The organism is Stenotrophomonas sp. PS02300, assembly GCF_029959395.1.
GTDB classification, from domain to species: Bacteria; Pseudomonadota; Gammaproteobacteria; order Xanthomonadales; family Xanthomonadaceae; genus Stenotrophomonas; species Stenotrophomonas maltophilia_AD.
Genome location: NZ_JASCOP010000020.1, coordinates 1 through 46,521 on the forward strand (window position 1 = coordinate 1; position 46,521 = coordinate 46,521).

The 46,521-nt window shown below is 66.0% G+C and carries 38 protein-coding genes and 3 pseudogenes; 19 read left to right on the forward strand and 22 right to left on the reverse strand.

Going from position 1 to position 46,521, the window contains the following annotated elements:
* From QMX79_RS06160 to rfbB, 5 genes and pseudogenes are all read right to left on the reverse strand, one after another.
* Nucleotides 1–188, reverse strand: a pseudogene (locus QMX79_RS06160) (glutamine--fructose-6-phosphate aminotransferase); the annotation flags it as partial.
* Nucleotides 189–282: 94 nt separating this feature from the next.
* On the reverse strand, nucleotides 283–1,188 hold the full coding sequence (rfbD, locus tag QMX79_RS06165) for a dTDP-4-dehydrorhamnose reductase (RefSeq protein ID WP_282245393.1): 906 nt from the start codon (nucleotides 1,186–1,188) through the stop codon (nucleotides 283–285).
* Nucleotides 1,185–1,742: a dTDP-4-dehydrorhamnose 3,5-epimerase gene (gene rfbC, locus QMX79_RS06170; protein ID WP_282245395.1), complete on the reverse strand. Its 558-nt coding sequence runs from the start codon at nucleotides 1,740–1,742 to the stop codon at nucleotides 1,185–1,187. The genes rfbD and rfbC overlap by 4 nt, the downstream gene beginning before the upstream one ends.
* Nucleotides 1,739–2,626, reverse strand: a complete 888-nt coding sequence (gene rfbA, locus QMX79_RS06175; RefSeq protein WP_282245397.1) for a glucose-1-phosphate thymidylyltransferase RfbA — start codon at nucleotides 2,624–2,626, stop codon at nucleotides 1,739–1,741. Before rfbA ends, rfbC begins: the two co-directional genes overlap by 4 nt.
* Nucleotides 2,627–2,640: 14 nt before the next feature.
* On the reverse strand, nucleotides 2,641–3,696 hold the full coding sequence (gene rfbB, locus QMX79_RS06180) for a dTDP-glucose 4,6-dehydratase (RefSeq protein ID WP_282245399.1): 1,056 nt from the start codon (nucleotides 3,694–3,696) through the stop codon (nucleotides 2,641–2,643).
* A gap of 264 nt (nucleotides 3,697–3,960) precedes the next feature.
* Between rfbB and QMX79_RS06185 the strand changes: the two genes are divergently transcribed.
* From QMX79_RS06185 to QMX79_RS06230, 10 genes and pseudogenes are all read left to right on the forward strand, one after another.
* Nucleotides 3,961–4,707 carry an electron transfer flavoprotein subunit beta/FixA family protein gene (locus QMX79_RS06185; protein WP_282245401.1) on the forward strand — a complete coding sequence of 249 codons (747 nt, stop codon included), beginning with the start codon at nucleotides 3,961–3,963 and terminating at the stop codon, nucleotides 4,705–4,707.
* Nucleotides 4,707–5,648, forward strand: a complete 942-nt coding sequence (locus QMX79_RS06190; RefSeq protein ID WP_282245403.1) for an electron transfer flavoprotein subunit alpha/FixB family protein — start codon at nucleotides 4,707–4,709, stop codon at nucleotides 5,646–5,648. The genes QMX79_RS06185 and QMX79_RS06190 overlap by 1 nt, the downstream gene beginning before the upstream one ends.
* Nucleotides 5,649–5,827: 179 nt before the next feature.
* The gene (locus QMX79_RS06195) at nucleotides 5,828–7,393 is read left to right on the forward strand and encodes an LTA synthase family protein (RefSeq protein WP_282245404.1); all 1,566 of its coding nucleotides are present in this window, start codon (nucleotides 5,828–5,830) and stop codon (nucleotides 7,391–7,393) included.
* Nucleotides 7,359–8,033, forward strand: a complete 675-nt coding sequence (locus tag QMX79_RS06200; RefSeq protein ID WP_282245406.1) for a hypothetical protein — start codon at nucleotides 7,359–7,361, stop codon at nucleotides 8,031–8,033. Before QMX79_RS06195 ends, QMX79_RS06200 begins: the two co-directional genes overlap by 35 nt.
* A 159-nt stretch (nucleotides 8,034–8,192) precedes the next feature.
* On the forward strand, nucleotides 8,193–9,176 hold the full coding sequence (locus QMX79_RS06205) for a glycosyltransferase family 2 protein (protein WP_282245407.1): 984 nt from the start codon (nucleotides 8,193–8,195) through the stop codon (nucleotides 9,174–9,176).
* Nucleotides 9,173–9,928 carry a GNAT family N-acetyltransferase gene (locus QMX79_RS06210; RefSeq protein ID WP_282245409.1) on the forward strand — a complete coding sequence of 252 codons (756 nt, stop codon included), beginning with the start codon at nucleotides 9,173–9,175 and terminating at the stop codon, nucleotides 9,926–9,928. Before QMX79_RS06205 ends, QMX79_RS06210 begins: the two co-directional genes overlap by 4 nt.
* Entirely contained in the window at nucleotides 9,925–10,299 is a 375-nt protein-coding gene (locus QMX79_RS06215) for a hypothetical protein (RefSeq protein ID WP_282245411.1), read from the forward strand. Before QMX79_RS06210 ends, QMX79_RS06215 begins: the two co-directional genes overlap by 4 nt.
* A 59-nt stretch (nucleotides 10,300–10,358) precedes the next feature.
* Nucleotides 10,359–11,165, forward strand: a pseudogene (gene rffA, locus QMX79_RS06220) (dTDP-4-amino-4,6-dideoxygalactose transaminase); the annotation flags it as partial.
* Nucleotides 11,143–11,463: a DegT/DnrJ/EryC1/StrS family aminotransferase gene (locus QMX79_RS06225; RefSeq protein WP_282245413.1), complete on the forward strand. Its 321-nt coding sequence runs from the start codon at nucleotides 11,143–11,145 to the stop codon at nucleotides 11,461–11,463. The pseudogene rffA and the gene QMX79_RS06225, both read left to right, overlap by 23 nt.
* A 3-nt stretch (nucleotides 11,464–11,466) precedes the next feature.
* On the forward strand, nucleotides 11,467–12,975 hold the full coding sequence (locus tag QMX79_RS06230) for a hypothetical protein (protein ID WP_282245415.1): 1,509 nt from the start codon (nucleotides 11,467–11,469) through the stop codon (nucleotides 12,973–12,975).
* Here QMX79_RS06230 and QMX79_RS06235 read toward each other — a convergent pair.
* The gene (locus QMX79_RS06235) at nucleotides 12,932–13,351 is read right to left on the reverse strand and encodes a hypothetical protein (RefSeq protein ID WP_282245416.1); all 420 of its coding nucleotides are present in this window, start codon (nucleotides 13,349–13,351) and stop codon (nucleotides 12,932–12,934) included. The two genes, QMX79_RS06230 and QMX79_RS06235, sit on opposite strands and share 44 nt — an antisense overlap.
* A gap of 285 nt (nucleotides 13,352–13,636) precedes the next feature.
* Here QMX79_RS06235 and QMX79_RS06240 point away from each other — a divergent pair, with 285 nt between their 5' ends.
* Together QMX79_RS06240 and wecB are read left to right on the forward strand one after the other, a co-directional pair.
* The gene (locus QMX79_RS06240) at nucleotides 13,637–14,107 is read left to right on the forward strand and encodes a hypothetical protein (protein ID WP_282245417.1); all 471 of its coding nucleotides are present in this window, start codon (nucleotides 13,637–13,639) and stop codon (nucleotides 14,105–14,107) included.
* Between the two features lie 118 nt (nucleotides 14,108–14,225).
* Nucleotides 14,226–15,356: a UDP-N-acetylglucosamine 2-epimerase (non-hydrolyzing) gene (gene wecB, locus QMX79_RS06245; RefSeq protein ID WP_282245418.1), complete on the forward strand. Its 1,131-nt coding sequence runs from the start codon at nucleotides 14,226–14,228 to the stop codon at nucleotides 15,354–15,356.
* Between the two features lie 72 nt (nucleotides 15,357–15,428).
* Here the strand turns inward: wecB and QMX79_RS06250 are convergent, their stop codons facing one another.
* The 8 genes from QMX79_RS06250 to QMX79_RS06285 form a co-directional block, all read right to left on the reverse strand.
* Nucleotides 15,429–19,643 (reverse strand): glycosyltransferase, encoded by a 4,215-nt coding sequence (locus QMX79_RS06250; RefSeq protein ID WP_282245420.1) that lies wholly within the window; start codon nucleotides 19,641–19,643, stop codon nucleotides 15,429–15,431.
* Between the two features lie 29 nt (nucleotides 19,644–19,672).
* Nucleotides 19,673–20,995, reverse strand: a complete 1,323-nt coding sequence (locus tag QMX79_RS06255) for an ABC transporter ATP-binding protein (RefSeq protein ID WP_282245422.1) — start codon at nucleotides 20,993–20,995, stop codon at nucleotides 19,673–19,675.
* Between the two features lie 40 nt (nucleotides 20,996–21,035).
* Nucleotides 21,036–21,782 (reverse strand): ABC transporter permease, encoded by a 747-nt coding sequence (locus tag QMX79_RS06260; RefSeq protein ID WP_282245453.1) that lies wholly within the window; start codon nucleotides 21,780–21,782, stop codon nucleotides 21,036–21,038.
* A gap of 102 nt (nucleotides 21,783–21,884) precedes the next feature.
* A complete protein-coding gene (locus QMX79_RS06265; RefSeq protein ID WP_282245424.1) occupies nucleotides 21,885–23,102 on the reverse strand; it encodes a cystathionine gamma-synthase in 1,218 nt (405 codons plus the stop codon).
* Nucleotides 23,103–23,232: 130 nt separating this feature from the next.
* On the reverse strand, nucleotides 23,233–24,603 hold the full coding sequence (locus QMX79_RS06270) for a pyridoxal-phosphate dependent enzyme (protein WP_282245426.1): 1,371 nt from the start codon (nucleotides 24,601–24,603) through the stop codon (nucleotides 23,233–23,235).
* A 214-nt stretch (nucleotides 24,604–24,817) separates the two neighbouring features.
* The gene (locus QMX79_RS06275) at nucleotides 24,818–25,036 is read right to left on the reverse strand and encodes a YdcH family protein (protein ID WP_282245428.1); all 219 of its coding nucleotides are present in this window, start codon (nucleotides 25,034–25,036) and stop codon (nucleotides 24,818–24,820) included.
* Between the two features lie 342 nt (nucleotides 25,037–25,378).
* Nucleotides 25,379–26,275, reverse strand: a complete 897-nt coding sequence (locus QMX79_RS06280; protein WP_282245429.1) for a hypothetical protein — start codon at nucleotides 26,273–26,275, stop codon at nucleotides 25,379–25,381.
* On the reverse strand, nucleotides 26,272–26,676 hold the full coding sequence (locus QMX79_RS06285; protein WP_282245431.1) for a DUF4398 domain-containing protein: 405 nt from the start codon (nucleotides 26,674–26,676) through the stop codon (nucleotides 26,272–26,274). Before QMX79_RS06285 ends, QMX79_RS06280 begins: the two co-directional genes overlap by 4 nt.
* Before the next feature lie 98 nt (nucleotides 26,677–26,774).
* Here QMX79_RS06285 and QMX79_RS06290 point away from each other — a divergent pair, with 98 nt between their 5' ends.
* Nucleotides 26,775–27,905 (forward strand): PilT/PilU family type 4a pilus ATPase, encoded by a 1,131-nt coding sequence (locus QMX79_RS06290; RefSeq protein ID WP_282245433.1) that lies wholly within the window; start codon nucleotides 26,775–26,777, stop codon nucleotides 27,903–27,905.
* A gap of 34 nt (nucleotides 27,906–27,939) precedes the next feature.
* On the opposite strand, the gene maiA is transcribed toward QMX79_RS06290, so the two are convergent.
* Both maiA and QMX79_RS06300 read right to left on the reverse strand, forming a co-directional pair.
* Complete coding sequence (gene maiA, locus QMX79_RS06295; protein WP_282245457.1) at nucleotides 27,940–28,587, reverse strand: maleylacetoacetate isomerase; 648 nt, start codon at nucleotides 28,585–28,587, stop codon at nucleotides 27,940–27,942.
* A 17-nt stretch (nucleotides 28,588–28,604) separates the two neighbouring features.
* Nucleotides 28,605–29,594, reverse strand: coding sequence for a fumarylacetoacetate hydrolase family protein (locus tag QMX79_RS06300; RefSeq protein ID WP_282245434.1), 990 nt, complete (start codon nucleotides 29,592–29,594; stop codon nucleotides 28,605–28,607).
* A gap of 478 nt (nucleotides 29,595–30,072) precedes the next feature.
* Between QMX79_RS06300 and QMX79_RS06305 the strand changes: the two genes are divergently transcribed.
* Nucleotides 30,073–31,488 (forward strand): DEAD/DEAH box helicase, encoded by a 1,416-nt coding sequence (locus QMX79_RS06305; protein ID WP_282245435.1) that lies wholly within the window; start codon nucleotides 30,073–30,075, stop codon nucleotides 31,486–31,488.
* A 54-nt stretch (nucleotides 31,489–31,542) separates the two neighbouring features.
* Here the strand turns inward: QMX79_RS06305 and QMX79_RS06310 are convergent.
* Nucleotides 31,543–34,106, reverse strand: a pseudogene (locus QMX79_RS06310) (M14 family zinc carboxypeptidase).
* Between the two features lie 30 nt (nucleotides 34,107–34,136).
* Nucleotides 34,137–36,803 (reverse strand): TonB-dependent receptor, encoded by a 2,667-nt coding sequence (locus QMX79_RS06315; RefSeq protein ID WP_282245436.1) that lies wholly within the window; start codon nucleotides 36,801–36,803, stop codon nucleotides 34,137–34,139.
* 152 nt (nucleotides 36,804–36,955) lie between these two features.
* Here QMX79_RS06315 and queD point away from each other — a divergent pair, with 152 nt between their 5' ends.
* Nucleotides 36,956–37,309 carry a 6-carboxytetrahydropterin synthase QueD gene (gene queD / locus QMX79_RS06320; protein WP_068849013.1) on the forward strand — a complete coding sequence of 118 codons (354 nt, stop codon included), beginning with the start codon at nucleotides 36,956–36,958 and terminating at the stop codon, nucleotides 37,307–37,309.
* A gap of 565 nt (nucleotides 37,310–37,874) precedes the next feature.
* Here queD and QMX79_RS06325 read toward each other — a convergent pair.
* From QMX79_RS06325 to QMX79_RS06335, 3 genes are all read right to left on the reverse strand, one after another.
* Nucleotides 37,875–38,993 carry an alpha/beta hydrolase gene (locus QMX79_RS06325; RefSeq protein WP_282245439.1) on the reverse strand — a complete coding sequence of 373 codons (1,119 nt, stop codon included), beginning with the start codon at nucleotides 38,991–38,993 and terminating at the stop codon, nucleotides 37,875–37,877.
* 93 nt (nucleotides 38,994–39,086) lie between these two features.
* Complete coding sequence (locus QMX79_RS06330) at nucleotides 39,087–40,559, reverse strand: HAMP domain-containing sensor histidine kinase (protein ID WP_282245441.1); 1,473 nt, start codon at nucleotides 40,557–40,559, stop codon at nucleotides 39,087–39,089.
* Complete coding sequence (locus QMX79_RS06335; protein WP_184124568.1) at nucleotides 40,556–41,278, reverse strand: response regulator transcription factor; 723 nt, start codon at nucleotides 41,276–41,278, stop codon at nucleotides 40,556–40,558. Before QMX79_RS06335 ends, QMX79_RS06330 begins: the two co-directional genes overlap by 4 nt.
* Nucleotides 41,279–41,424: 146 nt before the next feature.
* Here QMX79_RS06335 and msrB point away from each other — a divergent pair, with 146 nt between their 5' ends.
* The 4 genes from msrB to QMX79_RS06355 all read left to right on the forward strand — a co-directional run bounded on the left by msrB (nucleotide 41,425) and on the right by QMX79_RS06355 (nucleotide 46,096).
* The gene (gene msrB, locus QMX79_RS06340; RefSeq protein ID WP_282245447.1) at nucleotides 41,425–41,964 is read left to right on the forward strand and encodes a peptide-methionine (R)-S-oxide reductase MsrB; all 540 of its coding nucleotides are present in this window, start codon (nucleotides 41,425–41,427) and stop codon (nucleotides 41,962–41,964) included.
* Nucleotides 41,965–42,018: 54 nt separating this feature from the next.
* Nucleotides 42,019–43,797 (forward strand): cytochrome c biogenesis protein DipZ, encoded by a 1,779-nt coding sequence (locus tag QMX79_RS06345; RefSeq protein ID WP_282245448.1) that lies wholly within the window; start codon nucleotides 42,019–42,021, stop codon nucleotides 43,795–43,797.
* Nucleotides 43,798–43,811: 14 nt separating this feature from the next.
* The gene (gene msrA, locus QMX79_RS06350) at nucleotides 43,812–44,549 is read left to right on the forward strand and encodes a peptide-methionine (S)-S-oxide reductase MsrA (RefSeq protein WP_282245449.1); all 738 of its coding nucleotides are present in this window, start codon (nucleotides 43,812–43,814) and stop codon (nucleotides 44,547–44,549) included.
* A 101-nt stretch (nucleotides 44,550–44,650) separates the two neighbouring features.
* On the forward strand, nucleotides 44,651–46,096 hold the full coding sequence (locus tag QMX79_RS06355) for a PLP-dependent aminotransferase family protein (RefSeq protein ID WP_282245450.1): 1,446 nt from the start codon (nucleotides 44,651–44,653) through the stop codon (nucleotides 46,094–46,096).
* 3 nt (nucleotides 46,097–46,099) lie between these two features.
* On the opposite strand, the gene bioD is transcribed toward QMX79_RS06355, so the two are convergent.
* Nucleotides 46,100–46,521: ATP-dependent dethiobiotin synthetase BioD (bioD, locus tag QMX79_RS06360; RefSeq protein WP_282245451.1), on the reverse strand; the 422-nt coding region annotated here is incomplete at its 5' end.

Below are 46,521 nucleotides of genomic sequence, written 5' to 3' on the forward strand. Positions count from 1 at the left end.
GCCGCGGCCTTCTCCATTTCCGCCACGCGGCCGGTGCGGCGCACGCGGCGTACGTCGGGCTGGGACTGGGTCTGGTCCAGCACCGCGATGCCGGATGAATCGTAGCCGCGGTATTCCAGGCGCTTCAATCCTTCGATCAGTACCGGCACCACATCGCGATCTGCGATCGCTCCAACAATTCCACACATTGCAGAATATCCACTCAATCTGAAGCAAAAGGGGAAAGCGCCGCACAGGTCATGCCGGGCGCGCAAGAACTATCCATGTTCCAAGGCAACGAGCTCAGTCCTGGTCGGGCGCATGCTCATTCAGGACGCTACGTAGACCCTCCTGCCAACTCGGCAGCACAATTCCGAAATCGGATTGGAGCTTGGTGACATCCAAGTGCGAGTAGGCAGGGCGCTTTGCCGGGGTCGGGTACTCGGCAGTGGTGATCGCCTCGACCTTGGGTGCGCGTGCCAACCTGCCTGCCGCCACCGCCTCAGCAAAAATTGCTTCCGCAAAGCCATGCCAACTCGTCTCTCCGTTGGCGGTAAGGTGCCAGGTACCCGACAGGGCATCAGGATGCTGCAACACCTGCGCGGTTACATCGGCAATCAGTGACGCCGGTGTCGGCGTGCCCACTTGATCGGCGACCACGCGCAGCACATCGCGCTCGGCACCGACACGCAGCATGGTGCGCAGGAAGTTGGCGCTGTGCGAGGCGTACACCCACGCGGTGCGGAAGATCATGTGGCGGCCACCGGCCGCCCGCACGGCATCCTCACCGGCCAGCTTGCTTTCACCGTACACGCCCAGCGGTGCGGTGGCATCGTCCTCGCGATACGGACGGCTGCCCTGCCCATCGAACACGTAGTCGGTGGAGTAATGCACCAGCGGCACGCCTGCCGCGGCACACCAGCGCGCGATCACGCCCGGCGCCTCGGCATTGGCGCGCCACGCCGCATCACGCTCGCCTTCGGCACGGTCCACGGCGGTATAGGCCGCGGCATTGACCACCAGCGTCGGCTGGACCCGGTCGAGCACCGCCGCCAACGCGTCGGGCGCGTTGAAATCGGCGACCTCGCACGGGCTGCCATCGGCCAGCTGGCCGCTGCGGGTGGTTGCCACCACCTCGCCCAGCGGTGCCAGCGCGCGCAGCAGCTCCTGGCCCAGCTGGCCATTGCCACCGAACACCAGCACCGTCATGCGGTGAAGACCGGCAGGCGATCTTCGGCGATGTCCTTCAGGAACGGTGCCGCTTCGTCCTTGGCCGACAGGGTCGGGCCGCTGATCGGCCAATCCACGCCGATGTCCGCATCGTTCCAGCGCACGCCAGCGTCGAAGTCCTTGAGATAGACCTCGGTGCACAGGTAGCTGAACACCGCACGCTCGGAGAGCACGGCGAAACCGTGCGCGAAGCCTTCGGGAATCCAGAACTGCTTCTTGTTCTCGGCGCTCAGCACCACCGCTTCCCACTGGCCGAAGGTCGGCGAGCCGCGGCGGATATCCACGGCCACGTCGTACACCTCGCCTTCCAGCACGCTGACCAGCTTGCCCTGCGGGCGCGGCCACTGGTAATGCAGGCCACGCAGCACGCCCTTGGCGGAAGTGGAGACGTTGCTCTGCACGAACTTCGTCGGCAGGCCGTGCTGGCCGAAGCGCTCGGCATTCCAGGTTTCAAAGAAGAAGCCGCGTTCGTCGCCGAACACCGCCGGCTCGATCACCACGCAGCCGGGCAACCTGGTTTCAATGACCTTCACGGCACTGCCCCGCGCATGGCCAGCTTGTGCAGGTACTGGCCGTATCCATTCTTGATCAACGGCGCGGCCAGTGCCTCCAGCTGTTCGGCCGTGATCCATCCCTGGCCGAATGCGATTTCTTCAGGACAACACACCTGCAGGCCCTGGCGGGTCTGGATGGTCTCGATGAAGTTGGAGGCGTCCAGCAATGACTGGTGCGTGCCGGTATCCAACCACGCATAGCCACGGCCCAGCGGCTCCAGGTTCAATGCGCCTTCGTCGAGGTAGCGCTGGTTAAGGTCGGTGATTTCCAGTTCGCCGCGTGGCGAAGGCTTCAATTCGGCCGCGTAGTCGCTGGCCTTGCCGTCATAGAAGTACAACCCCGTCACCGCATAGTTGGAACGGGGCTGAGCCGGCTTTTCCACCAGCCCGATGACCTTTCCGTCCTTGTCGAACTCCGCCACGCCGTAGCGCTCCGGATCGTTGACCCAGTAGCCGAACACCGTGGCACCGGTTTCGCGCGCGTCCGCGCGCTTGAGAACATCGGTCAGGCCATGGCCATGGAAGACGTTGTCGCCCAGGACGAGGCAACTGGGTTTGCCGGCCAGGAAATCACGACCGATCAGATACGCCTGCGCCAGCCCATCCGGACTCGGCTGAGCGGCGTACTCGATGCTCATTCCCCACTGGGAGCCATCGCCCAGCAGCGCGCGGAACAAAGCCTGCTCGTGCGGCGTATTGATGATCAGCACTTCGCGGATGCCGGCCAGCATCAGCACGCTGAGCGGGTAATAGATCATCGGCTTGTCGTAGACCGGAAGCAGCTGCTTGCTGACTCCCTTGGTGATCGGGTACAGACGCGTCCCCGAACCGCCGGCGAGGATGATGCCTTTACGCTGGGTCATGTTTACTCCCTGTTTCACGCCGCAGTGCCAATGCGCTGCAGGCGGTAGCTTCCGTCCAGAACACCGTTGACCCATTCCTGGTTGGCCAGATACCAGTCAACGGTGAAGGCAATGCCCTGCTCGAAGGTGTACTTCGGCTCCCACCCCAACTGGTCCTTCAACTTGCTTGCATCAATCGCGTAGCGGCGATCATGCCCGGGCCGGTCGGCTACATAGGTGATCTGGCTGCTGCGCGGCTGGCCGTCGGCACGCGGCCGGCGGGCATCGAGCAGGGCACAGATTGCGTGCACCACTTCGATGTTTTCCTTTTCGGAGTTGCCACCCACATTGTAGGTCTCACCGACCTGGCCTTTTGCCAGCACGGTCCGGATAGCTTCGCAGTGGTCGGAAACGAACAGCCAGTCGCGCACCTGCCTGCCATCGCCGTATACCGGCAGCGGCTCGCCGGCCAGCGCCCTGGCAATCACCAGTGGAATGAGCTTTTCCGGGAAATGGTAAGGGCCGTAATTATTGGAACAATTGGTGGTCAACACCGGCAGGCCGTAGGTGTGGTGGAAGGCACGCACCAGATGGTCGGACGCAGCCTTGGACGCCGAGTACGGCGAATTGGGCGCGTACGGCGTGGTTTCACTGAACTTGCCGGTCTCCCCCAGAGTGCCGTAAACCTCATCGGTGGATACATGCAGGAAGCGGAACGCGTCGCCCTTCCCGGCCGGCAGCGCTTTCCAGTAGTCGCGCACAGCTTCGAGCAGGCCAAGCGTGCCTACCACGTTGGTCTGGATGAAGGCACCGGGACCGTCGATGGAGCGATCCACGTGGCTTTCCGCCGCGAAGTTCAGCACGGCATCGGGTTGATGCTCCGCCAGCAGCCGGGCAACCAGGTCCCGGTCCCCAATGTCTCCTTCAACGAAGACGTGGTTGGGGTCGCCCTCGATGGACGACAGGGTTTTCAGATTCCCTGCATAGGTGAGCGCGTCCAGATTGATGACGCGCACGCCTTTGGCGACGGCCTCAAGTACAAAGTTCCCGCCGATGAATCCAGCTCCGCCGGTGACAAGCCATGTTGGCACTACCCGTTCTCCTGTTCGGTATTCATGCTGGGAGGCAGTGGTTCCAGACCTCCGGTTAGCGGGAGAGGATACAACGGCCGGCTCCGAGAGGCGCCGAAATTGGTGAACCCAAGGCAAGAAAAATGGCGCGGCGCAGCATATGACCACAGCCACCATACGCATTCGCATGGTACGGCGTAGCCGGGTAGAATCGCAGTCCCACCCCCGAACCGGCTGCTGCCCCAGGAGCCGGACGTTCCCCGTTATTGAAGGATTCCGCACCAGATGAAAATCCTCGTCGCGTACAAGCGCGTGGTGGACTACAACGTCCGCATTCAGGTCAAGCCGGACGGTTCCGGCGTGGTCACCGACGGCGTCAAGCTGTCCCCCAATCCGTTCGATGAAATCGCGCTGGAAGAAGCCCTGCGCCTGCGCGACAAGGGCATCGCCACCGAAGTGATCGTGGCCACCATCGCCCCGGCCGATGCCCAGGCGCACCTGCGCAACGGCCTGGCCATGGGCGCCAACCGCGCCATCCACGTGGTCACCGACCAGGCCATCCAGCCGCTGACCGCCGCGCGCACCCTGCTCAAGCTGGTCGAGAAGGAACAGCCGGACCTGGTGATCCTGGGCAAGCAGGCCATCGATGACGATGCCAACCAGACCGGCCAGATGCTGGCCACGCTGTGGGGCCGCCCGCAGGCGACCTTCGCCAGCAAGCTGGACATCGCCGACGGCAAGGCCACCGTGACCCGCGAGGTCGACGCCGGCCTGGAAACGCTGGAAGTGGACCTGCCGGCCGTGGTCACCACCGACCTGCGCCTGAACGAACCGCGCTTCATCAAGCTGCCCGACATCATGAAGGCCAAGGCCAAGCCGCTGGAAACGCTGCAGCTGGCCGACCTGGGTGTTGAAGCCGCCGATACCTTCAAGACCACCCAGTACGCCGCGCCGTCCAAGCGCAGCAAGGGCGTGATGGTCAAGGACGCGGCCGAACTGGTTGCCGCACTCAAGCAGAAGGGGTTGCTGTAATGACCAAGATCCTCGTTGTTGCCGAACACCATGACGGCAAGCTCAACGCCGCCACCGCCAAGACCGTGAGCGCGGCCGCCGCCATCAGCGGCGCCAGCATCGACGTGCTGGTGCTGGCCGCCGACCCTTCGGCTGTGGCAGCCCAGGCCGCCGGCCTGGCCGGCGTGGCCAAGGTGCTGACCGTGGCCAATGCCGCCAACGCGCAGGCGCTGGCGCAGGTGCTGGCCCCGCAGATCGCGCAGCTGGCCAAGGGCTACACCCATGTGTTCGGCCCCTCCACCACCTTCGGCAAGGACCTGATGCCGTGCGTGGCGGCCCTGCTGGGCGTGAACCAGGTGTCGGACCTGATGACCGTGGAAGGCAGCCACAGCTTCAAGCGCCCGATCTACGCGGGCAACGCGATCATCACCGTGGACGTGCCGGCCGACCAGATCGTGGTCGCCACCGTGCGTGCCGCCTCGTGGCCGGAAGCCGCCAGCGGCGGCAGCGCCCCTGTGGAAGCGGCGAACGTGGATGCGGCCCTCCCGGGCCACACCCGCTTCATCGGCCTGGCCGCCGGCGCCACCGACCGCCCGGACCTGCAGAGCGCCAAGCGCGTGGTCTCCGGCGGCCGTGGTGTGGGTTCGGAAGAGAACTTCAAGGTGATCTTCCAGCTGGCCGACAAGCTGGGTGCCGCCGTGGGTGCTTCGCGCGCCGCGGTGGACGCCGGCTACGTGCCGAGCGACCTGCAGGTGGGCCAGACCGGCAAGATCATTTCGCCGGAGCTGTACGTGGCGGTGGGCATCAGTGGTGCCATCCAGCACCTGACCGGGATCAAGGACGCCGGCACCATCGTGGCGATCAACAAGGACCCGGATTCGCCGATTTTCGAGATTGCCGATATCGGCCTGGTGGGCGACCTGTTCACCCTGTTGCCGGAGCTGGAAAAAGCGCTGGGCTGAGGCCTGGCGCAGCAGGAACGACCGCATTCATTATCTGCCCCGCATGCCCCGGCCCAGCCGGGGCATGCCTTTAGTCATTTCCCTTGTCACGCGTTCGTCACATAGGATGCCGGACCACCCATTATCTGGAACCCCTGAGCAGGGCTGCCCACCACGGCAGGCACCGGCTCTGAGAAAAAATGGCCCCACAGAATTCGCACACCACCGTCCCGCCCCGTTATCGCCCTATTGACCTGCTGCAGATCGTCGTCGCCGCCCTCAGCTGTGTTTCCGCCGGCCTGATCGCACGACATACGTTTTCATTCGAGTACCACGCGGTCGCCGTGGTCGTTACAGCATTGCTTGTAGCGCCCTTGTTCGTCCTGCTGGCGCCGTCTTTCCGCAATATCGTCTGGGCTTCCATAACCAACGCTGCGTTGTGCCACCTGCTCCTGCTCGGGCACGCCGTGAAGGTCGCGGCGATGAAAACACCCATCCAGGCTGCCGATTTCGAAGCGGTTCCACTCCTCATCTCCACGCTTTCCGGCCGCTACCTGGTCGTTGGCGCGATTTTGCTGGTAACCCTGAGCGCGCTGCTGGTGCTGTGTTTCAAGCCGCGCAGGCGCTCGCTCCTGCCGCTCGGGCTGGGCCTGGGTTATTCAGTACTGGTGGTATTTACCTCCAGCGCTTGGGTGGGGCCCGCCGGCCGGCTCGTACACAACGTCCAGGCAGGCGCGCCGACCACGAAGAACTATGAAGAGTCCGCGCGCAAGAGTGAACAGCTGGAGCGCCTCAAGGCAGAGGGCGGGCTGCTGTACCTGCTGAAGGACTGGCAGGACATGCGCCGGGACATCGGTTTCATCCCCAACGCAGATGAAGTCGCATCGACCTCGCCAGTACGGTGGAGCGTGGCCACCGGCCCCAAGCCCAACCGCAACGTCCACATCGTGCTGCTCGAATCCATCTGGGACACCAGCGTGCTCGATGGCCTGGAAGGCACCGAGGATGCCCTGGATCCACGGTTCCGCGCCTTGTGGGAGCGTGCGGGCAAGCCACACGGCCTTTCGCCGGTGATCGGCGGTGCGACCGCCAATGCAGAGTTCGAAGTGCTTTGTGCGCTGCCGTCGCCGTCGAACTCGATCGCGTTCCTGGAAAGCATGAAGAACACCGCGCCCTGCCTGCCGGGACTGTTCCAGAAGCTGGGTTACCGCACCATGGCCAGCCACCCGCATCGCGCCTCCAACTGGGGCCGGGACAATGCGTACGCGCGCGTGGGCTTCGAAGAGTTCAATCCCGTGGAAGCGTTCAACCTGGATGACATGGATGGCCCGTTCCTGGCCGACGGATCGATGTTCAACCAGAACCTTTCCATGCTCGCCACCCAGTCTGTACGCCCTACCTTCAACTACGTAGTCTCGCTTTCCTCGCACTGGGCCTATGCGCGCAATACCAAGCGCCGTCCCGACAAGGTCGCTTTCAATGGTGGAGACGGGCTCAAACTGCTGCCCAACTACCTCAATGCCAGCGCCTACACCACCGGCGCCGTCATGGACTGGACCGAAAAGGTGCTTGCCGCTGATCCGGACGCACTGATCGTGATCTTCGGCGACCATGCCCCCGTGCTCGACAGCCAGCCTGATGTCTATCAGCGGCTCAACGGCAAGGTGTCCGGGCAGTTCAAACAAGGTGTCCGGGCAGTTCGACGGCCCCAATACACGCCGCCAGGTGGGAATGGCCCGGGTGCCGCTGCTGGTCATCGATGGTGAGGACGGACCGGTGAGCCTGCCCAATGACATCCCCCTGTTCCAGCTGGCCGACATCATCGGCAAGCAGCTGCATCGTCCGCGCCTGCTGCCGCAGCTGCACGACGCCTCCCGCATCGTGGTGCGCCCGGTGCTCGGCCAGCTGCTGGCCAGGATCGACGACAAATGGGTCAACTGCGGAACCCGCGAGGCGCCCCGTACGCGCACGGGCTGTGACCAGGCCTGGAATGAGCACAGCAGGAACCGGTTGATCCGCCAGGATCTGGTCGCCGGTTCGGCCCACTATCTACGGATGGCGGAATCGGACTCGCTGGTCCGCGACATGGTCCCGCTCGGGATCGTGCACACCTTCAAGGACTGCGAGTTCAAGGTGAAGTCCTGGGGGCCGAACAAGGCACGGGTGGGACAGCCGTTCAATCCAATGCCGGACGGCAACAGCAGCATCTGGATCACGTTCGAGCACCTGCGCGGAAGCCCGACCGTCCAGATCGGCCCGACCCTGGCACGGACCGTGGTGGGGGAAAAGGTCATCACCGCCGACCTGCCGACCGGCACGTTGACCGCCGTCGCGGGGGAACTGCCGGTCCGCCTGCAGTGTCCCGAGGAAAAAAGTGTGAAAATCGGCGCGCTCAAAATACACTAACGCCCGGTGAACGGCCCGAACCCGGGCCAGACAGCTGCACTTCCGGCGATCGCCCACCTCTGGTGGGCGATCGTCTTCACGCAGCTGTCCAATTCTTTTCACGCTGTTGCCGTAGTTTGTACGCGCGTTTCATCCCCGCAGCACTTCCGAGCCAGCCTATTGAACACGACGTCGACCAAGGCAGAACACGCCATTGAACCCAGTCAGCCGAACCTGGATGTCTCGGTGGTCGTTCCCGTGTATGGCTGCAGGAACTGCCTCGAGGAGCTCGTGGACCGCGTGACCCGCGCGTTGCAGGCCGCAGGCCGCTCGCACGAAATCCTGCTGGTGGACGACAACAGCCCGGACCAGGCGTGGCGGCGCATCACCGAGCTGTCGCAGCTCAATCCACAGGTGCGCGGCCTTCGCCTTGCGCGCAACTTCGGGCAACATGCCGCGATCAGCGCAGGCCTTGCGCACGCGAGGGGCCAGAGCATGATCGTGATGGACTGCGATCTCCAGGACGTGCCGGAAGAGATTCCCAAGCTGCTTGCCGCGCTTGAAGGCGACGTCGAGGTGGTGCTTGGCCAGCGCGTGGATCGCCAGGACAGCTGGGGCAAGCGGACCGGGTCGCAGCTGTTCTACCGCACGCTGGGCTGGTTGACCGACACCCAGTACGACCACAGCACCGCCAATTTCGGCGCTTACAGCCGCAAAGTGGTCGACACGCTGAACAACATGCCCGAGTCGGATCGGTTCCTGCCGTTGCTGGTGCGCTGGACAGGCTTCCAGACCCACAAGGTCGAGGTCTCGCACGGGCGCAGGACCGAAGGCAAGAGCAGCTACAGCCTCGGAAAGCTGCTGCAGATGGCGACCCGCGTTGCCCTCTCCTTCTCCGACAAGCCGCTGCGGCTGGTAATGACCGCCGCGCTTGCCATTGCCGCCATTGCCGCCGGTTTCGCGGTCTACAGCGTGTATCGATACAGCTCGGGTGACATCCGCGTGGCCGGTTTCACCAGCATCATCGCGTCCATCTGGCTGGTCGGAAGCATCATCATGGCCTGCATCGGCGTGCTGGGCCTGTACCTGGGCCGCGTTCACGGGGAAGCCAAGAAGCGGCCGCAGTACCTGATCTGGCAGGACACCCGGAAGCAGGCCCGATGAGCGCACGCAGGTACTTCCAGCATTCGGCCCCGGATTCGCGCCGGTTCGACATCCAGGTGTCGCGCGGTACGCTGGAGTCGATCGATGACGTCCCGCTTCTGGTCGAAGAGATCGAAGCGGACCCGGCCGACCTTGTGATCTTCCGCGTTCCGGCGGGCGAGACCGCGCTGGCCACCGCGCTGCAGCGACGCGGACATCAGGTCATCCATGCAGATACGCTGGTCTATTACGCCGCTGCGTTGGATCCGGCCGCCACCCGCGCCGAACCCCAGGTCTGCCTCGCGACGGCGGAACATCGCCAGGCCATTGCCGGGATTGCGGCGACGGGGTTCGCCAACTACCGGGCGCATTATTCGGCCAACCCGTTGCTGCCCCGCGACCTGGTACTTGCCGGGTACGTGGAATGGGCACTCAGTCGGCTGGAAGGCGAGCGGGCGGAAAGCCAGACCTGGGTCGTCTCCGAGGAAGGCACGGTCGCCGGCTTCGCGACCTGCGATGTGGGCGGGTCAACGGTCGAGATCGTCCTCAACGCCGTACATCCGGACTTCGAGCGCCGCGGCCTGTATGGGAAACTGCTGCGCCACATCCAGCATTACTACGCCGGGCTGTCGATGCAGGAACTGGTCATCTCCACCCAGATCTGGAACTACACGGTCCAACGCCAATGGTCGCGCGCGGGGCTGAAGCTCTTCAAGGCCTACGACACCTACCACCTGGACCGCCGCCTTGGGTTGAAGGAAGGCCAGGCATGAGCAAGGTGTTCCCCTGGTTGATGGTCGGAATGACCATCCTGCTCACCAGCTATGGCCAGCTCGTCATCAAATGGCAGGCATCGATCTTCAAGCCCGCCAGTGCAGGCTGGTTCGCCAAACTCCCCACCGTGATCCAGCTGCTGCTGCAGCCGTGGGTGGTTTCCGCCTTCGTGGCCGCCTTTGCTGCCTCGCTGTGCTGGATGCTCGCCGTGTCGCGGCTTGAGCTCAGCAAGGCCTACCCCTTCATGGCCCTGAATTTCCTGCTGGTATGCATCATCGCCGTTCCCCTGTTCGGCGAAACCTTCACGATGGCCAAGGCCATTGGCCTTGGCACCGTGATCGTCGGCCTGATCATCCTCAGCCAGGGTTGAACAGCCCCCCTCTAATCGTCCAAATAGGCGCACACATGATCCGCTTCAACCGCCCGTTCATGACCGGCAAGGAACTGAGCTACATTGAACAGGCACACGGCAATGGCCATCTGTCTGGCGACGGTCCGTTCACCAGGACCTGTCATGCGTGGTTCCGTGAACAGACCGGTGCCCGCACGGCCCTGCTGACCCACTCGTGCACCGCCGCCCTGGAGATGGCCGCGCTGCTGCTGCGCCTGGAGCCGGGCGACGAAGTGATCCTGCCGTCGTTTACCTTCGTTTCCACCGCCAGCGCTTTCGCGCTGCGCGGCGCGATTCCGGTCTTCGTCGATGTGCGCGCCGATACCCTGAACATCGACGAGAACCTGATCGAAGCCGCCATTACCCCGCGCACCAAGGCGATCTGCGTCGTGCACTACGCCGGCGTCGCCTGCGAGATGGACGCCATCATGGCAATCGCCGAACGCCACGGCCTGCGCGTGGTCGAAGACGCGGCGCAGGGGATCATGTCGACGTATCGCGGGCGACCGCTGGGCGCCATCGGCGACCTGGGCGCTTTCAGCTTCCACGAAACCAAGAACATCATCTCCGGCGAAGGTGGCGCGCTGCTGTGCCGGGACGACGAGTTCGGCGAGCAGGCAGAGATCATCCGGGAGAAAGGCACCAACCGCAGCCGATTCTTCCGTGGACAGGTCGACAAGTACACCTGGGTGGACGTTGGTTCGTCCTACCTCCCGGGCGAGATCACCGCTGCGTTCCTCGCCGCGCAGATCGAGGAAGCCGCTGACATCACGCGCAGGCGGCTTGCGATCTGGGACCAGTACCACGCCTGGGCAATGCAGCATGAGCTGGCCGGCCACGTACGGCGCCCGATCGTGCCTGCCCATTGCACGCACAACGCGCACATGTACTACCTGCTGCTTGCCATCGCTGGAGGCGCGCACCCGGTTCATCGAGGCGCTGAAGGAACAGGGTGTCCAGGCGGTATTCCACTATATCCCGCTGCACTCCTCGCCGGCCGGCCGCACCTTTGGCCGCACCGGATCGGAGATGACGGTCACTGACGACATCTCCGAGCGCCTGGTGCGGATGCCGCTGTGGATTGGCGTGGAAGAGCACCTGCCGACCATCTTCGCAGCCGCGGATAAAGCACTGGCAGGCTGAGCAATGAGCATGCCGACCCCCTCCGGGCGACTGCGGGCCAGCCTGCCTACCCTCGTCATCCTGGCGCTGGCGTCGTTCGCATTCGCCAACGCGGCTGTTTACATCTCCTACGCCAGCAATCCGTTCGTGGTGTCGGACGGCTGGTATTTCGTCGACGCGTTCCTGCAGAAGTACTACAACGGCGGCGTGACGCTGACCGACCTGTACATGAAGCGCAGCGCGGACGACCACGCCCAGCCCATCCACAAGCTGCTGCTGATCTGGAACGCGGATACCTTCTCGCTCGATTTCGTCGTGGAGTCGTACATCGGGCTTGCCATTGCCGCGCTCGCATGGCTGCTGATGCTGTTCGTGGTGAGGCAGGACAACCGGGACCATGGCAACGGCGCCTGGTGGATGCTGCTCCCGCTGGTTGCCGCTGCCGCCAGCCTTGTCTCGCTCAGTGGCGGAATGGCGTTCAACTGGTCGCTGGTGACACTCAGTTACCTCGGCCCCCTGTCCATGATCCTGCTGGCCATCGCAGCCTGGCAGGCGGTGGAGCGCCACAGGTGGCTGCCGATCCTGCTGATCGCGCCGGTCGTGCTGTTCACGATGGACGGCACGGCACTGATCTGCGCCATCAGCGCCACCTGCGCGCTGGCGCTGCGCGAGATCAAGTTGCGGGGGGAAAGCTGGCGGCGTACCTCCGCCGCGCTGGTCGTGATCGTCGTCGCTGCGATCGGCTACCGCCTTGCCAGCCACTACTACCTGCATACCTACATCGCGGCCCGCCACGGCGGCCCATCGGCGTTGCATGCGTTGATGGGATTCGGCCCGGGTGAACTGCTGAAGATGGCGCTTTCCATCGCCGCGCTTTCGGTGTCCGACCGCCCGCTGCTGCAACTCGTTTTCCCGCGCAAGGCAGAGCTGGTGCATCAGCTGCTCGGTGTGGCGGTGGTCGTGGCGCATGGGTGGTTCTGGTGGCGCGCGCTGCGCGACCGCTGGAACCAGAGCCAGTTCCTCGCCGTCACCCTCATGCTCTTCTGCTACGGTGCCGTCGCAGGCATCGTGCTGACCCGCGTCACGGAATTCGGGCCGGCCTACGCCTCGCAACAGCGTTACCTGCTGATGTACCAGCTCGGCACGGTGGCACTTGCACTGATGGCGGCAGGGTCGGATTGGCGCAAATGGCAATTGCCGCAACGCGGTATTGTTTCACTGGTGCTGGCCGGCGTGGTCCTGCTGCAGGTGCCCTTGACCTACGCGACCTGGCGGGAGGCGCCCTACGTTCAGGCCTGGGGTAACACCGTCGGACGCCAGATGATCCTGCTCGGCCATGACCCGGCTGCAACGCTTGCCCGATGCGAGCCCATGCTGACGGTCTGCAAGGCCAGCCGCGCCGAACGTGTCCGTTCCATCGAGCTGCTGCGCACCCACCGCCTCAACGCCTTCTCCAACCGGGTGCTCAACCGCCATTCCATGCAGGCGCTCAAGGCCGATCCGGGCCCACCGGAGCTTGTCCCCGCGCCGTGATCAATGCGCAACCCACCGGCTCGGTTACCGTGGTGAACATCAGCTCTCGTGAGGCTTCTGTGTCCACGAGGGCGATCCGGTCATCCGGCTGGAGTTCCACGGGGAGGGTTGCGCGGCCTGCCCGGCCCGCGATCGGGATGTCGAGGATGTCATCGTCCATCCGCACCGCTTTCATGCGCAGCTGCGTGTGCGCGGCGGCGGCCGGCAGGTGCCAGCGGACCTCCGCGGCGTGCCCATCGCCCTGCCCGCAACGGGTATCGGGAAGCGGCAGCACGCACAGCGTGCAATCGCCCCGTTGGCGACCTTCATCGACCACACGGTAAGGCACGGTGGATACATCTGCAGGTTTCCGCTGGCAACCTGCCAGCAGAACCATCAGCACTATCAATGCGGTCCGGCCTTTATGCACGTCTGGGCTCCCCCCCTGGAATTGCGCGCCATTGTAGCGGTGCGCACCGGATGACGGCCACGTGGGCGCCTGGCGGCCCGGCGGGCCCCGGCGCCGGCCAGGGAGCGATTTCCGCACGGACCGTGTATTGCGGGCGGCAAACCGCTAGCATATGCGGGCGCCTGCCCACCATTATCGAGGTCCAGGCGGACCGGGCTCCGCCAAGTCGGGGCTCCCACCGAATCTAAACGAAAATACTCGCAGAACATTATTATGAGCATCACTCGCACCAAGCACTGGATGTATGGCGCTACTGTTGCTGGCGCCCTTGCGCTGGCCGCTTGCTCTCCTTCCCCCCAGCCCGCAGCCGAGGAGAGCAAGGATGAAGCCCTGGCCCCGGCCCCCGTTGCCGCTGAGCCGGAAGTGAAGTCCATCGATGCCCTGGCCGGCCTGGCAGTGGTCCAGTACGGCCCGACGACGACCAAGGCACTTGCAGCCTCCGAGGCGCAGTCTGACAGCCGCGTCGACGTGTGGGTCAAGGCCGACCGCGACCTGGAAGGCTACGATGCCGCTGTCTGGCTGGACGGCAAGCGCTTGGACAACCGTGCCATCTCCGGCTCCACGGTGACCGGCTCGATTCCTGCTTCGATGCTCACCAAGGCCGGCACCCAGGCCCTGGAAATCCGCATCGGCGAAGATGGCACCGCGCTGAGCAGCACCAAGGTCGATTTCACCATCGAGTAAGTGCCTGCGCGGTATGTGAATGCGAAGAAGGGAGAGGCAGTTTCTGCCCCTCCCTTTTTTCTTGGGCGGACTGGCTAGAATAGGTCCAGCACCCCTTGAGCCAACCAGCTGAGTAGAAATGACTGAACGACGGAAGAAAGTAGTGATCGCCTTCGGCACGCGCCCCGAGGCCATCAAGATGGCACCGGTGGTCGAGGCGTTCAAACGGGACGGCTCGATGGACGTCATCGTTGCGGTCACTGCCCAGCATCGCCAGATGCTGGACCAGGTCCTCGAGTTGTTTTCAATCGTTCCGGACGAAGACCTTGACGTGATGCAGCCGGGCCAGACCCTGCCGGGGCTGTTCTCGCGGATCCTCACCGGCATGAGCGAGGTCATCGAACGGCATGCACCGGACCTTGTGCTTGTGCACGGCGACACCTCCACCACGCTGGCTTCGGCCATGGCTGCCTTCTACAACAAGGTCCCTGTTGGCCACGTCGAAGCTGGCCTGCGTACCGGGGATATCTACGCGCCTTGGCCGGAAGAAGGCAATCGGCGCCTTACCGCGCCGCTGACGCAGCTGCATTTCGCGCCGACCGAACGGTCCCGGGACAACCTGGTGCGGGAAGGCGTTTCACCGCTGGCGATCGAAATCACCGGCAACACGGTGATCGATGCGCTGTTGGAGGTGACCGCCAAGATTGATGCCGATACGGCGCTTTCCGCAGCAATGGAGGCGCGTTTCCCGTTCTTGGACGGCTCGCGCCGGATGGTCCTGGTCACCGGCCACCGGCGTGAGAACTTCGGCGACGGGTTTGAACAGATCTGCCTTGCGCTCAAGCAGCTGGCGCAGCGCGGCGATGTGCAGGTGGTCTACCCGGTGCACCTCAATCCCAACGTGCAGGAGCCGGTCAACCGGATCCTGCGCGACCAGGAGAACGTGTTCCTGATCCCGCCGCAGGACTACCTGCCGTTCGTCTACCTGATGATGCGCTCTGCGGTGATCATCACCGACTCCGGTGGCGTGCAGGAGGAAGCCCCTTCCCTGGGCAAGCCTGTACTGGTCATGCGTGATACGACCGAGCGCCCCGAGGCCATCGATGCAGGCACGGTGAAGCTGGTGGGGACCCACGCCGAGACCATCACCTCCGAGGCCAACCGCCTGCTCGATGATCCGCAGGCCTACGCCGCCATGGCGCGCGCCCACAATCCCTATGGTGACGGTGCCGCATCGCGGAGGATCGTGGAACGCGTCCTGCGCGGTTGATCGGAGCCGGCTGCCGCATGAAAAAACGCCCCTTTCGGGGCGTTTTTTTTTATTTCCCCCGCAGCGGCACGATCAGCTGCGAAGCGGGCGGTCGCGGTACACATGCGGCGTCCACGGGCCCCACTTGGCCTCGTAGACCGCCTTGTTCTGGTCGAACAGCGCCTGCTTGGCCTCTGCTTTGAGTTTGTTGAAACTCGCAGACAGGTGATGATGGACGAACACATCGTCGGCACAGATCACGCCCAGGTTGTGCTGGTCGAGCCGGCGGCAGTAGTCATCATCTTCGAAGAAGCCGACCCCGAAGGCCTCGTCCATGGGGCCGACCGTCTCGTATGCCGCCCGGGTCATCATCACGCAGAAGAAGGCGGCAGTATTCAACGGGAACGACAGTCCGGCGTGCAGGCGGGTGTGCTTGCCGGCATTCACCACCATTTCCTCCATGTCCGCGTACTCGATCTGGATGCGCGCTTCGTTGCCGATGTTGTTGGTCACCGGCCCGACCAGGCCAACGGAGGGGTCACGCAGGAGGTGCGAGACCATCGTGCGCACCCATCCCGGGGTGACGAAGGTGTCGTTGTTCAGCAACACCAGGTAATCACCTTTCGCCGCGGCCAGGCCAACGTTGTTGCCTCCGGAGAAACCGAGGTTGGTCGCATTGGCGATATAGCGGCGGTTTCGGCCTTCGCGCTCCCAGCGGGCGAGGTATTCGGGGGTAGCGTCGCTGGACGCGTTGTCCACGGCGATCACCTCCAGGTTCGGGTAGTCGCTGTGCTTTTCCAGACTGTCCAGGCAGGCCTGGGTGTATTCCAGGTTGTTGTAGCAGAGCACGACCACGCTGACGACAGGCTCGCTGATCGCCTCAAGCGCATGGTCCAGGTCCGCAGCGCGATGGGCCCACGTCTGGCAGGCAGCGAATGCCTGGCGGGCGGCGACCGCTTCCGCGCTGGCTTCGGTATCTGCGAGCGCTTCGCCCACTGCCGCAGAGAACCCGACCGGCGACGTTGCCAGCTTGACCAGCCCCTGGAACTGGGACATTTCAGGAAGATCGACCGAAACAACCGGCTTGCCGGCGCTCAGGTACTCGTAGACCTTGACCGGATTGGTCGCAAGGGTCAGCGGGATGACCTGGAACGGCAACAGGCAGACATCGAATCCGTGCACCCAGTACGGCAGCTCCCTGTAGGCCACTTCACCGACGAAACGCACGTTGGGAAGGTCGGCCAGTCGCTGGTCGGCGCCTACGGTATCCCGCCCGACCATGATCACCAGCGCATCAGCATGGTCCAGCGCGACTTTTCGCACCAGTTCGACATCGAACCATTCGGCGATGGCACCGTAGTAGCCGATCACCTTGCGACCCTGCGGGTCGGTGAACACATCGTCCGGCCTGTTGCAGAAATGTTCGTATTCGGTGGCGTTGCGGATCAGCGCCATGTTGCGCGACTTGCCCTCCATCTCGTCGCGAAGCCACTGCGACGTCACGATCAGGAGATCGGCCCGCTCCACCAGCTTGCGCTCGCCTTCCAGGACAGTGGATGCATTGTTTTCGAATCCACCATGGTGGTCCATGCAGTCGTAGACGAGGCGCATGTTGGGGAGGCACTGGGCCGGCTCGATCCAGTACGGGTGCTGCACCAACGAAATCGACTTCCGCGTTTCGGTCCAGGCCAGCAGCTCGGCGAGGCTGTCACGGATGGCGGCGACCTGCGCTTCGGAAGCCAGGTCGCTGTAGATCTGCGGTGCACCCGCCACGTGCAGGTTGACCTGGAACAGACGCCCCTGTTTGTCGAGCGCCTCCAGGGCGAACCCGGGTTTCGGAGAGTCGACGAAGTTGTTCGAGATATAGAAGACACGATGCCCCTTGCCGGCCATCGCCGCGGCCAGGTGCTGTGGTCGCTGCATCCGGAAATGCCAGTCGATGACTGACCAGACGAACACGTCCTCGAGCTCACCACGAGGCGCCAGCTGCAGCTGCGGCACGGGCACGCCCAGGTTCTGTGCAACCGTGGAATAGTTGTTCCGCACCATGTTGATCAGGCGCGCCTTGTCGGACGGATCCAGCTTCCCGGTCCGCGCGGTGCGGCGGATGAAATTCATCGCACGCCGCCACAGACCCGGCGGCTCAGCCTGGCTGTTGGGCGCATCGCCGACACTTTTCAACTCACCAGCCACCAGACGCATGGTCTCCCTGGGCTTGACTACCATGCGCTTGAGCACCCGCATTGGCCGGGTCAGCGCCCACGACGAACTTCTGTAGACATCGTTGAGTTCGAACTCAAGCGCGATGACGCGTTCGCGCAATTCCACGAGGCTGCGGTCCATGTCGGCGCGCTGGTCCAGCCCGCCGGCCATCCGTGCGATGTCCATTCTGATTTCCGATTCCATTCTTTCCATTGAGCGTTCCAACTTCAACTCCGTTCCCCTGACTACCTCTGTAAATGCCATCCGGCTGTCCAACCTGAACTCGCCGATGCTGGCAAGCATCTGGTGCCTCACGGCATCGCGCATCCCTCCCATCTCGCGCCGCAGCAACTCAACGTTATCGGTCGCTTCCACCCTCGACTGTTGCCGGAGGCGTTCGAATTCCTGCTGGAGTTCGACGCGGATGTCCGACACCGCGTGGGACATGTGGGTGCGCACGGTCTCGGCGGTGCCCGCCGCGATCTCCCGCATGCTGTCGACACTATGGGCGGTGTTGCTCTGCAGCGTTGCAAGCAGCCGCTCGGCTTCGTGGCGCTGGTCATCGCTGGTGCGGCGCGCCACGTGGTGAATGGACTCGCCGAAGCCGGCCAGGTCCTCGCGCAGTGCGTCCACCATGCGCTGCGTCGCCTGTCCCAGCGCCACGTGCAAGGCATCCCGTTGCCTGGATGCATCCTCACCCAGGTCGAGCAGGTGCTGCTCAAGCTGCCGGACCCGGGTCAGCAACGTGTTGAACTGCTCCAGCTCGGCCGCCGTCAGCCCCGGTACCGCTGCGGGCGCGGTCAGGAGGTTGTCGATGCGGACCTGGAGGCCAGCAGCTTCCTGTTCGACGACACTGCGGTTGTAGGCGGTGGCGAAGAGCGCAAAGGGCGCCAGCAGGCCCGTGGATTCGCCCTGGCGCGATGCAGCGACACGGCCCATCACATCCATCACCTCCCGCGACCAGTAGGCAGATGCCTCCGAATGCGGGTGGGTGGCGCGCAGCTGGTTGACGAAGCTCTTCACCACGGCATGGTCCGCCGGCTCGCTAGCGACGAGCTGCTCGGCGAAGTGCGACCAGATGGCACGCGGATCGTGCGCCGCGCGGACCTGTTCACTCAGGGCCTGGATGTTCGGCCCCAGGGAGGGCAACGCATCGAGCTGACGACGCAGTTCTGCCGCATTGATCGATTCGACGCCACGACCGGAAAGATTGGATTCGATGGCCTGGCGGTAGAGGTCCTCGGTCAGCAGGCCCTTGATGCCGTCGTACCCGACCAGCACCACCGGCCGGCCCGCCACGAGGCCTTCCAGCGCCACCCGCCCCATGCCAGCCACACCGGCGTATTCGAGTACCAGCTCGTGCACATGGTCGCTGCTTCCGAGAAGGCGCAGCTGGCCGGATTCGAGCTCCCTTGCCAGGCCGTCTTCCAGCGCCTCCTGCGAAGGACCGGTGCCACAGATGTCGATCCCGGCGATACCTGCGGCCAGGCCCGCTTCGACGAAGCTGAGGATGCCGTCGATCTTGGCCGGGTCCAGCCGGCTGACAACCAGCCAGCGGTCGCCCGCGACCACATCGCGCGCCGCAGGCACGCCAACCGCATTGAGCTGGATGTCCAGGCGATCAGCGTCCACGTAGGGCGCGGCCAAGGCACGGACTTCTTCCGAGACCGCAACGACCCGGGTCGCCGCCGGGAGCACCAGCGATGCCAGCATGAAGTCATAAGCAGCGCCGTAGCTGCCGGCGATGGAGCTGGGCCCGTGCAACGTCACGAAGAACGGCACATCCAGCAGCGCGGCGCACATCATCGCCGGGATCGTGGAGGTGAAGGGATGCGCGTGGATCGCGCTGATCTCGTTGCGCCGGGCAAGTGCCACGATGCGATCCACGGCGCCCAGGAATTCATGGACACTCGCTTCCGGACCGATCGCCATGTCGGTTGTCAACGATGCCAGCCCCTCGGGGAGCAGGGTCCGGGCGAAACGGCGCCCGCAGACAAGATGGACGTCCCAGCCTTGCCTGGTCAGTTCGATGGCCTCGTTCTGGATGTAGGTCTCAACCCCCCCCAGCTCGAAAGCCTCGGTGATGATCATCAGGGATTTCTTCATCGGATCTCCAGTACGCAGGTCACGCGTGTTCACGCGTTGGGACGCTTGGCAAAGGCCACGCTGACGGGAAGCGCGGCGATGCCGGTGCCCAGCGCGCGCGGCGCATTGACCTTGAGGATGATGACGTCGGTTTTGCGATCGAGGTACGCCATGTCTGCATGGCTGATGGCCTCGGCCAATGCGAGCGTCACGAAGTAGCTGCCTTCGCACAGATTGAGCTCGATCCTGAACTCCACATCGCAGAAGTCCCCCGGCTTGACGTCCATGCAGTTGGCGCGTTGGTACATGGTGCTGGTACCGAAGGCGGAAACGCCCTCGACGGTGCGCAACAACAGGCCGAACTGCATCTCATCGATCGCGTCCAGCGCGTGCACCCGCGCCCGTATGGTGACAGTCTGACCCGTCATGAACACTTCGCACCGCTCTCCAGCCGCATCCAATGCCACCCAGTCCTTGATGTAGGCACGCAGCATGCCGTCGTCGGCGCCGCCCTGCGCGGTTGGAACGGCAGCGACATCCGCCTGCCCGGTGCCATCGTCTGCAGGCAGCGGATCCACCGGCGCTTCAAGCGCTGCCGGCGTGGCCTGGACCGGTTCGATGGGCACCAGCGCGGAGGCAGAAGCGTCGGCGGACTGGGAGTTGACGTAGCGGAGGTACGCCTTCTCATCCGAGTACAGCAGCGCGTGGTACTGGTCGATGATGACCTTCGCTTCGCCAATGCCGTGCACGCGCCCCTTGTGAAGGAGCACGGCACGCTGGCAGAACTTCTCCACGGTGGATGTGGCGTGGGTAACAATCAGGATGGCGCAGCCACGCGCGCGCAGGCTTTCGATGTACTCGAAACACTTGCGCTGGAACTTCTCGTCGCCGACCGACAGCGCCTCATCGACAATGAGGACCTGCGGATCAACGCAGGCCTGTACCGCGAACGCCAGGCGCACGTACATGCCACTGGAGTAAGTGCGGACCGGCTGGTCCATGTGCTCGCCGATGTCGGCAAAGGATTCGATGCTGGCGAAGCGCTGCTGCATCTGCTCGCGGCTGAAGCCGAGCACCGCGCCGTTGAGGTACACGTTTTCCCGGCCGGTGAAATCGGGATTGAAACCCGACCCCAGTTCAAGCAGCGCCGCCAGCAGCCCATTGACGCGCACCTCGCCGCCGGTGGGGGCGAGCGTACCGGCAATGATCTGCAGCAGCGTGCTCTTGCCGCTTCCGTTGCGGCCGAGAATGCCGATCGTTTCGCCCGGGGCGACCTCGAAGGAAATATCGTTGAGTGCCCAGAACTCCCGATAGAACTTCTTGCCGCTGGGCGCGAAGAACTGCTTCAGGCGGTCCCGGGGGGTGTCATACATCTCAAAGCATTTGGAAACGCCCGAAATGGTGATGGCGGCATCAGAGGACATCAGCGAACCCCCGGCGAGTCTTCTGGAACCACGCAAACCCCAACCATGCAATGAACAGGCCCACCCCCATGCTGATACCCCACGCCTGCCAATCCAGTACCTTGCCCCACATCATCACCGCGCGCACCTGCTCCACCGTGGTGGTAAGCGGGCTGAGCTGCATGAAGGGCCGGTACTGCTCCGGCATGATCGAGACCGGGTAGAAGATCGGTGACAGGTACATCAATACCAGGGTTACCACGCCGATGACCTGGGCAACATCGCGCAGGTAGACGCCCAGCGCAGCCAGGATCCACGAGAAGCCGAGAGTCATCAGCACCAGCGGCAGCACCGCCAGCGGCATCAGCATCAGCGTCGCCGATGGCATGCCGACGAACGCCATGTAGAAGACCGACCACACCACGAAACTGACCAGCAGGTGGAACAGGCTGGAGCCCAGCGAGACTATCGGCAGGATCTCCAGCGGGAACACGACTTTCTTCACGTACCCGACGTTGCCTGTAACCAGCGTCGGCGCACGGTTGCAGCACTCCGCGAACATGTTGAACACCATCAGGCCAGCGAACAGCACGAGTGCGAATTCGGTCTTGGAACCATCACCACCGGACCAGCGCGCCTTGAAGACGTAGCTGAAGACGAACGTATACACGGCAAGCAGCAGGATCGGGTTGAAGAACGACCACAGCAGTCCCATGACCGACCCGCGATACCGGCCCACCACTTCCCGTACGACCAGTCCCTTGACGAGATCGCGGTGTGTCCGGAGGGTCCGGAACAACGCCAGTGGGGAGGATGACCTCATGTCTTTTCTAGAATTCAATGTGATTCCCGGGCACTGTTATGACGATTGAGCGGCGGAGGAAGCGGAAGGACCGTCCTGCAGCGCCGTCTCCAGGTCCTGCTGCAGATCACCCAGCTCTTCCACCCCCACGCTCAGCCGCACCAGCGCATCACTGATGCCCAGCTGCTCACGGCGCTCGAGCGGGATGGAGGCGTGGGTCATCACTGCCGGGTGGTTGACCAGGCTTTCCACGCCGCCGAGCGATTCGGCCAGGGTGAACAGCTCGGTCTTCTCGCAGAACCGCTTGGCCGCTGCGAAGCCGCCCTTGAGCACGATCGAGACGATGCCGCCGTAACCGTTCATCTGGCGCGTGGCCAGTTCGTGCTGCGGGTGCGAGGCCAGGCCCGGGTAGATCACCTTTTCAATGGCCGGGTGCTTTTCCAGCCACTGGGCAAGGGCCAGCGCGTTGGCGCAGTGCGCCTTCATGCGCAGCGGCAGGGTCTTCAGGCCACGCAGGGCCAGGAAGCTGTCGAACGGACCCTGCACGGCCCCGATGGAGTTCTGCAGGAAGGCCATCTGCTCGGCCAGCTCGACGTTGTCGCCCACCACCACCATGCCACCGACCATGTCCGAGTGACCGTTGAGGTACTTGGTGGCCGAGTGCAGGACCAGGTCCGCGCCCATTTCCAGCGGGCGCTGCAGCATCGGCGAGGCGAAGGTGTTGTCCACCACCACGATCAGGCCATGGCGCTTGGCGATGGCGGCCACCGCGGCGATGTCCACGATCTTCAGCATCGGGTTGGTCGGGGTTTCGATCCAGACCATCTTCGTCTGTGGGGTGATCGCTGCTTCGAAGGCGGCCAGGTCGGTCAGGTCCACGAAGCCGAACTGCAGCCCGGCGGTGCGCTTGCGCACGCGCTCGAACAGGCGGAACGTGCCGCCGTAGATGTCATCCATCGCCACCACGTGGCTGCCGGCGTCCAGCAGCTCCATCACGGTGGAGGTGGCGGCCATGCCCGAGGCGAAGGCGTAGCCGCGGGTACCACCCTCCAGCGAGGCCACGCAGCGCTCATAGGCGAAGCGGGTCGGGTTGTGGGTGCGCGAGTACTCGAAGCCCTGGTGTTCGCCGGGGCTGGACTGGGCGTAGGTAGACGTGGCGTAGATCGGCGGCATCACCGCGCCGGTGCTCGGGTCGGGCGACTGCCCGCCATGGATGGCCAGCGTGGCCAGGGCGAGCTGGCGCTTGGAGTGCCCGGAGGCTGCAGGATCGGACATGGGATTCCCAGCGATTGAGAGCCCCAATTGGGGCCCACATTAAATGGAGCGGAAGTCTATCAGCGCAGGCTTAATCAGCCGTTGACGCTCGTAAACAGGGGTTCAGTGCCGAACGTCGGCCATCGCGCCGTTATTGGACGCGACGACGCAGGTAGTTCAGCAGGTCGATCCGGGTGATCAGCCCGAGGAAGCTGCCACCATCCATGATGATGGCGACCTGCCCGCGGTCGAACACCGGCAGCAGGGCCTCGATCGGCGATTTCACGTCCAGCCGGTCCAGCTTGCTGACCATGGCGGTGGAGACCGTGTCGCGGAAGCGGGATTCATCGCCATAGACATGCAGCAGGACGTCGCTTTCGTCGACGATGCCAACCAGCTGGTCGCCGTCCATCACCGGCAGCTGCGACACGTCATACAGCTTCATGCGCTGGTAGGCCGTGGTCAGCAGGTCGTTCGGGCCGATCACCACGGTGTCGCGCTGGCCATACGGGCGCAGGATCAGGTCACGCAGGTCGCCGGTCTGCGGGCGTTCCAGGAAGCCGTTGTCCAGCATCCAGTAGTCGTTGTACATCTTGGAGAGGTACTTGTTGCCGGTGTCGCAGACCAGCACCAGCACCTTCTTCGGGGTGGTCTGCTCTTTGCAGTACTTCAGCGCGGCCGCCAGCAGGGTGCCGGTGGAGGAACCGCCGAGCACGCCTTCCTTGCCCAGCAGCTCGCGGGCGGTATGGAAGCTTTCGGCATCGGTGATCGCATAGGCCTTGGTGACCCGGCTGAAATCGGCGATGGACGGCAGGAAGTCTTCACCGATGCCTTCCACCAGCCAGCTGCCGGACTTGTCGTTGAGCACGCCGTCGTTGATGTATTCGGCCAGGATCGAGCCGACCGGGTCGGCCAGCACCAGTTCGGTCTTCGGCGACAGGGTGGAGAAGGCGCGCGACAGGCCGGTCATGGTGCCGGAGCTGCCGCAGCCGAACACGATGGCATCCAGGTCGCCGTCCATCTGTTCCAGGATTTCCGGGCCGGTGCCGAATTCGTGCGCGGCCGGGTTGTCCGGGTTGCCGAACTGGTTGATGAAGTACGCGCCCGGGGTTTCCTCGGCCACGCGCTTGGCCATGTCCTGGTAATACTCAGGGTGGCCCTTGGCCACGTCCGAACGGGTCAGGCGCACTTCGGCGCCCATCGCCTTGAGGTTGAAGATCTTCTCGCGGCTCATCTTGTCCGGCACGACCAGAATGAGCTTGTAGCCCTTCTGCTGGGCGACCAGCGCCAGGCCCAGGCCTGTGTTGCCGGCGGTGCCTTCCACCAGTGTCGCACCCGGCTTGAGATCGCCGCGCTGTTCAGCGGCCTCGATCATCGACAGGCCGATGCGGTCCTTGATGGATCCTCCGGGATTGGCGCTTTCGAGCTTCAGGTACAGCTCGCAGACACCGGTATCCAGGCGCTGGGCCTTGACGATCGGGGTCTTGCCAATGAGGTCGAGTACGGAGGAGTGGATTGCCATCGGGTCACATCGATTCGCGCCGCAGTGCGGCCGGACCCCCGATTATCCGACAGATGGTAGAGACACGCCATGCGTGTCCGGGAACCCCGGAAAGAGCGACGCGGACGGCGCCCGTCGACGAGGAGACGGACGCCGCCCGCGGCGTTTGGTAGTGCCGGCCAAGGCCGGCAGGTTCAGCGGCAGGTGCCGACCGTGGGCCGGCACATAGGGAACGTCAATTCAGGGGGGAGGAGTACAGCCGTTCCAGCTTCTGCTTGGCATACAGCTTCTCACGCTTCATCTGGCCCAGAGTTACACCGTCTATCGGAAGTACGCCCAATTCGGCATCCATACACTTCTTGTTCAACTTCTGGTGCCGTTCGTAAAGCGCCTTGAATTCCGGATCACGCTGGCGGCGTGCGTCGATTTCACTCTGGGGCTGACCTTCAAACATGATGAACCTCCTATCGCGTTTACAGCACAAACAAGAACGCCCCGGCCGGTGAGGCACGGGGCGTTGCTTCGGGAGGAGCGCCGGCATCCACCGCGATCACGGCAGAACCCAGGCGCACGACCGGGGTTGCCCGGCCTGCAGACTGCTCTGGTTCGTGCCCTCGATGCATCGGCCCGGCCCTCCAATCGTCCGGGTCGCGGAAGGCCACCCGGACAATCGACCCTACGCCTGCCCAAGGGCCGGTTCAAGGGTTTCGTTTGAAATCGCCGGTGCGCGCCAGTCGAGGTTCAGGCTGAACACGCACTTCAACGAAATTTAAACAAAAACAAGGGCTTGAACGACTCAGGGGGCGATGATGACCTCGGCCGAGCGGGCCTTGGTGGCCGCCGCCTTCTTGCCGCTGACCTGCAGGCGGCTGGCGCTGACGCCGGCCCCCACCAGGGCATCGCGCAGGGCTTCGGCGCGCTGCTGCCCTACCCCGGCGGCGGCATCGTAAGCCTCGATCCGGACCCGGCCCTTCTTGCCGATGTTGAGGTACTCGGCCAGCGCCTTGGCCTGGCCCTTGGCCCCGCCCGAGAGCGCGCCCTTGCCGCTGGCGAAGGCATCGCCGGCGAAGGTGAACACCTCGCCGCGGCTGTCGAACTTCGAGCCCGGGAGCTTGCTGCCCGAGACCAGCTCGGCCTCTTCGCGGGCCAGCTTGGCCGCGTTCTGCTGGGCCGCGCTCAGCCGCGCGGTCTGCTTGCCGGCCACGCTGGTCAGCGCGGTTTCGGCATCCTGGCGGGCCAGCGCTTCGGTTTCGGCGGCCAGGCGCAGGCGTTCGGATTCCTCGGCCTGGATCTGGGCCTGCACGCGCAGCCGCTCGCTTTCCTGGCGGGCACGCTGGGCATCGCGGCGGCTGGCTTCGATCAGCAGGTCGCTGCGGGTGCGCTCGAGCTGGCTCACTTCGCGCTTGGCCAGCGCGGCACGCACGCTGGTTTCGGCGATTTCGACCCGGCGGTCGGCCAGGTAGCGGGCCTGGTCCACGTCGCGGCGCTTGGCGTTGGCCAGCGCGGCGATGGCCTGCTGGGCCTGCAGGCGCTCATAGGCCGCCAGCTCGGACGCATCCGGGTTGGCCTGGATCGCCATCAGGCGCTGGGTAAGCTGGGCCACGGCCGGGTCTTCGGCGGCACCGGCCAGCGGCGACAGGGCTAGGCCGAGGGCCAGCAGCAGCGGCGACATGCGCAGGGCGGCAGGCTTCATCGGCGGTCCTCCCCGGCGGCGAGCTGGCGTTCGAGCTGGGTCACCTCGTTGCGGCGCAGCTGCAGCTGGGCGGTGGCGGTGGCCTCCTCGCTGCGGGCGCGGGCCAGGTCGGCGTCGGCGGTGGCGCGCACGGCCAGGGCCGGGGCGTTCTTGCGCTCGCGGCGGTCGCTGGCGGCGGCCTGGGCCTGTTCCAGGCCTTGGCGGGCCACGGCGATCAGGTCCGGGGCGTACTGGTCGGCGTCAGCCTGGGTGGCCTTGTCCACGGCCTGGCGGGCCTGCATGAGCTCGAGCGCGCCGTCCTGGGCCAGGGCCGGCCCGGCCAGTGCGAATGCGCACGCCATCACGCAACTCGTCAAAACTACATACGGGGTACGCCGCATTTGTGCGAAGCTAGGATTCATTGGGGGTGCCGTTCGCCTGAAGAAGGTGCGCGGCCATTGTCGGAAGCCTGCGGCGTGCTTGCAATGGCATGTCGCCGATTGTTGGGGAAACATTTCGCATGGATATCGGCTATTTCCTGAAGCTGATGACCGAAAAGAACGCTTCGGACATGTTCTTGACCACCGGAGCCCCGGTGTACATCAAGATCGAAGGCAAGCTGTACCCGCTGGGAAACACCGGGCTGCCGCCCGGGATGGTCAAGAAAATCGCCTATTCGCTGATGGACGAGGGCCAGGTGCCCCAGTTCGAGCGCGACCTTGAGCTCAACATGGCCATCGCCCTGCCCGACGCGGGACGCTTCCGCGTCAACGTGTTCAAGCAGCGCGGTGAGGTCGGCATGGTGATCCGTGCCATCCGCAGCAAGATTCCCAGCATCGAAGAGCTCAACCTGCCCCAGGTCCTGAAGGACGTCATCATGACCCCGCGCGGGCTGGTGCTGGTGGTGGGCTCGACCGGCTCGGGCAAGTCGACCTCGCTGGCGTCGATGATCGACCACCGCAACAGCACCACGACCGGGCACATCCTCACCATCGAGGACCCGATCGAGTACCTGCACAAGCACAAGATGTCGATCGTCAACCAGCGCGAGGTGGGGCTGGATACCCACGCCTTCCACAACGCGCTGAAGAACGCGATGCGTGAAGCGCCGGACGTGATCCTGATCGGCGAAATCCTCGATTCGGAAACGATGGAGGCGGCGATCGCCTTCGCCGAAACCGGTCACCTGTGCCTGGCCACGCTGCACTCCAACAACGCCGACCAGACCATCGAGCGCATCCTCAACTTCTTCCCCGAGAGCGCGCACCGCAACGTGCTGATGAACCTTTCGCTGAACCTGCGCGCGGTGATTTCCCAGCGCCTGGTCAAGGGCCAGGATGGGCGACGCCTGCCGGCCACCGAAGTGTTGATCAACACGCCGATGATCCGCGACCTGCTGCGCCGCGGCCAGGTGCATGAGATCAAGCCGGCGATGGAAGCCTCGCTGGAAGAAGGCATGGAGAGTTTCGACCAGTGCCTGTTCCGCATGGCCAAGAACGGCATCATCGAGCAGGAAGAGGCGCTGCGCGCGGCCGATTCGCGCGATGGCCTGGCCCTGAAGTTCCGCCTGTCCGAAGGCGGCAGCGGCGAGCATGATCCGTACGCGGATTATTCGGCGGCGACCCCGGCGGCGATCACGCACGGGTTCTGATCGGTAGGTACCGACCGTTGGTCGGTACCCGGTTTCAGGGTGACGCGTCGGCCTGGACCTCCGGCCGCGCCGCATCGAACGCCGGCAACGCCAGGCAGGCCTCGTCGATCCGCACCAGGGTCGGGTACGGGCCCAGGTCCACGTTGAAGCGGCGGGCGTTGAACAGCTGCGGGACCAGGCAGCAGTCGGCCAGGGTCGGGGTGTCGCCGTGGCAGAAGCGCCCGGTCTCCACCGATTCGACCAGCAGCCGCTCCATCGCGTCGAAGCCGACCTGCATCCAGTGCTTGGTCCAGTCCTCGCGCTCGGTCTGCGGCACGTGCCAGGTGTCACTGAAGAACTGCATCACCCGCAGGTTGTTGAGCGGGTGCAGGTCGCACGCCACCAGCTGCGCCAGCGCGCGCACGCGGGCGCGGCCCGGGGCGTCGTCGGGCAGCAGCGGCGGCTCCGGGAATACCTCGTCGAGGTATTCCAGGATCGCCATCGACTGGTGCAGCACCAGATCCCCATGCACCAGGGTCGGCACCAGCTCCTGCGGGTTGAGCGCGGCATAGCCTTCGCTGTGCTGCTGGCCGCCGTCGCGGACCAGGTGCACCGGGGTGATCTGGTGCTCCAGGCCCTTGAGGTTCAGACCGATGCGCACGCGGTAGGCTGCGCTGGAGCGCCAGTAGCTGAACAGCTCGATGCGGTCGGCCGGGGTGTTCAGGGCCGTGTCGCCTGTTCGATGCGCTGTTCGATGGCGCCGAAGATGCTCTCGCCGGCGGCGTCGAACATTTCAATGCGGACCACGTCGCCGAACGACATGAACGGCGTGCTCGGCTTGCCGTCGCGCAGGGTTTCCACGGTGCGCTGCTCGGCAAAGCAGGACGCGCCCTTGCTGGTGTCCTCGTTGGCGATGGTGCCCGAGCCGACGATGGCACCGGCGCCCAGCGGGCGGGTCTTGGCTGCGTGCGCGACCAGCTGGGCGAAGTTGAACTGCATGTCCACCCCGGCTTCGGGCGCGCCGAACCAGGCGCCGTTGACGTGGGTGACCAGCGGCAGGTGCACCTTGCTGTCCTGCCAGGCGTCGCCCAGCTCGTCGGGGGTGACGAACACCGGCGACAGCGCCGAGCGCGGCTTGGACTGCAGGAAGCCGAAGCCCTTGGCCAGCTCGCCCGGGATCAGGTTGCGCAGCGAGACGTCATTGACCAGGCCGACCAGCTGGATATGGCCGGCGGCCTGCTCGGCGGTGACCGCCATCGGCACGTCATCGGTGATGACCACCAGTTCGGCCTCCAAGTCGATGCCGTACTCCTCGCTGATCACCTTCACCGGATCGCGCGGACCATGGAACCCGGCGCTGGTGGCCTGGTACATCAGCGGGTCGGTGTAGAAGCTTTCCGGCACTTCGGCGCCACGGGCGCGGCGCACGCGCTCGACGTGCGGCAGGTAGGCGCTGCCATCGACGAACTCATAGGAACGCGGCAACGGCGCGGCCAGCGCCTGCAGGTCGATGTCGAACACCCCGTCGGCACTGCCGTCATTGAGCGACTCGGACAGGGCGTTCAGGGGCGGCGCCAGGTGGCTCCAGTCTTCCAGCGCCTGCTGCAGCGTGGCGGCGATCCCGGTGGCGCGCACGCCATGGCGCAGGTCACGCGAGACCACGATCAGGGTGCCGTCGCGGCCGCCTTCCTTCAAAGAACCAAGCTTCATGGGTGGGATATCCGGGATCGCAGAAAAATAGGTTTCGAGTGTAACCAAATGCGCGCGGGTGCCAAGGTGCATTGCGGCAGATCGAACATAAACCATCCGAATGATGCTGGCGTGGTGGCTTGACGCCCGACGCCAGGCTTCCGGCGTTCCTGACCCCGAATTGGCGCGCAGCCACGCATGGCGTGGCCCTACGAAGCTGAATGGGGAAAATTGATGCAGCGCATGATTTCTTCTATACTCCCATTGTCTGCAGCGGCCGTCCGTTTCCCTTCGGGATCGCCGGCGATCGGGATTTCCGTCCCTCGCCCGCCCCCACTCCGACGCCATTCGTCATGCATTCCAGTCCGCGCACCGCGTGGGCTGCACCCAATTCTCGCAGCGCGGTTCACGGGAACGCTCCGAGTCAGCCGATCAACTCGATCTGCCTTGCGTCCGGCCATTCGGCCTGGCGTTACTTTGTCTTTGGAGCTTCCACCCGATGTCTTTTGAAAACCTGGGCCTTGCCCCGTTCCTGCTGCGCGCGTTGTCCGAGCAGGGCTATGAAAACCCCACCCCGATCCAGGAGCAGGCGATCCCGCTCGCCCTGGAAGGCCGCGACCTGCTGGCCGGCGCGCAGACCGGTACCGGCAAGACCGCCGCGTTCGGCCTGCCGCTGCTGCAGCACCTGGGCACCAACCCGCAGGCCGTGAACGGCCCGCGCAAGCCGCGTGCGCTGGTGCTGGCCCCGACCCGCGAACTGGCCACCCAGGTGCATGACAGCCTGCGCGGCTACAGCAAGTACCTGCGCATTCCCAGCGCCTGCATCTACGGCGGCGTGGGCATGGGCAACCAGTTCGACGTGCTGCGCCGTGGCGTGGACCTGCTGGTGGCCTGCCCGGGCCGCCTGATCGACCACCTGGAGCGTCGCAGCGTCGACCTGTCGGGCATCGAGATCCTGGTGCTGGACGAGGCCGACCGCATGCTGGACATGGGCTTCCTGCCGTCGATCAAGAAGATCCTGGCCAAGCTGCCGCGCCAGAACCGCCAGACCCTGCTGTTCTCGGCGACCTTCGAAGAGAGCATCAAGCAGCTGGCGCTGGAGTTCATGCGCGATCCGGCGCAGATCCAGGTGACCCCGAAGAACACCGTGGCTGAGACCATCACCCACCGCGTGCACCCGGTCGATGGCGCGCGCAAGCGCGAGCTGCTGCTGCACCTGCTGGCCCAGGACAGCCGCGAGCAGACCCTGGTGTTCGGCCGTACCAAGCACGGCTGCGACAAGCTGGCCACGTTCCTGGAAAAGTCGGGCATCAAGACCGCGGCGATCCACGGCAACAAGAGCCAGGGCCAGCGCCTGCGTGCGCTGGGCGACTTCAAGGCCGGCCGCGTGACCGTGCTGGTGGCCACCGACATCGCCGCGCGCGGTATCGACATCAACGAGCTGCCGAAGGTCATCAACTACGACCTGCCGATGGTGGCCGAGGATTACGTGCACCGCATCGGCCGTACCGGCCGTAACGGCTCGACCGGCCAGGCGATCTCGCTGGTGGCCCAGGACGAAGCCAAGCTGCTGCGCCAGATCGTGCGCCTGCTGGACAAGGACATGGACATCCGCGACGTGCCCGGCTTCGAGCCGCAGACCCCGATCCGCTGGGGCAACAGCGCGCCGGGCAAGGCCGAAGTGCCGGGTGGCGATCGTTCGCCGCGCAAGCACGCGCGCCGCCCGCATGGCGAGGCCCCGCGCCACGCCCATGCCGGTGCCAAGACCGGCGGCGGCCAGCGTGACGGTGCCGGCCGCGGTGCAAGCCGCGGTGCCGGCAACGGTGCGCCGCGCGGTGGTGCGCCGTCGGGCCAGCGTCGTGGCGGTGGTGGCGGCGGCGGTCGCGGTCCGGGCGGCGGCAACCGCGCCGGCTGATCGTTCCGCCGGCTGCACCATTGAAAAGGGCGACGCATTGCGTCGCCCTTTTTTTTACCCGCGCGGCTTGGTCGGGTTGAGCAGGTTGCCGAAGAACACCGCGTTCAACAGCAGCCGCTCGGTGCCGTGCCAGTACTTGCGGTGCGCCGGGTCGTCGGCGAACAGCACCACGTTGCCCTGCCCCTGCGGCGACACCAGCAGCCAGGCGGCGCCGGCCACGCGGCTGCGGTTGGTCTCGGACAGGTAGCCGTTCACCCGCGGCGTTTCATCGATGCGCACCACGGTGGAGAACGCATTGCGGCTCGGCTTGAAGCTGATGCCGTTTTCCTTGTTGATCGCCAGCTGGGTGCGCGGCAACCCGAAGCCCAGCGGGTGGCTGGTATCCACGTCGGCGCTGAGGATGTTGCCGCTGACCCGCTCGATGGCGGCGATGTCGCGCTGGTCGCCGAACGCACGGCGGGCACCGTCGGGCTCCTTCTCTTCGGCGCCCAGCACTTCATCGCTGAGCTTCTGCTCGATCGCCCACTTGGCCGCGCTGCCGTAGGTCACCAGCGAGCCGCCTGCGTTGATCCAGCGCTTGAGCGCGGCCACCGCCGTGGCATCCACGCCGATGTAGGTGCCACCGGACAGCACGATGGTCGTGTAGCGGTCCAGGTTGACCTTGCCCAGCTGCGCCGGGTCCAGCTTGCTGGCCGGCAGCTGCACCTGCTGGTCGAGCAGGAACCACGCCGAGCCGATCTCGGTGGCGCTCACGCCCTCGCCCATCACCAGCGCCACCGCCGGCTTGCGCAGCGATTTGACGCTGTCGCTGCCCAGGTCGATGCCGCTGCGGCTCTGCCCGCTGGCCAGTGCATGCACCTGCACGCCGCTGCCGCGCGCCGCTTCCTCCACGGCGGCGAGCAAGGCGTCGCCAGCCAGCGTCTGGCCGGCCACCGGAACCACCACGCTGCCGCGCGCGAACGCCTGCTCACCCGAGGCGGTGGCCGCGGTGAACGGCTGGAACGCGGCACGGGTCAGCACGCCCTTGGCCTGCAGTGCGTACAGCGCGCGGCTGGCGTTGTAATCGCGCCAGTCGAACACATAGGCATAGCCGGCCTGGCCGCCGCTCACCCCGCCGCGCGTGGCCGGCAGGCTGGCAATGCGCTCGCCGCCGTCGACCCGGCTGCGGCTGCCTGCGAACGCGACGCCGTACGCCGGTGCGATGGCATAGGAGGTGCTGCCGTAGAACACGTCGCCCTTGATCGGCGGGGTCTCGGCGAAGATCGAATGCACCAGGCGGAACTGCGGCTGCGCGGTGGGCACCACGTAGGCGCTGCCCGGCTCGAAGCGCTGGCCGTCCACGGTGACCGCCGCGTTCAACGCCTGCACGGTGATCTGGTGCTGCAGCAGCAGGTCGAGCAGGCGCCGGGTCAGGCCCGGGTCCTTGCATCGCCGAACACGAAGGCCTTCACCGGCTGCTGGTTGGCCTGCTTCACCGCGGACTGGAAGAATTCCTTCTGCAGTTTCAGCAGTCCGTCGCGCTCGGTCACCGCGCCGCGCACGGTGCCCAGGCCGGTGGCCACCTGGTTGCGGATGGTGAACGGGAAGGTCAACAGGCCGTTGACCGATTCCTGCACGCGGCCACGCGAACTGGCCTGTTCCACCGTGACGCCGACCGCGCCGTGGAAGTCCGGATAGGTCGAGCCGTACACCGGCGAGAAGTTGTCGAAATTCTCACCGGTGTAGTACAGCGAGCCCAGCGCATCCAGCGCCTGCGCGTGGTACTTGGCCAGGGTCTTGTTGAACTCGTACGACGAGGCCGGCAGCAGCGGGCTGTGCATGCTCGCCGGCGACGGTTCGAAGTAGTAGGTGCTGTCCTTGCCCATCTCGTGGAAGTCGATCTGGACGTTGGGGTACCACTGGTGGAAGTACGCGATCTTCGGCCGTGTGTCCTGCTGGGTCAGCGCCAGCCAGTCGCGGTTGAGGTCGGTGAAGTAGTGGTTGGTGCGCCCCTGCGGGAACGGCTCCACGTGCTCCTTGTCGGCCGGGTCGGCCGATGCCGGCGAGGAGGCATAGGCGTTGTGCCAGCTGGCCGCGCGGTCGCGGCCGTCCGGGTTCTGCGCCGGGTCGAACAGCACCACCGCCTGCTGCAGCCACTTGGCCGTATCGGCATTGCGGTTGGCCACCAGGTAGTACGCGGTGAGCAGCGCGGCTTCGCCACTGGAGGTTTCATTGCCGTGCACGCTGTAGCCCAGCCACACCACCACCGGGCTGTTGCCGGCGGCCGACAGCGGCTGCGCCGGGTCGGCCAGGGTCACGTGCTGGCGGCGCAGGGTTTCCAGCTGCTGCTGGTTCTGCGCCGAGGTGACGGTGGCGATCAGCAGCGGGCGGCCTTCGTAACTGGTGCCGATCTGCTCGACCTTGATCTTGTCCGAGTGTTTCGCCAGTTCGTTGAAGTACGCCACCAGCTGGTCGTGCCGGGTGTAGCGGCTGCCGATCTCGTAGCCCAGGAACTGCTGCGGGGTGGGAATGGCCGGATCGAAATCACCGCCCTGCGGGAAGAAATAGGCGCTCTGTGCGAACGCCGGCGCGGCAAGCAGCCACAGCGCCCCCACCACCCAGGTGATGGGGCGCGACAAACCATGGAACAAGGACACAGCAAACCCCTCTTAGAAGCGGTAATCGAAGCCGATGGTGAAGTAGCGGCCGCGCAGGTCGTACTGGCTGAAGTCATACGGCGCGCGGATGCCCGGGAACGAGGCGTCGTACGGCGGTTCCTCATCGGCCAGGTTCTGGATCTTCGCGTACAGGGTCAGCTTCTCCAGCCCGGTGTAGGCCAGGTACAGATCGAACTGGCTGTACGAATCCACGCGGTCCTGCACGGCGGTTGCCGCTGCACTGGCCTTCTGGTCATAGCCGCTGGTGTAGTACCAGGTCAGCGCGGTGCGGAAGTCCGCGTAGGTCCAGTCCAGCGTGGTGGTGGCCTTGTTCTTGGGCAGGGTGGCGCCCAGGTTGCTGCCGGCGTAATCCACCAGCGGGCCGCCGACCACGGTGGGGCGGCTGTAATCGCGCACGTGGGTGAACGCGGTGGACAGCGAGAAGTCACCGGCCGCTTCGGTCGGGAAGCGCTGGCGCAGTTCCACGTCGAAGCCGGAGGTCTTGAGCTCGCTCAGGTTCTGGTAGCGGTTGAACACCGCCAGCAGCTTGCCGCGCTCATCGCGGGTGACCGCGCCGGGCACATCGTTGGTGACCAGGGTCTGGGTGTTGTTGGTGCCGACCAGGTTTTCCAGTTCGATGCGGTAGTAATCCACGCTCAGGCTGGTGTTGGACCACGGCGACAGCACCAGGCCCAGGTTGTAGCTCTTGGTGCGCTCGGGCTTCAGGTCGCTGTTGCCGACGGTGAAGAAGGCCGGGTTCTGGCGCGAGCCGGGCACGTCCGGGTCGCGCGGATCGATCACGCTGCCGTAGGCGATGCTGGTGCTGTTCGAGTTCTCCGACAGCGACGGCGCGCGGAAGCCCTTGGATGCGGCGGCGCGCACCAGCAGGATGTCGAACGGCTGCCAGCGCAGGCTCAGCTTGGGCGAGAACGCATCGCCGAAATCGCTGTAATGGTCGGCGCGCGCGGCGGCCTGCAGTTCCAGGCGCTCTGCCAGCGGCACGTTCACTTCGGCGTAGGCGGCGGTGACCTTGCGCTCGCCATGCACTTCGGCAATGGCCGGGCGGATCTGCAGGCCCGCGTCGATCTGCCACGGGTTTTCCGAATCCAGCTTTTCGCGGCGCCATTCCAGCCCGGCGGCGAAGCCGATCGGGCCGGCCCAGGTGCTGCCCAGGCCGCCGGAGATCTTGGCGTCCACGCCCTGCAGCACGGACTCGGCCGGGCGCAGGGTGCTCAGGTTGATGCCATCGATCACCGACTGCGGGGTGGCCGACGGATCAAGCAGGTTGTAGCTGCCGGTGGCCAGTGCATCGGCCAGGGTCCAGCGGTTGGCGAAGCCGCCGGAGACGGTTTCGCGCTCGCTGCTGCGTGCGCCGAACGCGCCCACTTCCCAGTCCCAGTCCTGCAGGCTGCCGCGCAGGCCGAACACGCCGCGGTAGGCGGTGGAACGGTTGGTCTTGATGGTCGGGCCGAGGTTGAAGAAGGTGTACTCGATCGGGATCGCGCGGCCGTACGGGTTGAACGGGCTGCTTGCCGGCAGGTTGGACGACACCGGCTCGGCCAGCCCGGTATCGGCGTTGAGCGCGAAGCGGCCGCTTTCCAGGGTGAAGAACGGGCTGCTGCCGAACCAGGACACGCCCTTGATCTCGCTGTAGATCACTTCGCCGAACGCTTCGACGTTGTCGTTCACCTTGAAGGTGCCGTTGACGTAGGCCTGGTAGCGTTTGGTCGAGGGAATCAGGGTGGTGTACGGGGCGAGGTTGTAGCCGCAGGTGTTGCCGGCCAGGCCGTCGATCGGCGCGCTGGGCACCAGCGTGGTGTTTTCCGGGCACTGGCCGTTGGCGTCGAGCATGGGCACGGAGGTGCCGTTGACCAGGAAGCGCGCGCCCTTGGCGGACCAGCCGTTCCAGCGGCCACCGGGCTTGTCGGTGTAGATGCCGGACTTGGTGAGGTCGCGCTGGTCCTGGTCCAGGCGTTCGCGGTTGTAGCCTTCCAGGCTGACCAGGATGTTGTAGCCATCGGCCTCCAGGTCGCCGATGCCGCCGATGAACTTCAGGTTCTGTTCGTCCAGGCCGCCCTGGTCGGCGGTGCCGACGCTGCCGCCCAGTTCGGCGCCCTGGAAGTTCTGCCGGGTGATGATGTTGACCACGCCGGCCACGGCGTCGGAGCCGTACACGGCCGAGGCGCCGTCCTTGAGCACTTCGATGCGCTCCACGGCGACCATCGGCAGTGCGTTGAGGTTGACGAAGGTGTCGGACAAGCCACCGGCCGGGAAGCCGTAGTTGGCCAGGCGGCGGCCGTTGAGCAGCACCAGGGTGTTCTTCTGCGACAGGCCACGCAGGCCGATGCCGGCCGAACCCGAGGCCCAGCCGTTGTTGGTGGTTTCGTTGTTGGCGTTGCCGGTGTTGGCCGAGATCGAGCGCAGCAGGTCGGCCACGGTGGCCTTGCCGGTAGCTTCAATCTCCTGGCGGCCGATCACCTGCACCGGGTTGGCCGTCTCGGTGTCGGTGCGCTTGATGTTGGAGCCGGTGACACGCACCGCGGCAAGGGTGGTGCTTTCGCCGCTGGCGGAGGCTTCGGGGCTGGCATCGGTGCCAGCGGCGGAGTCGAGGGCAAACGCAGGCAAAGGCGTAGCCAGGGCGGCGGAAAGGGCCGCCACAAGAAGGGTGTGCTTGGGCATGAACTCTATGGGGGTGGTGGACGACAAGTCCCGCAGTAGTCCATGCCAAGGGCTTAACGAGCCAATAACATCGCTTCATGCGGATATAACGAAAAGTAACATCTCTTCATCCGGATGGATATGTTTTTGTTGGATGGCCGTACAATGGGCCCATGGAAATCTTCAAAGTCTTTACCCTCGAAGCGGCCCACCACCTGCCCAACGTGCCGGCGGGTCACAAGTGCGCGCGCCTGCACGGCCACTCGTTCCGGGTGGAGCTGAAGGTCGAGGGCGAGCCGGGCGAACACACCGGCTGGATCATGGATTTCGGCGACGTCAAAGCGGCCTTCCAGCCGATCTACGACCGCCTGGACCATCATTACCTCAACGACATCCCCGGCCTGGAAAACCCGACCAGCGAACGCCTGGCGATCTGGATCTGGAACGAGCTCAAGCCCGCCCTGCCGGCGCTGAGCGAGGTGACGGTGCATGAGACCTGCACCTCGGGCTGCCGCTACCGCGGCTGAGATTCATCCCCAACCGATTGTTTCTGAACGGTTTTAATACAATCCGGACCGTTTCGGCAATTTATTGTTGCAATGCACCACGATCGGCGTATGCTGCATTGCATCAAGCGGAATTTGCGTGGGTCCCTCCCCCCACGCAATCCCAAGACCCGACAGAACCCTCCCTCTGTCGGGTCTTTTTTTTTGGGTTCGATTGATCCCGATCTACGGACACTACGTAACAATTCGTAGCCCCGGCCGTTGGCCGGACACCGCGCGCAGCGCGGCCCAAGCATCCGAAGGCGGTCACGCAACGATGGCGACCACCTGTCCGGCGTTTACAGCATCCGAAGCGGTAGCGCCGGCCGTTGGCCGGCTGCTCTTCGTTCCCGGGTCATGAACGCCTGAAGCGCGGCTTCGGAACGTGTAAACGCCGGATGGATGATCGGAACCGCGTTTTGCCGTTCCCGGATACTTGGGCCGCGCTGCGCGCGGTGTCCGGCCAACGGCCGGGGCTACGAATTCATACGTGCCCATTGGGATCGGGATCAATCATCCAGCGCATTCGGACGCACCGCCGCACCGTTTACCGCGCGAGCGGGCGCACGATCTGGACCAGGCTCAACAGCGTTTTGCCCGGCTCTTCCCACGGCACCATGTGGGCCGAATGTTCGAACCACACGCCCTGCTTGTAGGGCGCCTGCACGCTGTTCAACCAGCGCTCGGTCGGCGCGGTGGGCGTGGTGTAGTCGTGGCGGCCCATGAACATCACCACCGGGATCGGGAAGCGGGTGATCGGGTTGAAATTTACTTTCAGCATCTGCGGCAGCAACGGCCCCAGCGACAACACGCTGCCCTTGTCGATGTTGCAGCGGTCCGCGTCCGTGTAGTCCGGTGAGAGCCTGGCCGCGCCGAAGTAATATTTCGAGTCATCGCGGTAGGCCGTCAGCCCGCCGTAGTACTGCGGCCACGTGCGCGCCGTGATGATCCGCTCGCGCGTGATCGGCGTGTTGCCCGGGTACGGCGCAATCCCCTCCAGTTCGGCCACCGCCTTGGCGTTGCCGTGGGCCTTTGCCTGCGCCAGGCCGTAATCGAAACTGATTTTCTCGTTTTCCACCTGGTTGATGATCTGCCCGATCCCCACGTACGCGTGGAACAGGTCCGGCCGCTTCAGCGCCGCCTGCATCGCCACGATCGTGCCCCAGCTGTGCGCCATCAGGATCACCTTGCGCTGGCCCAGGTGCGTGCGCAGGTGCTCGGCCACTTCGATGGCATCGTCCACGTAGCGTTCGATGGTCAGCGTCGGCGCGATCGCGTCCGGCGACGCCTCCGCGTAGGTCTTGCCCGCGCCGCGCTGGTCCCAGTCCACCACCGTGAAGTATTCCTCCAGCGGCCGCTGGAACTGCCACAGGCTCGGCGTCACCGGGCTGGCCGGGCCACCGTGCACGAACAGGATCACCGGGTTGGCCCGGTCCTCGCCGCGGATCGTCAGCCACTGCTTCACCCCGCCGATCGGCGTGGCGTACTGTTCCTGGATGCCGTTCGGCGTGGTGATGCGCTGCAGGTCACGGACCACCGCGCGCGCCGGCTCCAGCGCCGAGGTGTCCGGGCATGCGTCTGCCGCATGTGCGCTGCCCGCCATGGCCAGCACCAGCATGAGCGGGATCAGGCCAAACCGGCGGCGGGAATCCTGTGCGTAGGGCATGCGTTCACTCCTGGCGGGTGTTGAATGCATTGCATCCTGCCAGTAACAGGCGCCCCAGTGCCGGTGGTCGCCATGACCTTGGGCAGGGGCGGCTCAGACCACCCGCGCCGCCGGCAGCGAGAACACGAACAACGCGCCCTCGCGGCTGTCCAGCAGCTGGATCTCACGCTGGTGCAGCTGAAGGATGCGGTGCACGATCAGCAGGCCCAGCCCGCCGCTGTCCGGGCGCTGGCTGCCGAACGCCGGCGGCGTGTGGAACAGGTCCTCGCGCCGCGCCGCCGGAATGCCCGGGCCGGTGTCGGCCACGCTGACCTGCACCTCGCCCTGCGCCGCCTGCAGCGTCACCGTGATCCGGCCGCCTTCGGGCGTGTGCCGGATCGCGTTGTCCAGCAGGTTGGTCAGCACCCGCTCGATCAGCGCCAGGTCCGCGTCCACCACCGGCAGGCCGGGCGGAATGTCCGCCGCCAGCGTCTGCCGGCGCGCCTGCGCGGCCAGCTCGAACTTCTGGAACACGTCCTGCACCAGGTCCGGCAGCGAGAACGCCTGGCGGTCCAGCACCACCCCGCCGTGTTCCAGCCGCGCCAGCTCGAACAGTGCCTGGGCGAGCCGGCCCACCTTGTGGCTCTGCGACAGCGCGATGCCCAGGTAACGCTGGCGCTCTTCGGCGCTCAGCGTGGCGTCCTTCAACGCCAGCGTTTCCAGGTAACCGTGCAGCGACGACAACGGCGTGCGCAGGTCATGCGAGATGTTGGCCACCAGCTCGCGCCGCTGCAGGTCCTGCTGGCGCAGCTGCTGCCACTGCTCGCCCAGGCGCTGGCCCATGTGCCCGAAACTGTGCTGCAGGATCGCCAGCTCATCGCGCTCGCCGGCGCGCAGCGGCGTGGGCGGCAACGCCTGCGCCGGCGCCGCCGCATCCACGTCGAACGACTGCACGCGCCGGGTCAGCTGGCGCAGCGGCCGGGTCACCCAGCGGAACGCCACCGCACCGGCCAGCAGGCCGATGCCGGCCACGATCGCCAGCGACCACAGCGTGGTGCGCAGCGTGGCGTTGGCCGCGATGTTGGCCGCCAGCGCCTCGCGCTGCTCGCCCACGAGCACCACGTAGATGTAGCCGGCCTGGCGGCCCTGCACGAACAGCGGCGCGGCGTTGAACACCTTGCGCCCACGTTCGCTGCGCGGGTCATCGCCAAGGATCGGCAGCGGGTCATCGCGCAGCAGTGCCTGCACCGGCGCCAGGTCCACGCGGTCGCGCTTGAGGTGGCCGGTAGGCGCATCGTGGCCGAGGATGCGGCCCTGGTCGTCCAGCAGGTACACCTCCACGCTGGGGTTGACCGCCATCAGCTTGCCGAACAACGCGCGCACCTCGCCGGTGCGCATGCCGGCGCCGTCCATCAGCTCGCCGCTGCGCGCGATGTGCTCGGCCAGCCCGCGCGACAGCCGCTGTACGGTTTCCTGCTCGTGCAGGGTGGTGCTGCGCATCTGGATCGCCATCAGCGCGCCGCAGCACACCAGCAGCAGCGCGAAGAACGCCACCGACAACCGCTGCGACAACGACAACCGGATCATGCCGCCGCGCCTTCGCTGCCATCGACCAGTTTGTAGCCACGGCCCCACACGGTCTGGATGCGCTGCGGCGAGGCCGGGTCGCGTTCGATCTTGTTGCGCAGCCGGTTGATGTGGGTGTTCACCGTGTGCTCGTACCCATCGTGCTGGTAGCCCCACACCTGGTTGAGCAGGTCCATGCGCGAGTACACCTGGCCGGGGTGGCGGGCGAAGAAGTACAGCAGGTCGAATTCGCGCGGGGTCAGTTCCAGCGCGCGCCCTTCCACCTGCGCAGTGCGCGCCACCGGGTCGATGCGCAGCCCGGCCACGGCCAGTTCGCCGGCATCGATGCGCGCGTTCTGCGCCATTGCCTCCACCCGGCGCAGCAGCGCCTTGACCCGCGCCACCAGTTCCAGCATCGAGAACGGCTTGGCCAGGTAATCGTCCGCGCCCAGTTCCAGGCCCAGGATGCGGTGCACTTCGCTGGCGCGTGCACTGGTGATGATGATCGGGGTATAGCGCGCCATGCCGCGCGCGCGCCGGCAGATCTCCAGCCCGTCCACGCCCGGCAGCATCAGGTCCAGCACCAGTGCAGACCACGGCTGCGCCTCCAGCAGGGCCAGGCCCTCGTCGCCGGTGGCCGCGTGGGTGACCTCGTAGCCCTCGTCGCGCAGGTGCATGCGCAGCAGGTTGGCGATGTGGACATCGTCTTCGACGATCAGGACGCGCTTGGCACTGCTCATTGGCACGGTGACGGGCAGCAGGAAGGTGAACGCATTGTGGCCAGATCCGGACCTGAATGTGTCACGGAAAATTTAACCCTGCGTGAGGATTCGTTGACCGGCCCGGGCGCAGCATGGCCCCATCGTTTCCAGACCGGGAGATCGCCATGCGTTGTACCCGTCGCAGACTGCTCGGCATGGGCGCCATCGGCGCCGCGGCCGGCCTGTTCGGCCTGACCGCCTGCAGTGGCTCGGCCCCCGCCGCACCGGCGCCCACCCGCCGTTTCGAGGTGATGCGCACCGATGCGCAGTGGCGCGAGCAGCTCAGCCCGGCGCAGTACGCCGTGCTGCGCCGGCAGAGCACCGAGCGCCCCTTCAGCAGCCCGCTCAACAAGGAACACCGGCGCGGCACCTTTACCTGTGCCGGGTGCGCGCTGCCGTTGTTCTCCTCCTCCACCAAGTTCGACAGCGGCACCGGCTGGCCCAGCTTCTGGGCACCGCTGCACGACGCCGTTGCCGAGGACCGCGACACCACGTTGGGCATGCTGCGCGTGGAAGCGCACTGCCGGCGCTGTGGTGGGCACCTGGGCCATGTGTTCGATGACGGCCCGCGCCCGACCGGGCTGCGTTACTGCATGAACGGCGTGGCGATGAACTTCGTCGCCGCTGGCGAAGAGACACGCGTGCGGCTACCCAACCGCACGTAACGCCGATGACGCCGCCGGGCAGGGCCCGGCTCTACCCCCGATAAGGAACGTTCGATGATTCTGCTTGTACTTGCCTACCTGGGCGGCGTGTTGACCATTCTCAGCCCGTGCATCCTGCCGGTGCTGCCGTTCGTGTTTGCCCGCTCCGACCGCCCGTTCCTGCGCAGTGGCCTGCCGCTGCTGATCGGCATGGCGTTGATGTTCGCGGTGGTGGCCAGCCTGGCCGCCGTGGGAAGCCAGTGGGTGGCGCAGGCCAACCAGATCGGGCGCTGGATCGCACTGGTGGTGATGGCGCTGTTCGCCGTTGCACTGCTGTGGCCGGCACTGGCCGACCGCCTGTTGTCGCCGTTCCAGCGGTTGGGCGCGCGGCTCAGTGCATCCGCTGACAAGGCCACCGATGCCGGGCGCGGCGGCGTGGGCACCTCGCTGTTGATCGGCGTGGCCACCGGCCTGCTGTGGGCGCCGTGCGCCGGCCCGATCCTGGGGTTGATCCTCACCGGTGCTGCCCTGCAGGGCGCCAGCGTGGGCACCAGCGGGCTGCTGCTGGCCTATGCACTGGGCGCGGCAACCTCGCTGGCGCTGGCGATCTGGATTGGCGGGCGCGTGTTCACCGCGCTCAAGCGTCGGCTGGGCGCGGGCGAGTGGATCCGCCGTGCGCTCGGCGTGGCCGCGCTGCTGGCCGTGGTGGCCATTGCGATGGGCTGGGATACCGGCGTGCTCACCCGGCTGTCGTCGGTCAGTACCGCGCGGCTGGAACAGGGCCTGCTGGATACCCTGCCCGGCCAGGCCCCTGACGCCGGCCCGGCGATGATGATGCGCGCCGCCGATGCACCGGCCGGTGCCGAGCTTCCGGTGGAAGGCACGCTGCCGTCGCTGGACGGTGCCACCGGCTGGCTCAACAGCCCGCCGCTGACCGCCGAAGGCCTGCGCGGCAAGGTGGTGCTCGTCGATTTCTGGACCTATTCCTGCATCAACTGCCTGCGCGCCCTGCCCTATGTGCGGGAGTGGGAACAGCGTTACCGCGACCAGGGCCTGGTGGTGATCGGCGTGCACGCCCCGGAGTTCGCCTTCGAGCGCAACCTGGGCAACGTGCAGCGCGCGGTGAAGGAACTGAAGATCGACTACCCGGTGGCGATCGACAACGAGTTCGCGATCTGGCGCGGCTTCAACAACCGCTACTGGCCAGCGCATTACTTCATCGACGCGCAGGGCCGCATCCGTGCGCACCACTTCGGTGAAGGCAACTACGCGCAGTCCGAACGGATCATCCGCCAGCTGCTGCGCGAAGCGGGCGCCAACCTGCCCGATGAGCCGGCCCAGGCCATGGCGATGGCCGCCAGCGCGCCGCGAGCCGGGGTGGAACTGCAGGCCGACATGTCCAACCTCAAGTCGCCGGAGACCTATCTCGGGTACGCGCGTGCGGAGAACTTCGCCTCGCCGGACGGCCAGCGCCGCGATGCACCCGCCGACTACACGTTGCCGTCGATGTTCGCGCTGAACCAGTGGGCGCTGTCCGGTCGCTGGACGGTGGGCGACGAAGACGCCCAGCTGCAACGCGCCGGCGGCCGTATCGCGTTCCGCTTCCATGCGCGCGACCTGCACCTTGTGCTCGCACCCGGTGCGGATGGCAAGCCGGTGCGGTTCCGCGTGCGCATCGATGGCCAGCCGCCCGCCGCCTCCGCCGGTGGCGATGTCGGCGCCGATGGCAGCGGCACGGTCAACGAGCACCGCCTGTACCAGCTGATCCGCCAGTCCGGCGATGTCGGCGAGCGCACGTTCGAGATCGAGTTCCTCGATCCCGGGGTGCACGCCTATGCCTTCACCTTCGGTTGAACCAGGAGAGTCCCATGCGTGTTTCCTTCGACAAACTCGTGGCCGGTGGCATTGCCGCTGCCATTGCCGCGTTGACCATCAGCGCAGTGGTCAGCCTGGACCGCCCCGCGCATGCTGCGGCGGCAGAAGCGGTGGTGGCAGTGCCGGCACCGGCGGGCGCGGCCGACCCGAAGCTGCCCGGCAAGCGCGCGCAGGTGGTGTTCGCCGGCGGCTGCTTCTGGGGCGTGCAGGGCGTGTTCCAGCACATCAAGGGCGTGGACAACGCGGTCTCCGGCTACATCGGCGGGCGCCCGGCCGACGCGAACTATTCGCGCGTCAGTGGCGGTGGCACCGGCCATGCCGAAGCGGTGCAGGTGACCTACGACCCCAGCCAGGTGAGCTACGGCCAGTTGATGCAGGTGTTCTTCTCGGTGGCGCACGATCCGACCCAGCTCAACCGCCAGGGTCCGGACCGGGGCACGCAGTACCGCTCGGCGGTGTTCGCCGACGATGCCGCGCAGCGTGATGCCACCCGCGCCTACATCGCGCAGCTGCAGAAGGCGCGCGCGTACGCGGCGCCGGTGGTGACCACGGTCGACGGCGGCAAGCCGTTCGTTGCCGCCGAGGGCTACCACCAGAACTACCTGACCCTGCACCCGGAGTCGTTGTACATCCGCATCAACGACCAGCCGAAGGTGGCGGCGCTGCAGCGGATGTACCCGCAGCTGTACCGCGAGAAGCCGCGTCTTGTGTCGACCTTGTCGGCAAGGTAACGGTTGGAACGGCGGTAGAGGCCGACCGTTGGTCGGTCTTCGCCGCGGGAACGCCAGGTTGCAAGCCAACCAGGGTACAGCGCACCATAGCGGCGACCCTCATGGTTACAGATTCCATGGCCGCCAACCTCTACCAATCGCTGGCCGACGAAATGGCCGACGCCATCCACACCGGCCGCCTGCCGGCCGGTGCGCGGCTGCCGTCGCTACGCGGGCTGGCCGCGCAGCGCCAGCTCAGCTTGAACACGGTGATCGCCGCCTACCGGCAGCTTGAGGACGCCGGGCTGGTGATGCCCCGGCCCAAGGCCGGGTTCGTGGTCAGCGCGCGCCTGCCCGAACCCACCCGTTCGCTGCGCCAGGCCCCGGCACTGGCCACCACCCAGGCCCAGCAGCTGATGATGGCGCGCGTGCTGGAGGCGCAGCGGCAACCGGGCATCGTCGACTTGGCGTTCGCCGGTCCGCGCGGCGAGCGCTTCTACCCCGCCGCACGGCTGGCCCGTGCCACCGCGCAGGTACTGCGGCGCACGCCGGCTATGGTGCGCACCTACGCGCGCCCCAACGGCGCCAAGCGGCTGCTGGAGCAGATCGTGCGGCGCGGGCCCCGGCTGGGCCTGCACACCACGGTGGAGCGGCTGGTGCTCACCCATGGCGCGATGGAAGCGCTGCAGCTGGCGCTGCGTGCCGTCACCCGTCCGGGCGATGCGGTCGGCATCGAAGCCCCCTCCTACTTCAACCTGTACCCGTTGCTGGCCAACCTGGGCCTGAAGGCGATCGAACTGCCCACCGACCCGCGCGAAGGGCTGGACGTGGACGCGGTGGAAGCGCAGCTGCAGGCGGGTGCGCTCGCCGCCATCGTCGCGATGCCCAGCGTGCACAACCCGCTGGGCTGCACCCTGCCGGTGCCGGCCAAGCAGCGCCTGGCCGCGCTGGTGAACCAGTACCAGGTCCCGCTGATCGAAGATGCGGTGTATGCCGAACTGCAGTACCAGGAGCCGCTGGCGCCCCTGCTGAAAGCGTTCGACGAAGACGGCTGGGTGATCGTGGTCAACGGTTTTTCCAAGACGCTCGCGCCCGATTACCGGATCGGCTGGCTCGATGGCGGGCGCTTCGCCGCCGACATCCAGCTGCTCAAGTTCCAGTCCACCGGCGCCGAATCGCAGCTGCTGGGCGAAGCGGTTGCCGCGTTCCTGGAAGCCGGCAGCTACGAACACCACCTGCGCGGACTGCGCCGGCTGTACCGCGAGCAGGTCAGCCGCGTGCGTGCACTGGTGGCCCAGCACTTCCCACCCGGCACCCTGGCCACCCAGCCCAGCGGCGGCTTCCTGCTCTGGATCGAACTGCCGGCGGGCGTGGACAGCAGCGTGCTGTTCGAACAGGCGCTGGCCGAAGGCGTGGTGTTCATGCCCGGCCAGGTGTACTCGCGCGGCGCCCGCTACCGGCACTGCCTGCGGCTGTCGTGCTGCCAGGACCTCGACGCGCGCTACGTGGGGGCCATTGCCAGCGTCGGCCGGCTGGCCACTGCGCTGCTCGCCCAGGCGCGCGGCTGACGCTCAGCCCAGCAGGTGGTGGGCCAGCTGCGCGGGATCGGCGCCTGGCGCGTACGGCAGCCGGCCCCAGAACGGCAGCGGCAGGCGCGCGCGCAGCAGCGCCACGTTGTCGTCGATGCGCTCCATCTGCGGGTCCACCTCGTTGGCGATCCAGCCGATGCAGGTCGCACCGCTGGCGGCGATCGCCTGCGCGGTCAGCCGCGCGTGGTTGAGGCAGCCCAGCCGCAGGCCCACCACCATCACCACCGGCAGCTGCAGCGCCTGCACCAGGTGCGACTGGTCCAGGGTGGTCGACAGCGGCGCCAGCCAGCCGCCCACGCCTTCCACCACCACCGTGTCGGCCTGCGCGCGCAGGCGGGCGAAGGCCGCCTCGATCGGCGCCAGCGACAGCGTCACCCCGGCCGCCGCGGCGGCCAGCTCCGGGG

Excerpts from the sequence above, each read along its gene's own strand:
- rfbD (WP_282245393.1), bottom strand. The coding sequence starts at position 1,188 with ATGACGGTGCTGGTGTTCGGTGGCAATGGCCAGCTGGGCCAGGAGCTG.
- rfbA (WP_282245397.1), bottom strand. The coding sequence starts at position 2,626 with ATGACCCAGCGTAAAGGCATCATCCTCGCCGGCGGTTCGGGGACGCGT.
- QMX79_RS06185 (WP_282245401.1), top strand. The coding sequence starts at position 3,961 with ATGAAAATCCTCGTCGCGTACAAGCGCGTGGTGGACTACAACGTCCGC.
- QMX79_RS06190 (WP_282245403.1), top strand. The coding sequence starts at position 4,707 with ATGACCAAGATCCTCGTTGTTGCCGAACACCATGACGGCAAGCTCAAC.
- QMX79_RS06195 (WP_282245404.1), top strand. The coding sequence starts at position 5,828 with ATGGCCCCACAGAATTCGCACACCACCGTCCCGCCCCGTTATCGCCCT.
- QMX79_RS06200 (WP_282245406.1), top strand. The coding sequence starts at position 7,359 with ATGGCCCGGGTGCCGCTGCTGGTCATCGATGGTGAGGACGGACCGGTG.
- QMX79_RS06210 (WP_282245409.1), top strand. The coding sequence starts at position 9,173 with ATGAGCGCACGCAGGTACTTCCAGCATTCGGCCCCGGATTCGCGCCGG.
- QMX79_RS06215 (WP_282245411.1), top strand. The coding sequence starts at position 9,925 with ATGAGCAAGGTGTTCCCCTGGTTGATGGTCGGAATGACCATCCTGCTC.
- QMX79_RS06225 (WP_282245413.1), top strand. The coding sequence starts at position 11,143 with ATGAGCTGGCCGGCCACGTACGGCGCCCGATCGTGCCTGCCCATTGCA.
- QMX79_RS06230 (WP_282245415.1), top strand. The coding sequence starts at position 11,467 with ATGAGCATGCCGACCCCCTCCGGGCGACTGCGGGCCAGCCTGCCTACC.
- QMX79_RS06235 (WP_282245416.1), bottom strand. The coding sequence starts at position 13,351 with ATGGTTCTGCTGGCAGGTTGCCAGCGGAAACCTGCAGATGTATCCACC.
- QMX79_RS06240 (WP_282245417.1), top strand. The coding sequence starts at position 13,637 with ATGAGCATCACTCGCACCAAGCACTGGATGTATGGCGCTACTGTTGCT.
- wecB (WP_282245418.1), top strand. The coding sequence starts at position 14,226 with ATGACTGAACGACGGAAGAAAGTAGTGATCGCCTTCGGCACGCGCCCC.
- QMX79_RS06250 (WP_282245420.1), bottom strand. The coding sequence starts at position 19,643 with ATGAAGAAATCCCTGATGATCATCACCGAGGCTTTCGAGCTGGGGGGG.
- QMX79_RS06255 (WP_282245422.1), bottom strand. The coding sequence starts at position 20,995 with ATGTATGACACCCCCCGGGACCGCCTGAAGCAGTTCTTCGCGCCCAGC.
- QMX79_RS06265 (WP_282245424.1), bottom strand. The coding sequence starts at position 23,102 with ATGTCCGATCCTGCAGCCTCCGGGCACTCCAAGCGCCAGCTCGCCCTG.
- QMX79_RS06270 (WP_282245426.1), bottom strand. The coding sequence starts at position 24,603 with ATGGCAATCCACTCCTCCGTACTCGACCTCATTGGCAAGACCCCGATC.
- QMX79_RS06275 (WP_282245428.1), bottom strand. The coding sequence starts at position 25,036 with ATGTTTGAAGGTCAGCCCCAGAGTGAAATCGACGCACGCCGCCAGCGT.
- QMX79_RS06280 (WP_282245429.1), bottom strand. The coding sequence starts at position 26,275 with ATGAAGCCTGCCGCCCTGCGCATGTCGCCGCTGCTGCTGGCCCTCGGC.
- QMX79_RS06285 (WP_282245431.1), bottom strand. The coding sequence starts at position 26,676 with ATGAATCCTAGCTTCGCACAAATGCGGCGTACCCCGTATGTAGTTTTG.
- QMX79_RS06290 (WP_282245433.1), top strand. The coding sequence starts at position 26,775 with ATGGATATCGGCTATTTCCTGAAGCTGATGACCGAAAAGAACGCTTCG.
- QMX79_RS06300 (WP_282245434.1), bottom strand. The coding sequence starts at position 29,594 with ATGAAGCTTGGTTCTTTGAAGGAAGGCGGCCGCGACGGCACCCTGATC.
- QMX79_RS06305 (WP_282245435.1), top strand. The coding sequence starts at position 30,073 with ATGTCTTTTGAAAACCTGGGCCTTGCCCCGTTCCTGCTGCGCGCGTTG.
- QMX79_RS06315 (WP_282245436.1), bottom strand. The coding sequence starts at position 36,803 with ATGCCCAAGCACACCCTTCTTGTGGCGGCCCTTTCCGCCGCCCTGGCT.
- queD (WP_068849013.1), top strand. The coding sequence starts at position 36,956 with ATGGAAATCTTCAAAGTCTTTACCCTCGAAGCGGCCCACCACCTGCCC.
- QMX79_RS06325 (WP_282245439.1), bottom strand. The coding sequence starts at position 38,993 with ATGCCCTACGCACAGGATTCCCGCCGCCGGTTTGGCCTGATCCCGCTC.
- QMX79_RS06330 (WP_282245441.1), bottom strand. The coding sequence starts at position 40,559 with ATGATCCGGTTGTCGTTGTCGCAGCGGTTGTCGGTGGCGTTCTTCGCG.
- QMX79_RS06335 (WP_184124568.1), bottom strand. The coding sequence starts at position 41,278 with ATGAGCAGTGCCAAGCGCGTCCTGATCGTCGAAGACGATGTCCACATC.
- msrB (WP_282245447.1), top strand. The coding sequence starts at position 41,425 with ATGCGTTGTACCCGTCGCAGACTGCTCGGCATGGGCGCCATCGGCGCC.
- QMX79_RS06345 (WP_282245448.1), top strand. The coding sequence starts at position 42,019 with ATGATTCTGCTTGTACTTGCCTACCTGGGCGGCGTGTTGACCATTCTC.
- msrA (WP_282245449.1), top strand. The coding sequence starts at position 43,812 with ATGCGTGTTTCCTTCGACAAACTCGTGGCCGGTGGCATTGCCGCTGCC.
- QMX79_RS06355 (WP_282245450.1), top strand. The coding sequence starts at position 44,651 with ATGGTTACAGATTCCATGGCCGCCAACCTCTACCAATCGCTGGCCGAC.